The organism is Candidatus Symbiopectobacterium sp. NZEC127 (assembly GCF_025962675.1).
GTDB lineage: Bacteria > Pseudomonadota > Gammaproteobacteria > Enterobacterales > Enterobacteriaceae > Symbiopectobacterium.
This window is the reverse complement of the sequence record NZ_JAGFPG010000006.1, coordinates 230,686-274,187: the sequence shown is the minus strand read 5'-3', so window position 1 is coordinate 274,187 and position 43,502 is coordinate 230,686. Positions and strand designations below refer to the sequence as shown.

The window sequence follows — 43,502 nt, the reverse complement described above, 5'->3', positions numbered from 1 at the left end:
GAGGCGCAGTATAGACACTTCTCGTGCCCTGACAAGGGCTAATTTCAATTTTATTTCTGAGTGCGTATTTTTTCGGCATTGCGTACTAAACATCAGCATTAAACGCGTTTTTTTGCGCCAAGCTGAGCAAATTCATGTGCGAAATGCTCAACCTGTTGCCAATCGGTGTATTCAATCTCTTTACTGCTGTCCGTCTCACCGCCGGTCATTCGCATAATAAGCTGAATCATCACCCGATCGAGCCAACCATAGCGCGGGTAGCGCAATGCACCAGCAAACACACCGCACAGTGCGGGTTGCCACGGTGAGCGCAGCAAAAACTTCCTGGTGTAGGGATTGGTTTGTGCAGTGCGCTTTTCTGGCTTACGAGCGGTCAGATTCACAGAGAAGAAAGCATTTGGCAGACGCTGCAATTCCGCCAAGTGTTGTTTTATAAAGGTGTAGACCTCCGGCTGGAAATGGCCGTAACGCACCGAAGCACCGATCAGAATGCGATCGTAATGCGCGGGTTCGATATGGTCAGCGGCCGTGAGGTTCACCACATCGCACTCTATCTTCCCCTTTAGCACCGTGGCGATATAAGAGGCGATAGCCTTGGTTTGACCATCCTTACTGGAAAAAAGTATCAACGCTTTCATAGGACATTGCTCTTTGGCTTTTTGTTTTAGGTTATGCGCGCCAGAACGTAGGCGTAAACAACACCAGCAAGGTAAAGACTTCAAGGCGCCCGAACAGCATGGTTGAAATCAGAATCCATTTCGCAGCGTCATTCATGGTAGTGAAGTTATCGGCCACTACACCCAATCCTGGCCCCAGATTGTTTAACGTCGCCGTGACAGCGGCAAAAGCAGAAAAATCGTCCACGCCGGTGGCTATAACCGCCAGCATACTGACAATAAACACCAACGCATAGGCGGAGAAAAAGCCCCACACCGCTTCGAGAATACGTTCCGGCAGCGCACGACGTCCAAGCTTTATAGTATAGACCGCGTTAGGGTGCACCAACCGCTTGAGCTCGCGGTGCCCTTGCAAGAACAACAGCAGGATGCGAATCACTTTTAAGCCACCGCCCGTCGACCCTGCGCACCCACCGATAAAGGCAGAGCACAGCAGCAAAACGGGCAGGAATAGCGGCCAGGCGGCAAAGCTGCTGGTGGTAAACCCCGCGGTGGTCGCCATGGACACCACCTGGAAAAACGCCTGATTTAACGTTTGGATACCGCTGTCGTAGACATTATGGAACCACAGCACCAGTGTGCACACCGCCACCAGCGACAGTTGAACAAAGATGAACATGCGGAATTCCGGATCGCGCCCGTATACCTTGAGGCTTCTGCCGCTCAGCATGGCGAAGTGCAAACCGTAATTACAGCCGGAAATCAGCAGAAACACCGCGATGATGGTATTGATGGTGGGGCTGTTGAAATAGCCGATGCTGGCGTCATGGGTTGAAAAGCCACCGATGGCAATGGTGGAAAAGCTGTGCCCGATAGCATCAAACAGTGACATCCCCGCCGACCACAGTGCTACCGCACAGGCCACGGTGAGCAGCACATAGATCATCCATAACGTTTTCGCGGTTTCCGCGATGCGCGGCCGCATTTTGTTGTCTTTCAACGGCCCCGGCATCTCAGCGCGGTAGAGCTGCATGCCCCCAACGCCGAGGATAGGCAGAATTGCCACCGCCAAAACGATGATCCCCATCCCGCCGAACCACTGCAACATCTGCCGGTAAAACAGAATGGCTTTTGGCAGAGAATCCAACCCGACCAGCGTGGTCGCGCCGGTGGTGGTTAAGCCGGAGAACGATTCGAAAAAGGCATCGGTCACGCTGAGGTTCGGATGTTCAGAGAAGATAAACGGCAGTGCCCCTACGCTACCCAGCACGGTCCAAAACAGCACCACAATCAAGAAACCTTCGCGCGAGGCCAGTTCATGCTTGTGTTTACGATTGGGAAACCAGAGCGCGCTGCCAATAAACAGGGCAACCAGAAAGGTTTGCGTGAATGCCCGTCCTGCGCCGTCACGATAAATCAGAGCAACCAGGCCAGGGATAAACATGGTCCCGGAAAACAGAATAACCAGTAACCCAACAATGCGGGTAATGGCGCGCAGGTGCATGGAGAAACATCCTTAACGAGTCATCAAACAGCGCTGAATTATTATCATATAATGGATATTTGCAACGTTCCCCTGCTTATATCGCGCAAACGGCGCACCGTCTCTTCATAAGCACTGTCAGGGATCGCCACCTGCAACGTCACTTCTGCACCGTAATCACAGCGATTCACTTCGCCGCCCATTTGCCGAATCAACGCGCTGACGGGCTCATGTAAGGCATAGTCACATTGTAACCGATACGCCGTGCGCAGCACTTTTTCCAGCGTCTCCACCTGCTTCAGTGCTTGCTGGACACCGCCACCATACGCTTTGACCAATCCCCCGGTACCCAGCGGGATACCGCCATAGTAACGTACCGAGACAGCGGTTATCTCACCGATTCCGCTCCCTATCAGCTGCGCCAGCATGGGTTTTCCCGCCGTTCCCGAGGGCTCACCATCATCCGAAAAGCCGAGCTGTTGCGAATCATCCGGAGCCCCGGCAACAAAGGCCCAGCAGTGGTGTCCAGCATCAGAATAACGCTCGCGCACCTGCTGCACGTAGGCCTTGGCCGCCGCCACACCGTTGGTCGGCGCCAGCAGCGTGATAAAGCGGCTCTTTTTTATCTCTTCGCTGACGCTGACTTCACAAGCCGGAATCTTATAACGTTGCATCAGGCCAGATTCAGATCCCGCGTCATGTTTTCAACGCGTTTCTCATGGAACACGATATTGTCTTCGATGCGAATCCCACCAAACGGTTTCAGCATGTCGATCTTTTTCCAATCAATATGCTGGCTGTATTGTCCACTGCGCCACGGCGCCAGCAATGATTCGATAAAATAGATACCCGGCTCTATGGTCAACACCATACGGGGTTGCATAATACGCGTGCAGCGCAGGTAGGGATGAGCATCTGGCGCGGCCAGGTGCGTGCCGTGTTCGTCCTGCATGAAACCGCCCACATCGTGCACCTGCAAACCCAGCGGATGGCCCAACCCGTGCGGCAAGAATACCCCGGTCAGCCCGCTCTCCACCATCGCCTCTTCGCTCATCCCTTGCACCAGGTGATGACGATGCAGCAGTTTTGCCACGCGCTGATGCATCTGAATATGGTAGTCGGTATAGCGCACGCCGACCCGCATAGACTCAATCAGCGCCTGCTGTTCCTGATTCAAATCCTTGATGAGCTGCGCAAACAGGTGATCGCTTTGCGCGGAATAGGTGCGGGTCAGGTCGGCGGCATAGCCATGATATTCCGCCCCGGCGTCAATCAGGAAACTGCGAACCTCTGACGGTACCCGCTGCTCAAGCTGGGTATAGTGCAGCACCGCGGAGTGCTGATTGAGCGCGACGATATTGTCATACGGCACATCGGTATCCCGATGACCTGTCGCCGTCAGATAGGCCTGATTGATATCGAACTCGCTCATGCCGGACAAAAAAGCTTCATGCGCGGCACGGTGCCCGACCACCGCCGTTTTCTGCGCTTCACGCATACAGAACAGTTCGTAGTCGGTTTTATAGGCCCGATGGTAGTGCAGATAATCCAGTACGGATTTCGGGTTGATATGTTGCGGAGCAATGCCCAGAGACAGCGCACGTTCAGGCACGTAGCCAAGATAGGCCACACGCTCGCGCGCCGCAGGCAGCAGCGAACCAATATCGTCCACCTTGCGCAACACATTCACGTCAATGTCTTTGGTCCAGAAGCTCTCCGGCAATGGCGCAACGTTATGCCAGTAATCGACCGGAGAATAGAACCACAACCGGGGTTTGTTAACGCCGTCTACCCATAGCCAGCAATGGGGCACGTGGGTCACCGGAACCCAGGCTTTAAACTGAGGGTTAACCTTGAAGGGGTATTCCTGATCGTCCAGAAAACGCGTCAGGGGCTCCCCGGAATGAATTAACACCGCATCAAGCTGATGCTGCGTCAGTACGTTTTGCGCGTGCTGTTGCATCGTCGCCAGATGCTGGTGGAACAAAGATGCCAGCTTTTCCATGAAGATCCTCATTAACCACAGCAAGATACGCTCAGTGTATCACAGTGATCGCAGGAGGGTAGCGGCGAGCGCTTTGTGATCGAAATGGCAAATAATTAATCTTTTATTTGCATTTATTTAACATTCGACCACAATCCACTCATCTGGTCGTACCAGATCATTATACGGTTTCTGGAGATCGCTATGCTTTATCAAAGTGAAACGCTCTATGTGCGCTGGTTGGAGGAAGGGATCGCGGAGCTGGTGTTTGCCTCCCCCGGTTCGGTGAATACCCTGGATACCAAAACCGTTGCCAGTCTGGGCAATGCGTTGACCGTGCTTGAGCAGTTGGAAGGCTTGCAAGGCCTGCTGCTGCGCTCGGATAAACCGGCGTTTATCGTCGGTGCCGATATTACCGAATTCTTGTCGCTGTTCGCGGCACCGCGCGAGCATCTTCAGACCTGGTTGGAACAAGCCAACCGCATTTTCAACCGTCTTGAAGATCTGCCAGTGCCTACGGTAGCCGCCATCAACGGCTATGCCCTCGGCGGCGGCTGCGAATGTGCTCTGGCGGTGGATATCCGTATCGTTACCCCCTCCACGCGCATCGGTCTGCCAGAAGTCAAACTCGGTATCATGCCCGGCTTTGGCGGCTCGGTTCGCCTGCCGCGCCTGTTGGGCGCCGACAGCGCGCTGGAAATCATTGCCGCAGGAAAAGACATCGATGCATCAGAAGCGTTGAAAATCGGCCTGGTTCAGGCGGTGGTGCCTGATGAAAAACTGGCGGCGGCGGGAGCAGACGTTCTCCGTCAGGCCATTTCCGGTCAGATTGACTGGTTGTCCTACCGCAAACCAAAACGGGAACCGCTGAAGCTCAATGCAATAGAAGCAGCAATGAGCTTTACCATGGCCAAAGCGTTGGTGGCGCAAACCGCCGGTAAACATTATCCCGCCCCGTTGACCGCAGTAAAAACCGTTGAGGCTGCGGCGGGGATGACGCGCGATGATGCGTTACGCCTCGAGACACAGAATTTTGTGACGCTCACAGCAACCTCAGCCGCACGTGCTTTAGTCGGTATTTTCCTAAACGATCAGTATGTTAAGGGTAAGGCCAAGAAACTGTCAGGTGCGGTATCCGTACCGCGCCAGGCCGCCGTGCTGGGCGCTGGCATTATGGGGGGCGGCATCGCCTACCAGTCCGCCTACAAGGGCGTGCCGATTGTAATGAAAGACATCAACGACAAAGCGCTGGCACTGGGCATGACAGAGGCCGCGAAACTGCTCAACGGCCAGTTGACGCGCGGCAAGCTGGACGGTTTGAAAATGGCGACTATCCTGAGCCAGATTCAGCCAACGCTCGATTATGGCCGCTTTGCGGATATCGATATCGTGGTGGAGGCGGTGGTGGAAAACCCCAGGGTGAAGGGGGAAGTGCTGGCGCAAACGGAAACGCACCTCGCCGAAGATTCCATCCTGGCCTCCAATACCTCCACCATCCCTATCGCGTTGCTGGCAAAATCCCTGCAACGTCCTGAGCGGTTCTGCGGCATGCACTTCTTTAATCCGGTGCACCGGATGCCACTGGTGGAAATCATCCGTGGCCCGCAAACCAGCGATGACACCATCGCACGCGTGGTGGCCTACGCCAGCAAGATGGGCAAAACCCCCGTCGTAGTGAACGATTGCCCCGGTTTCTTCGTCAACCGCGTGCTGTTCCCCTACTTTGCCGCTTTCAGCTTGTTGCTGCGCGATGGCGCTGACTTCCGCCAGATAGACAGCGTAATGGAGAAGCAGTTCGGCTGGCCAATGGGACCGGCCTACTTACTGGACGTGGTCGGTATCGATACTGCTCACCATGCACAGGCGGTTATGGCGCAGGGTTTCCCGCAGCGCATGCAGAAAACCGCACGCGACGCTATTGATGTGCTGTTCGAACAGCAACGCTATGGCCAGAAAAACGGGCAAGGGTTCTACCGCTATACGCCCGATAAGAAGGGCAAGCCGGTAAAAGAGCAGGATAAAAGCGTCGATGCGCTGCTGTCGGAGGTTGCCAACGGCAGTCGCACCTTTACCGCACAAGAGATTATCGCCCGCATGATGATCCCGATGGTCAACGAAGTCGCCCGCTGTCTGGAAGAAGGCATTGTCGCCAGCCCTGCAGAAGCTGACATGGCGCTGGTGTATGGGCTGGGGTTCCCGCCGTTCCACGGCGGTGCCTGCCGCTATCTCGATACGCTGGGCAGCCGCGAATACGCGCTACAGGCTGAGGCATTGGCATCCCTCGGGGGGATATATCAGATCCCCGACGGCCTGCGCCAGTTGGCAGAGCGTAACGACAGCTACTATCCCCCAGCGGCACCGCACGCGGGTATCACTCTCGGTTAATCGGCATGAGGTCACAGAATATGGAAAACGTTGTTATTGTCGACACCATCCGCACCCCGATGGGACGCTCAAAAGGGGGTGCATTCCGTCAGGTGCGCGCCGAAGATCTGTCCGCCCACATGATGCGCAGCCTGCTGAGCCGTAACCCGGCGTTGGACGCCCATGAGATAGACGATATCTATTGGGGCTGCGTACAACAAACGCTGGAGCAAGGTTTTAATATCGGCCGCAACGCGGCGCTGTTGGCGGAGATTCCGCCGACCGTGCCCGCCGTCACGGTCAACCGCCTGTGCGGTTCCTCCATGCAGGCACTGCACGATGCCGCCCGCGCCATTATGGTGGGGGATGCCAGCACGTGCCTGATCGGCGGTGTGGAGCACATGGGGCATGTGCCGATGAACCACGGTGTCGATTTTCATCCGGGCCTGAGCCGCACCGTGGCGAAAGCGGCTGCCATGATGGGGCTGACGGCAGAGATGCTGGCACGCATTCATCACATCAGCCGTGACATGCAGGATCAGTTCGCCGCACGCTCTCATCAACGCGCCTGGCAGGCAACCCAACGCGGTGCCTTCCGCCATGAAATCGTCCCCACGGTCGGCCACGACGCCGATGGCATACTGCACGCGTTTCACGATGACGAAGTGATTCGCGCCGATACCACGGTAGAAAACCTGAGCAGCCTGAAGCCCGCCTTCGATCCGGCGCAGGGCACAGTGACCGCAGGCAATGCCTCCGCCCTCTCTGACGGCGCAGCCGCCATGCTCGTCATGAGTGAATCACGCGCACGGGAGCGGGGCCTAACCGCGCGCGCGCGCATTAAGGCGATGGCAGTGGTCGGCTGCGATGCGTCCATTATGGGCTACGGTCCCGTACCTGCCGTGCAGTTGGCGTTAAAGCGCGCAGGGTTGGCGCTGACGGATATCGGGGTGTTTGAACTCAACGAAGCCTTTGCCGCACAAACGTTACCCTGCCTGAAAGATTTAGGGCTGTTGGAAATCATCGATGACAAGGTGAACCTGAACGGTGGGGCTATCGCGCTCGGTCATCCCCTCGGCTGCTCCGGCGCGCGCATTTCCGGCACGCTGATCAATCTGATGGAACAGCGCGACGTGCAGTTTGGCGTAGCGACCATGTGCATCGGTCTTGGTCAGGGCATTGCCACGGTATTTGAACGGGTATAATTTGCCAACGCGCACGTCGGAGCGGTTATCTCTCCGGCGTGGCGCGGAGCACATTCACTAGGCGGAATCGCGCTCAATCAGGGTAAAACCGATATCGATAATCGGGCTTTCCGTGCTTTTTCCTTCAATCTTGTCAGCAAGCAGCGTGGCAGCCTCTTTGCCCATCTTCCAACTGTCGACGCCCAGCGTCGAGATCGACGGCACGTTATGCGCCGCAAACGCCAAATCGCCAAATCCCATGACGGCCAGTTGCTGCGGCACCGCTACGCCTTGCGCTGTCGCTTCCATGATCGCGCCCTGCGCCAGGGTATCAGAGCTACAGACTATTGCCTCCAACGGCTCACCTTGCGCCAATAGCTGGCGTAGCCCACTGCGCCCCGCCGCCATCGAGGCGGGTAACGGCACAATGACTTCACTCAGCGCGCAGTCGGTTTGGCGCGCTAAAGCATCATATAAACCGTTCTTTCGCTGCGCCGCACGCCGATCCGCGGCCCAAATCAAACCGAAACGCCGATGGCCTTTACCCAGCAGATAGTCTGCTGCGGCAAAGCCAATCTTCTCATGGGAAAAGCCAATCAGCATATCCAGCGGGGTTGGCGTCAAATCCCAAATCTCGACCACCGGAATCTGCGCATTGAGGATGATTTTGCGCAATTCCGGCGTGTGATGAATACCGGTCAACACCACCCCATCAGGGCGACGTGACAATAATGTGGCCACAATTTCCGCTTCTGTTTCATCGGAATATCCCGCCACGCAGAGCAGCATATGATAGCCGCGCGCGTCCAGCTCATCACTGATAGCCTGAATGGTATCGACAAACATGGCGTTGTTGATCTGCGGCACCACCACGGCAATAAGCTTGCTGCGGCGAGAGGCCAACCCTCCGGCCAGCAGGTTGGGGATATAGCCGGTAATGCGCACCGCCTCCATCACCTTGTCGATGGTTGCCGCCTTCACCAGCTTGGGCGTGTTCAACGCCCGGCTTACCGTCATTGGCGACAGCCCAGATGCTCTGGCGACATCCTCGAGTGTAGGCGTACGCGGTTGGCTACCCTTGGCGCGTTTATCGCTTTTCAATGACGTGTTTCCTTATCAACGGTCAGACTTCCGGCGTTGGCATTATCCTGAATAGTGGCACGGTTTTCCACTCACCTGCCCGGTAGGCAGGATCTTTTCCATAAAATGATTGCGCTATCATTTAAACGATACCCGTAATATCAATACCAACGCCCCCCTCACAACTCACAGGCTATTACACAGCGACACGGCTTAATTTGTGATCCATTATACAAAAACAACGCGTAATAATAGCGCCGACAACAGGTTCGATCTAAAAATGTTAGCGCAATCATTTTATTTCAGGATGCCATCATGACCCTACACGCCAATTCAGATGCCGTAAGCTACGCCAAAACTGCACACACCCCGACAGCAGCCGAGACAGGGGATCGTATTGAACAGGTGAAGATCTCCTTAGCCTTTTTACCGCTGGCAACCCCGGTGAGTGATGCCAAAGTGCTGACGGGACGCCAAAAGCCATTAACGGAAGTCGCGATCATATTCGCTGAAATCCGCACCCGGGATGGCTTTGAGGGCGTGGGGTTCAGCTATTCCAAACGCGCGGGGGGTCAGGGTATTTACGCGCATGCCAAGGAAATTGCCGATAATCTGCTCGGCGAAGACCCTAACGATATCGACAAAATCTACACCAAACTGCTGTGGGCCGGTGCTTCCGTAGGGCGCAGCGGGATGGCGGTACAGGCGATCTCCCCGATTGATATTGCGCTGTGGGACATGAAGGCCAAACGCGCCAAATTACCGCTGGCCAAGCTACTGGGCGCACATCGCGATTCGGTGCAGTGCTATAACACCTCGGGCGGTTTCCTGCATACGCCGCTCGATCAGGTGCTAAAAAACGTGGTGATTTCCCGCGAAAATGGCATTGGCGGCATTAAAATCAAAGTCGGGCAACCGAACACCGCCGAAGATATTCGCCGCCTCACCGCCGTGCGTCAGGCGTTGGGCGATGACTTCCCGTTAATGGTCGATGCCAATCAGCAATGGGATCGTGAAACCGCGATCCGTATGGGCAGGAAAATGGAGGCGTTCAATCTGGTGTGGATTGAGGAACCGCTGGATGCTTATGACGTAGAGGGCCATGCGGCGCTGGCAACCGCGCTGGACACCCCGATCGCCACCGGCGAAATGCTGACCAGTTTCCGAGAACACGAGCAACTGATCCTCGGCAACGCCTGCGACTTCGTTCAGCCAGACGCACCACGCGTTGGCGGCGTGACGCCGTTTTTGAAAATCATGGATCTGGCGGCCAAACACGGTAAGAAACTGGCACCGCACTTCGCGATGGAAGTACACCTGCACCTCGCCGCTGCCTACCCTATCGAGCCCTGGCTGGAACACTTTGAATGGCTGAATCCGCTGTTTAACGAACAGCTTGAATTGCGCGATGGCCGGATGTGGGTCTCTGACCGTGCGGGGTTGGGCTTCACCATCAGCGAACAGGCGCGGCGCTGGACGGTACAAACCTGTGAATTCAAGTAATCGGTAGCGCATCACGTTGCGGCTGGTGCGGGTCTGCCTGGTCACAACGCAAGATGCTTTGGTGCACCTTTGGCACACGTGCTGTTTCCACCCGTTGATGAACTCCGTCGGAAACAGCTCGTTTTTTAACACACTTAAATGAAGGAGAAGGCGTCGCTATACAGGTGGTCAATCAGCGCACCGCGCTCGTTACAGAAGCGCTCGCGGGCAATTTTAGCCATTTCAAAGCGACCGGCGATATAGATATCGTGGCCTGACAGTGTGCCGTAATCCTGTAATACCGCACTGAGCACCGTACCCGTTCTGCCGTGCCACTCCTGTTCCGGTTGCTCAACCACAGGAATAACCTGCAAATGAGCATATTGGCTCGCCAGCGTCTGTAGCTCGTTCAAATCATACAGGTGCTTAATCTCCCGGCCACCCCAGTAGATCGCGACCTCGCGCTCGGGTTGATGCGCCAGCACCGTCAGCAGGATAGAGCGCGCATAAGAGAACCCCGTACCGCCCGCAATCAGGATCAGCGGACGATCGCTCTCTTCGCGCAGCCAGGCCTCACCGTGGGGGATATCCACCGTCAGCGCGCGCTCTTTCAGAATACGATCCATCACCGCCATCGCATACAAGTTCAGCTCTGAGGCCCCCACGTGCAGTTCGATAAACTGCTGTTCCATCGGCGTTGATGCCATCGAGAACGGGCGCTTATCACGCTCATCCATTACCACCATCAAATACTGACCGGCACGGAAAGAGAAAGGGGCTTCCGGCAACAAACGTACCCGATAAACCGTATCCGTTATCGCCTCTACGGATGTCACTTTACAGCTCAATGTTGTCATGCATTCCCTCTAAGGGTGATAAAAGCAAAACGAATAACAGCGGCACACCCTACATCAAGCACGCGGCGGGCTGTCGTTAAAAATGGCAAGCTCATCCCAGATAGCATCGATACGGGCACACACCTCAGGATCTTTCTTGATGGGGTGCCCCCACTCGCGCTGAGTTTCGCCGGGCCACTTATTGGTGGCATCCAGTCCCATTTTGGAACCCAGCCCCGACACCGGCGACGCGAAATCCAGATAGTCTATCGGCGTATTTTCCATCAGTACCGTATCCCGTGCCGGGTCCATACGGGTGGTAATGGCCCAGATCACATCTTTCCAGTCACGGGCATTGATGTCGTCATCGCAGACAATGACAAACTTGGTATACATAAACTGGCGCAGGAAAGACCATACGCCCATCATCACCCGTTTGGCATGACCCGCGTACTGTTTTTTCATAGTGACTACCGCCAGACGATAGGAGCACCCTTCTGGCGGCAGGTAAAAATCGACAATTTCCGGGAACTGCTTTTGCAAAATCGGCACGAACACTTCATTCAACGCCACCCCCAGCACAGCAGGCTCATCCGGCGGACGTCCGGTATAGGTTGAGTGGTAAATGGCATCCTGACGCTGCGTGACATGCGTGACGGTAAACACCGGGAAGTTGTCGACTTCGTTGTAATAGCCGGTGTGATCGCCATACGGCCCTTCCGCCGCCATTTCTCCCGGTTCAATGTACCCTTCCAGCACAATTTCCGCGCTGGCGGGCACTTCCAAATCGTTGGAGAGGCATTTCACCACTTCGGTTTTATAACCGCGCAGCAGCCCGGCAAAGGCGTATTCGGAAAGCGTATCTGGCACCGGCGTTACCGCACCAAGGATAGTCGCCGGATCGGCACCGAGCGCGACAGACACCGGGAAGCGTTGACCGGGGTTTTCCTGACACCACTCCTGGAAATCCAACGCGCCGCCGCGATGAGATAACCACCGCATGATCAGCTTGTTTTTACCGAGCACCTGCTGGCGATAAATACCGATATTCTGACGCGCCTTGTGCGGCCCGCGCGTAACCGTTAAGCCCCAGGTGATCAAGGGTGCGGCGTCTTCCGGCCAGCACTGCATCACAGGAATACGGGTCAGATCGACGTCTTCCCCTGACCAAACCTGCTCCTGGCAAGGCGCCGATGACAGCCGTTTGGTGGGCATATTGAGCACCTGACGGAATTTGGGCATGTTTTCCATCAGGTCGCGGAATCCTTTGGGCGGCTCAGGCTCTTTCAAAAAGGCCAGCAGCTTGCCGACATCACGCAGCGCCGCCACGCTATCCTGTCCCATGCCCATTGCCACCCGCTCCGGGGTGCCGAACAGGTTGCACAGCACAGGCATGGTATAACCGGTGGGATTTTCAAACAGCAACGCCGGACCACCCGCACGCAGCGTTCTGTCGGCAATCTCCGTCATTTCCAAATGGGGGCTGACAGGGTGGCGAATGCGTTTCAGTTCTCCCTTCTGTTCCAGAAGCGCGAGAAATTCACGTAAATCACGATATTTCATGCTGATTGTCAATGCAGTCTGGGAAAACGACATTATAAGGTTTCTTGCCAATTCTGTCGCTTCTTCGTGCCGCTATTTATCCGCACAGGGTTTTGTTATGCTTCCCGGCAATGTTCATCGACTGACAGATCATCGACACAACACATTATGGAAGCCTGGTATTTATTGTATTGCAAACGTGGGCAGCTGCTGCGCGCCAAGGAACACCTTGAACGCCAGGCCGTTAACTGCCTGAGCCCGATGATCAAAATGGAAAAAGTCGTGCGGGGAAAACGCGCGGAAGTCAGCGAGCCACTGTTTCCCAACTACCTGTTTATTGAGTTCGATCCCGAACGCATCCATACCACCACGATTGCCGCAACACGGGGCGTCAGCCATTTTATCCGTTTCGGCGCTCTGCCTGCCGTCATCCCCGTGAGTGTGATTACCGAACTGGCGCAACACCCGGTGCAGATAATTCACGATCCACAAACGCCGTATCCTGGGGACACCGTGCTGATTACCGAAGGGGTGTTTACCGGACTACAGGCGATTTACAGTGAACCTGATGGTGAAGCCCGCTCCATGCTGCTGCTCAATTTTCTTAACAAGCAGGTGCCGCAAAGCCTCGATAATCGCCAGTTCAAGAAGCTATAGTCCACCGTACCTGATAAAAGAAACGCCGCCGGTGAGAGCACTCACGGGCGGCGAACGGATAGGGCTGAACGAAGGAGACGATTAGCGGGAAAGCTGTTCGTCACGCAGCCATTGTGCAACCTGCTTGGCAAAATAGGTCAGCACGCCGTCTGCCCCTGCGCGCTTGAAGCACAGCAGTGATTCCATCACCAACGGCTGCTCCTGAAGCCAGCCGTTGCGAATGGCCGCCATGTGCATGGCATACTCGCCGGAAACCTGATAGGCAAAGGTCGGCACGCCAAACGTTTCTTTAACCCGATGCAGCACATCCAGATAAGGCATACCGGGTTTCACCATCACCATGTCCGCGCCTTCCTGCAAATCCTGAGCCACTTCCTGCAAGGCTTCATCCCCGTTAGCCGGGTCCATCTGATAGGTTTTTTTGTTACCGCCTTTCAGATTGCTTGCCGAGCCGACCGCGTCGCGGAAAGGCCCATAGTAGCAAGAGGCGTATTTTGCCGAGTACGCCATGATCTGGGTGTTTACCAGATGTTGCGCTTCCAGCTCAGCGCGAATGGCACCAATGCGCCCATCCATCATGTCGCTTGGTGCAACGATTTCTGCGCCCGCTTGAGCATGACACAGCGCCTGACGCACCAGAACGGCTTTGGTGATGTCATTAATCACATAGCCGTCTTCATCAATAATGCCGTCTTGCCCGTGTGTGGTATAGGGATCCAGGGCAACGTCCGTCAGCAGCCCCAGCTCCGGCACCGCGTCTTTGAGCGTGCGAATCACACGGGGCATCAGCCCTTCGGGGTTGTAGGCTTCCTCGGCATTCAGCGACTTTTTATCGGTATCGATCACCGGGAACAGTGAGAGTACCGGGATACCCAGCTTGGCGAGCTCTTCCGCTTCTTTCACCAGAAGATCCAGCGTCACACGATACACGCCCGGCATCGAAGGCACTTCCTGACGCTGATTTTTGCCTTCCATCACAAACACGGGATAAATCAGGTCATTGACCGTCAACTGATTTTCAGCGACAAGGCGACGGCTGAAATCATGACGGCGTAAACGGCGCAGGCGACGGCCAGGAAAAGCGCCGGGAAAAACATTGCTCATAATTATTCTCCAGAATCATGGCAGCCGGAAAATCCGGCGTGCGTTTTCATCTACTTTTTGCCCCAACATACTGGCGTCTTCATCGCGCCAGACAGCAACTTGCTGAACGATATGCGGCAAAAAGCAGGGTTCATTACGCCGGGATGCAGGTTTTGGTGATAAATCCCGGGGTAACAAATAGGGAGCGTCTGTTTCCAACAACAGGCGATCGATGGGAATCTGTTTTAGCAGATGGCGAAGTGCAATTCCGCGCCGTTCATCGCATACCCAACCGGTGATGCCTATCGACAGTCCAAGGCGCAAGCACTCATCCAGTTCCTGTTCGGTCCCCGTGAAACAGTGCAGCACCGCTCCCGGCAGCTTATCCAGCCAGGGAGAGAGTAGCGCGATAAAACGCGCATGGGCGTCACGGCAATGCAGAAAGACGGGTAACGCCAGCTCTGCGGCCAACGCTAACTGCGCGGTAAAGGCGTGTTCCTGCTGATCGGGCGTTGAGAAATTGCGATTAAAATCCAGCCCACACTCGCCCAGCGCCACAACGGCTGGCTGTTGTGCCAACTGCGAAATCTGCTCCGCCACCGCCGTCGACCAACTGCTGGCATCATGGGGATGCACGCCCGCCGTCGACCAGCAATAATCTGGGTATTCCTGTGCCAGCGCCAGCGCCTGTTCACTTTCATGCAGGTTGGTTCCGGTGATGATCATCCCGCTCACCGCAAGCGCCTGAGCACGCTCAATGACCAGAGCACGGTCGTGAGCAAATTGGCTATTGGTCAGATTGACGCCGATATCAAACATGGACATTCCTGAATGGGTAATGACATTCCCGCACTGGCGAGCGTGTCCGGAAGGGAGGCGGATGTAATCGGGAGGAAATCCCCGCCTAGGCGGGGATCACAACAGGATTCAGGACGACGGGCCTTCTTTGCTCTCTTCTGCCTCTGCCTCGCGTTCTTCTGCATCAACCTGACGGCGACCTTTCCCCACGTAAAAACGCGAGCAGAACAGGCCGACTTCAAACAACAGGTACATCGGAATCGCCAACAAGGTCTGCGAGAACACGTCCGGTGGCGTCAACAACATACCGACAACGAAGGCTCCGACCAGCACATAAGGCCGCTTCTTCTTCAAATCTTCCGTGTTGGTCACGCCGCTCCAGCACAGCAGTACAATGGCAATCGGTACCTGGAAAGAGACACCAAACGCCATAAACAGCGCCATCACGAAATCGAGGTAGTTGTTGATATCGGTGGCGATTTGTACACCCTGCGGCGCTGTCTTGGCAAAAAAGCTAAACGCCAGTGGGAACACCACAAAGTAGGCAAATGCCATCCCCGCGTAGAACAGCAGGCTGCTGGAGAACAGCAACGGCATCATCAGGCGACGTTCATGTTTGTACAGCGCCGGGGCGATAAACGCCCAGACTTGATACAACACCAGTGGTGCAGCGACAAACACCGACACGATCATCGTCAGTTTAATCGGCGTAAAGAACGGAGAGGCCACGTCGGTGGCAATCATACTGGCCCCGGCGGGCAGTTGCTCAATAAGCGGTGCCGAGACAATCTGATAGATATCGTTAGCAAAAAAAACCAGCACGACAAATACGCCCAGCACACAAAGAATGCTGTTTAACAGGCGTTTGCGAAGCTCAATCAGGTGACTGATTAACGGTTGTGTATCTTCAACGGCCATAGACTAGCGTTCATCAGCAGAGGGTTGGGAAGGCGCGACAGCCGAGGCAGGCGCTACGCGCTTATTGGGTACATCATCGTTCGGTGCCACGGCAGCGACAGTCGGCGTTTTTTCAGGCACAACCGTTGCAGAAGGCGCTTCTGGTGAGCTATCCACTGCCGCAGGCGGTGCCACATCGATAAGGGATGAGGGTGACGCAACGGCGGCTTGATCGACAGACGGTAACGCGGCTGGCGAAGACGCCTGTTCGGCGCTGAGAACCCCATCATGAGCCGCTTCAGCATCCGCCAGCGGTTTATGTGGCACCTCACCCAACTGCGCAGTGGCGCTGTCACCGGGTTTCGCATAACCGCGTCGCATGGCATCCGCCGCTTCTTTGAGTTCGTCCATAGAGGCTTTCAGCTCTGGGGAAAGGTTTTTCAGGCTAGCCTGCTCCACCTTCTTCAAACTGTCCTGCAACTCTTGCAACTTCAACTCTTGGGTCAGCTCATTTTGCACCGTAGACGCCAGCGAGCGCAGCGTTCTGACCCAACCAGCAATCGTTTTAACCGCAACGGGCAGGCGTTCAGGCCCGAGAACCACCAGGCCGATCACCATTACGAGCATCAGCTCACCAAATCCGATATCAAACACCGATTATACCTGCTCTTTATGCTGGCTCTTCGTTTCTTCTGATTTTGCGTCAGCCTGTTGTTCCGTGATGGACTTCGTCGCGAAATCGGCATCCTGCTGTGTTTTTTCATTCTGGTTGGCAGATGCGCTGTCAGCGGACGAGGGTTGGTCATCGCTGATGGCTTTTTTAAAGCCTTTAATCGATGCGCCCAAATCGGAGCCTAGCGTTCTCAGCTTGTTAGTACCGAACAGCAGTACCACGATCACCGCGATGATCAACAAGTTCCAAATACTAATACCACCCATACCAATTACCTCTTTTCTACAAAGGGGAGTTATCCATCATCTTTCACACCGCAAACAGTCGTGCGTGCATTTTGTCCAAAAACGAGTCACCGCGCGTTATTCTTGCCCAGCGAATGCATGCCCAGAGGATGCGCCCGGTTTACGTTTCCTGCAACGCCTTTTTCCTGCGGCGGAAAGGCATATAAGGTCAAAGCCGTGACTATTATATACGGCTATTAATAGCGCCTGTCATGATCTGCTTCAACGTGTACGACGCCAACCAATGACCCAGCTCACAACACCAGCGGCCATTAACCCCGCCGACATCACTTCCGGGAGATCCTGACGCCCCACCAACATCAGTAACCCAGCCAGTAGTAGCGTCGCACCTATACCCAATAAATAGTGGGACTGGCTTTGTCGTACTCGCTGCAAACGCAACTCGTCGGTCAAGTGCAAGACGCTTTGCCGCAACTGTCGATGCTGCCGCAAACCATCGTAAATCAACTCGGGAATTTCCGGCAATTTTTCCGCCCAAAACGGCGCTTTTTCTTTCAATCCGCGAATCAGAGCGGCAACCCCCATCTGATCTTTCAGCCACGACTCTAGAAAAGGCTTGGCCGTTTTCCATAAATCCAACTGAGGATAAAGCTGGCGGCCTACTCCCTCAACGTATAGCAGCGTCTTTTGCAGCAAGACCAACTGCGGCTGCACTTCCATGTTGAAGCGGCGCGCCGTGTTGAACAAGTTTAATAACACATGTCCAAAGGAAATCTCTGCCAATGGCTTTTCAAAAATGGGTTCGCACACGGTACGAATCGCAAATTCAAACTCTTCAACATTGGTGTCGGCAGGCACCCAGCCGGAATCCACATGCAGTTCAGCAACGCGGCGATAGTCGCGGTTGAAAAAGGCAATGAAGTTTTCGGCCAAATAGCGCTTATCTTCCTTGTTCAGCGACCCGACGATGCCACAATCGATACCGATATATTGCGGATCTTCCGGGTGTTCTTCGCTGATAAAGATATTGCCCGGATGCATATCGGCATGGAAGAAGCTGTCGCGGAACACCTGAGTAAAGAACACCTGCACGCCACGCTCCGCCAGCAGCGGCATATTGGTACCGTTGGCTTTCAGCGCCTCAACGTCTGAGACCGGAATACCGTAGATACGCTCCATGACCAACATGTTTTCCCTGCAATAATCTGAATAAATTTCAGGAATATACAGCATCGGACTGCCGTCAAAGTTACGGCGCAATTGAATGGCATTCGCGGCTTCACGCAGCAGGTTTAATTCATCAAGCAGGGTTTTCTCGTACTCGCGCACTACCTCACGCGGGCGCAGACGCCGCCCATCCGGCAACAGCATCGGCAGCCAGCCCGCCAAACGGTTCATCAGCCGCATATCCGCCTTGATGACGGGGAGGATATCAGGACGAATCACCTTGATAACCACTTCTTGGCCGTTGGTTTTGAGCCGCGCGGTATGCACCTGTGCGATGGACGCAGAAGCCAGCGGCACTATCTCAAAATCATCAAACCAGCTTTCGAGTGGAATGCCACCCATGGAGAGTTCGATCTGTTCACGGGCCAGTTTGCCGTCAAAAGGATCGACGCGATCCTGAAGGATAGCGAGTTGATCGGCAATCTCTGGTGGAAAAAGATCGCGCCGCGTAGACATCATCTGGCCGAACTTGATCCACACCGGGCCCAATTCCTGCAACGCCAGACGCAGGCGCTCACCAAGCAGTTTGTCCTTATGGCGGTTTGGCATCCAGAACAGGAATTTTCGCCAGATACGCAGCGGTAAGGTAATGCGTAAATGCGGGATAAGCTCATCGAGCCCATAGCTCAACATGACGCGAATAATGTGGTAAAGGCGCAGCAGTTCACTTGGCGTCATGAGGCGGACTCCAGTTTCGCCAGGCGTGCCGCCAGCGTATCGACGTCATTACTCAACGCGGCCACTTCATCATACCACCAGGCCGCTTCTAAACGCCCCGGTGCAAGCCGCCACTCTTCCGTGACAGTTTCCGCCAAATAGCGCCGCTGGCGATCAAATAAACGGCTCGCACCGCGAAACGCCCCTTGCACCGTCTGACCAATGCCTTGAGCAACAACATCGCCCGTGTAGGGCGCAAGCCACTCTGCGGGATCGCACTCTGCCAAATCCAACAGATTGACAACGTGTTGGACAACTTGCATATCCCCTTCAATCACCAGTTCACCGCTACGCATCAGCGATGAAAGCTGCTGGCGATCGCGCAACGTGAGCAGTGCGGGTATCCGGGTGTCTAACTGACAATCCGCCGTATCAGCCCACTGGCTCACCACGTCAACGCGGTGCTCGCCAAAGACCAATACCAGCGGCACCGGCAGTTCTGCTAACACGATTTTGAGCGTTTTTCCCTGTAGTCGCTGGCGCGCCGCTTTCAAGCTACGTTCGCGAAAAAGCAGGCTATTTAACGCCGTTTCCAGCGTGGCCGTCAGCACAGACGTTATCAGCATCAGCGTTTCCCACTATAAAACAACTTAAAATTTGAACCCACGGTGTAACGCGACAATGCCTCCCGTGAGGTTGAAGTAGTTTACACTGTCAAAGCCCGCCTCCACCATCATGCCCTTAAGCGTTTCCTGATCAGGATGCATACGTATCGACTCCGCCAAATAGCGATAGCTGCCCGCATCTTTGGTCACCATATCACCAATGCGCGGCAAGACATGGAATGAATAGAAATCATAGACTTTGCTGAGCGGTTTCAACATCGGTTTGGAAAATTCCAGCACCAGCAAGCGGCCGCCGGGCTTCAGGACGCGGAACATGGAGCGCAGCGCTTTGTCTTTATCCGTCACGTTGCGTAAACCGAAAGAAATGGTGATGCAGTCAAAATAGTTATCCGGGAAGGGCAGCGCCTCCGCATTGGCCTGCACATAGCTGACGTTATCAATAATCCCCAGATTGCGGAGCTTTTCGCGTCCCACTTTCAGCATGGAAGCATTGATATCGGCCAGCACCACTTCCCCCGCTTCGCCGACCAGGCGTGAGAATTTAGCCGTTAAATCCCCCGTTCCGCCCGCCAGATCCAGCACCCGCTGGTCGCGTCGGACACCGCTGCACTCAATGGTAAATCGTTTCCAGGCACGATGAATCCCGAAGGACATCAAATCGTTCATCAGGTCATATTTTCCCGCTACTGAGTGAAATACGCCCGCTACCATGGCCTCTTTATCGTTCTTGTCGACAGTGCGAAAACCAAAATGCGTGGTTTTCTCCGGTTCGTTCGTCATGTTCTTCGCCCTACTTTTCCAAATCAGAATTGTGGTCAATCCCCTTTGCGCACTATCGGCTGCACTCGCCGCTCACATTGCGCTGTCGAGCGTTATGCGCAACACGAGCTTGGCGTGTCTGTGCGCGTTTCGCATCAACAATCGAAGAGGAACATCGAATTTTGAAACTACCCCTTAATGGGGAGAGTGTAACAGACCAGGCTTAAAAACCCACCGCTCTGATGCACTGAATAAAGTTGTAAAACGCGAACATTCGTGACGCATCATCGTTGATTCGATGTGCTTGCAGGTTGTTCTCCGCCGGGAGGGACCTCGGTTTGCATTGTTTCAGGCTGCTGAGACAGCCGCCCTTGTTCCTCGTCAGCCTCGGCAGAAAGCACCGCTTGCTCCGCCACGTTGGGGTTTATGGTACGCTTAACCTCAACACCAAGGGAACGGAAACCTTCTACCTGGGCTATCAGATTACCGCGCCCGGAGGCCAGTTTATTCATGGCCTGCCGATAGCTGGCCTGTGACTTATCCAGGCTTTGTCCCAACGCCGACATATCTTCAACGAAGAGACGCAGTTTATCGTACAGCCGAGAGGCACGATCGGCGATCTGTTGTGCATTGCGGCTTTGCTGTTCATAACGCCACAGATTGGTGATGGTACGTAACGCGACGAGCAGCGTGGTGGGACTAACCAACATGATGTTATGTTGCAGGGCTTCGCTGATCAATTCTGGATGGCGGTCGATAGCAACCAGAAACGCAGGCTCCACGGGGATAAACATCAGCACATAGTCCAACGAGCGCAGCCCCGGCAATTGCTGGTAATCTTTATTACTCAGCAGTCGGATATGCCCGCGCACGGAGGCGATATGCTCGTTGAGCGCGCTGGCGCGTTCCCCGTCATCTTCACTATTAAAGTAGCGCTCATAGGCCACCAGCGACATCTTGGCATCAATCACCACATCTTTGCCCTGTGGGAGGCGGACGATCACATCCGGCTGCATGCGCCCGTTTGCGCCCGTCTGAATACTGACCTGCGTTTGGTATTCATGGCCTTCACGCAAGCCGGAAGCCTCAAGTACGCGTCCCAGCACCACTTCACCCCAGTTCCCCTGGGTTTTGTTATCACCTTTCAGGGCCTTGGTCAGGTTGACCGCCTCTCGCGCCATTTGCACGTTGAGTTGCTGCAACTGACGAATTTCATGCGCCAGAGTATGGCGCTCACGCGCTTCACTACCAAACCCTTCCTGAACCTGACGACGGAAACCGTCCAGTTGTTCGCGCAGCGGCGCCAGCAGTTTATCGAGGCTCTGTTGATTTTGCTCACCCACTCGGCGACCGCTGTGCTCAAAAATCCGGTTAGCCAGATTTTCAAACTGCGTCGTCAGGCGTTGTTCGCTGTTGATTAACAGGCGCTGTTTTTCCTCCGCGGCGAGGCGGGTTTCTTCCAAACGGATGGTCACTTCACGCAGCTCTGCTTCCTGCGCACCGTTTGCTTCGCGCAGCGCGCGCAGCTCCTGGTTGAGTTGGTTGCACTCCTCTTGCAACCGGGCCATGACCAGCAGCTTTTCCTGATGGGCGGTGAGTTTACCGTGCATCAGACGCAGCTCCATATCATCCTGACGCCGACGTTGTTCGTCCTTATCACGCGCGAGCTGAAGTTCACGTACCACGCTTTGCGCCTGCTGTAACGCTTGTTCTTGTATACGTTGTTCCGTTTCTTGCCGGGCGCGGCGCTGCTGATAACGCAGGCTGGCAACAAGCCATCCCGCCAGCACCCCGACCGCCCCGCCGCCTACGCCGTAAAAGAGGGTGATATCCACGTCGCATTCCTTTCGTTGTCGCCACTGTCCGTCAAGGTAAAGTGATACTGTATGTATGTCCAGAAAGAATAGCGCAGGCCAGCGCGAAGCGGCATCGTTGTCGGCAGCGAAATGGTTAAAATGCGAGGCGGTTTGCGTTATGGCTTATCGCCATTGGCTAAATAAAAAAGGGCCGGAAATCCGGCCCTGATACAGATGACATCGCGTTATTGGTATTACAGACGCCCTTTGGCATCGGTAATCGCCTGCGCGACCTGTTGTGGTGACACACCACCTTTGGCAGCGCGCTTTTCCAGACAAGATTGCAGCGACAGGATGGGATACACGTCATCGCCAATGGTGGCGCTGAATTTCTGCAAATCCACCAGCGGCAATGCTTCCAGCGGTTTACCCTGCCGAATGGCTTCCACCACTGCCTCACCAACGATGTGATGCGCTTCGCGGAACGGAACGCCTTTCGCCACCAGATAATCGGCCAACTCGGTCGCGTTCGCGTAGCCCTGCTGCGCCGCTTCCTGGCAGCGCGGACGGCGAACCTGAATGCCTTCCAGCACCAGTGCCGCCATCATCAGGCAGTCATGCCAGGTGTCGAGCGCATCGAACAGCCCTTCTTTGTCTTCCTGCATGTCTTTGTTGTACGCCAGTGGCAAACCTTTGAGCGTCATCATCATGCCGGTCAGCGCGCCTTGCACCCGACCCGATTTACCGCGGATCAGTTCCAGCGCATCCGGATTTTTCTTTTGCGGCATCAGAGAGGAGCCGGAGGTTACACGATCGGACAGCTCAACGAACCCGGATTCACCGCTGTTGAAGAAGATCAGATCTTCGGCAAAGCGCGACAGGTGCACCATGCCGATCGAGGCATTAGAGAGCAGTTCCAGTACATGATCGCGATCTGACACCGTATCCAGACTGTTACGCGTGGCAGACGCAAAACCCAGCCAGCCCGCCAGTTGCTCACGATCGATAGGATAGGCCGTCCCAGCTAACGCGCCGCAGCCCAGTGGACTGACGTCGAGGCGTTTTAGCGTATCTTCCAGGCGGCTTTCGTCGCGTGCCAGCATTTCATGGTAGGCCAGACACCAGTGGGCAAAGGTCACCGGTTGGGCGCGCTGCAAATGGGTGTAACCCGGCATCACCGCATCCTGATTCACCTCTGCGGTAGCCACCAACGCGGCGCGCAGTTGGCGCACGGCCAGTTGCAGTTCGCCGATTTGTGCCTTGCACCAGAGTTTAAGATCGGTGGCAACCTGATCGTTACGGCTGCGACCGGTGTGGAGCTTTTTACCCAGATCGCCCACTTTGTCGATCAGCTTCTGCTCTACCCAGCTATGAATATCTTCGGCGTCGCTTTGCAGAATCTGTTCCGGGTCGGCTTGCACCTCGGCCAGCAGCGCGTTCAGCGCCTGCTCTAGCTGCTGCTGTTCCTGCGCGCTGAGTACGTTGACCGTCACCAGCGCTTTTGACCAGCCGATAGAGCCGACGATATCTTGCTCCGCCAGACGGTAATCAAACCGCAGCGAGTCATTAAATTGTTTGAACCGCTGATCTGCCGCCTGACTGAAACGACCGCCCCACAACGCCATAACCGATACTCCCAAAATGTGCTTCAATGTCTTGTAACCATGCGGGCGAACCCGCATGCTCGCTTCCGTTACCGTTCGGCCAACGGAAATGCCTTACAGATTAACAGATTTACGCCTGAATCCGCGTGCCAATCGGCGTGCCGTTAAACAGCGCGGGCAGTTGATCGGCATGACGCCAGCTGGCGATATCTACCGGGCGACCCAACGCGCGAGCGGCATCCAGCGCCGCGTTGACTTTAACGATCATGCCGTCGGTAATAATCCCTTGCGCAATCAGCTGTTCCGCTTTCTGCGCGGTCATTTCAGCGATGCGTTGGCCTTTGCCATCAAGGATACCGCTCACGTCCGACAGCAGAATCAAATCGGCACCCAGCGTCTCTGCGAGCGCGGTTGCGGCCTGATCGGCGTTAACGTTCATCAAATCACCTTGTTCGGTGATGCCGATGGAACTGACGATTGGCAGATACCCGGCGCTTAGCAGCGCATTGGGCAGATCGGCGGAACCCGCCTGTGCTTTGCCCACGTAACCCAGGGATTCATCCAACTGCGTTACCGTAGTCATGCCGCCATCCGCCAGACACAGACCCACCGCGTTGATGGCGTGTTTCTTCGCCCAGGCCAGCAGCGTTTTGTTGGCCGAACCTGCCAGCGCACCGGTGATGATGTCGATCTGATCCGCCGGTGTAACGCGCAGCCCGTTTTTCTTCACCACGGGTAACGCCAGTTTTTTCATCAGGTCATCCACCAGGCAGCCGCCGCCGTGCACAATGACCAGCGGGCGCTGGTATTGCTCACGATAGGCAACCAGCGCCGTAAACAGACGCTCCAGCGCTTCTTCGCTGTCCAGTAACACACCGCCCAGTTTGATAATTAACGGATTCATCGCTTTCGTGCCTCAGGATTTGTCAGAGCAAAGATTGGGTTTCAGGGAAACCGAAACGAATATTCAGGCACTGTACAGCTTGCGCCGCCGCACCTTTAAGCAGGTTGTCTTCCGTGGCGACCACAATCAGGTGCTCGTCCTGTACGGAGAAACCGATATCGCAAAACGGCAAGCCAACAACCGATTTTAGCGCCGGAACCCCGTTATCGTAGAGGCGCACCAGCGGTTTGTCGTGATAAGCATTGTGGTAGGCTTCCGCTACATCCTGCGCACTGACGCCCGGTTTCAGGCGGCAGGTAATGGTCGCCAGAATCCCACGTGCGAAATTCCCCAGATGCGGCGTGAAGATAACCGGGATACCCAGGTGGGTCGCAATTTCGGGTTGATGGCGGTGATTGAACACGCCATAGGGTTGCAGGCTCACCTCGCAGAAGCTGCTGGTGAGTGAGGCTTTACGCCCGGCGCCGCTCACGCCGCTAACCGCATTGATAACCGGCCACTGGTCGGTGTTAAGCAGTTGCGCATCCACCAGCGGTTTCAGTGCCAACTGTGACGCCGTCGGATAACAACCGGGGACGGCAATCAGCTGCGCTTGCTTCACGCGCTCCGCCTGAAACTCTGCCAGGCCGTACACCGCCTGCGCCAGCCAGTCAGCGTGTTGATGCTCGAAACCGTAATAGCGGCGATAAAATTCAGCATCCTGCACGCGAAACGCGCCGGAGAGATCGAACACCACGCAGCCTGCGGCCAGAAACACCGGCGCAAGATCGTGGCTCACTTTGTGGTCGGTCGCCAGAAACACCACATCGATGCCTTTGGCGGCTTCGGCGGCATCCGTCAACGCCTGCACCGGCAAATCGATGATGCCTTTCAGTTGAGGGTGCAGGTCAGAAATGCGTTTGCCCGCATCAACGCTCTGCGCGGATACCGCAAGTGCGGTGAGGTTCATCTGAGGATGACGATTCAGATAAAGTGCAAGTTCAGCGCCAGTATAACCGCTTGCACCAACAATCAACGTATTCAGCATGGGATCTGCATACCTTCCACTAAAATGATGTAAACAATGCATCGTTAAAAACAGTATCGTTAAAAACAATGTTGTTAAAACAATGTCGTTAAAACAGGGTATCTACAAAACGCCAAACCCGCTAACGGTATTCGACCGGTGCAGGTGTAGACTATCAGGCAATGTCTCATTGAAGGGATCGAAACAGTTTCCTTTCGCTACGCGTTATTGTATTTTTATTCATAATAAATGCATGAATATTGATACTATCCTAACATAAGGCTGTCAACAGTGAAGATGAATTTACCCCCATTTATTGAGCTGTATCGGGCGTTGATCGCGACGCCTTCCATCAGCGCCACCGATCAGGCGCTCGATCAGAGCAATGAAGCATTAATCAATCTGCTCGCCGGGTGGTTTGCTGATTTGGGCTTTCACGTTGAGGTGCAGCCGGTGCCCGGTACACGGCATAAATTCAATCTGCTGGCGCGCATCGGCCAAGGTCAGGGCGGCTTATTGTTGGCCGGGCACACCGATACGGTGCCGTTTGATGATGGCCGCTGGACGCGCGATCCCTTTACCCTGACAGAACACGATAACAAGCTTTATGGGCTGGGCACGGCGGATATGAAAGGCTTCTTCGCCTTTATTCTGGATGCGCTGCGCGATATCGACCCGGCAACACTGACCAAACCGATTTACGTGCTGGCGACCGCCGATGAAGAGACCACCATGGCGGGTGCTAAATATTTCTCTGAATCTACGCAAATACGCCCCGATTGCGCCATCATCGGTGAGCCAACCTCGTTGCAACCGATTCGCGCCCATAAAGGCCATATGTCAAACGCGGTGCGGATTCAGGGACAATCCGGCCATTCGAGCGATCCTTCGCGCGGCGTAAATGCCATCGAACTGATGCACGATGCCATCTCCCACCTGATGGTGTTGCGCAATACGCTGCAAACCCGTTATCACAACGCGGCGTTCCATATCCCCTATCCGACCATGAATTTCGGCCACATCCACGGTGGCGATGCAGCCAACCGCATTTGTGCCTGCTGTGAGTTGCATATGGATATTCGCCCGCTTCCGGGATTGACGCTGAACGATTTGAACGGTCTGGTGACGGAAGCGCTGGCACCGGTGAGTGAGCGTTGGCCGGGACGCGTCAGCGTCAGCGAACTGCACCCGCCGATCCCCGGCTATGAGTGCCCGGTGGATCATGCCTTGGTGGGTGTGATTGAGAAATTACTGGGTGTGCCCACGGATGTAGTGAACTATTGCACCGAAGCACCGTTTATCCAGACGCTGTGCCCGACGCTGGTACTCGGCCCCGGTTCGATTGAACAGGCCCACCAGCCGGATGAATATCTCGACACCGCATTCATCGCCCCAACGCATAAATTGATCACCCAGATGGTGCAACATTTCTGCCGGTAAACGCGAAAGCAGGGGCGTAATAAGCGCCCCTAATCTGCGCATGGATGTAATTAAATTTCACCGATTGCCAATCCCACACGAAAGCAGGTACAACAACAGAGGGGTAAAACCGGCAGGGTGATAAAACAACCAATCGTCAATTGACGAATCCCGCCGGGCGTGGCTAGATGAAGGCAGCGTTTTGCGTCTTTCTATGAAACAAACTTACAAAAAATAGAGATGGGTCAGGGTAAATATGAACGAACAATATTCCGCGATGCGAAGTAATGTGAGCATGCTGGGTAAACTTCTTGGTGACACCATCAAGGATGCATTAGGAGAGAGTATTCTTGATAAGGTCGAGACGATCCGTAAGCTGTCAAAATCGTCCCGCGCAGGCAATGAAAAGCATCGTCAGGAGCTGTTGAACACGCTGCAAAATCTCTCCAATGAGGAGTTGCTCCCGGTCGCGCGCGCCTTCAGCCAGTTTCTTAATCTGACCAACACCGCAGAGCAATATCACTCTATTTCGCCGCACGGCGAAGCGGCCAGCAACCCGGAAATTTTATCTCAGGCGTTCGATCGCCTGAAAGCGCAGGCACACTTAAGCGAACGCGATATTCGTGACGCGGTGGAGACGCTCTCCATTGAGCTGGTGCTGACCGCACACCCGACAGAAATCACCCGTCGCACGCTGATTCATAAGCTGGTTGAAGTTAACACCTGCCTGAAACAGCTCGATCACAACGATCTGGCAGACTATGAACGCAACCAGATCATGCGCCGTCTGCGCCAGTTGATCGCCCAGTCTTGGCACACGGATGAAATCCGTAAGATCCGCCCAACGCCCGTAGACGAAGCCAAATGGGGCTTCGCCGTGGTGGAAAACAGCCTGTGGGAAGGGGTGCCCGCCTTCTTGCGCGAGCTGGATGAGCAGTTGGAAAAATCTTTTGGTTTCCGCCTGCCGGTGGATTCTGTCCCCGTGCGCTTTACCTCCTGGATGGGCGGCGACCGCGACGGCAACCCGAACGTAACCGCCAAAATCACCCGTCACGTCCTGCTGCTGAGCCGTTGGAAAGCCGCAGACCTGTTTTTACGTGATATTCAGGTGCTGGTGTCCGAGCTTTCCATGTCGGAATGCACACCGGAACTGCGTGAGCGTGCCGGTATCGCAGAAGGGGAAGAGGTTCAGGAACCTTACCGCGTTATTATGAAATCCCTGCGTGCGCAGCTTAACGCGACCCTGACTTACCTTGAGGGCAGCCTGAAAGGCGAGCGTACGCTGCGTCCGCACGATCTGCTGGAACACAACGAACAGCTGTGGGAACCGCTGCACGCGTGCTACCAATCGCTGCATGCCTGTGGCATGGGCATCATCGCCGATGGCCAACTGCTCGATACCCTGCGCCGCGTGCGCTGCTTCGGGGTGCCATTGGTACGTATCGATGCGCGTCAGGAAAGCACGCGCCACACCGAAGCGCTGGCGGAAATCACCCGTTACCTTGGGCTGGGCGACTACGAAAGCTGGTCTGAATCCGACAAACAGGCGTTCCTGATCCGAGAATTGAGTTCCAAACGTCCTCTGCTGCCCCGTCAGTGGGAACCGAGCGCAGAAACCAAGGAAGTGCTGGATACCTGCCAGGTGATCGCGGAAGCGCCGCAGGGCTCTATCGCCGCGTACGTTATCTCCATGGCGCGCACGCCGTCCGACGTGCTGGCCGTGCACCTGCTGTTAAAAGAAGCGGGCTGCCCCTTCGCCTTGCCGGTCGCTCCGCTGTTTGAAACGCTGGATGACCTGAACAACGCCGACGATGTGATGAAGCAACTGCTGGGTATCGACTGGTATCGCGGCTTTATCCAGGGCAAGCAGATGGTGATGATTGGCTATTCCGACTCCGCTAAAGATGCGGGCGTGATGGCGGCTTCCTGGGCGCAGTATCGCGCGCAGGACGCGCTGATCAAAACCTGCGAGAAAGCAGGCATTGCGCTTACGCTGTTCCACGGTCGCGGTGGCTCCATCGGTCGCGGTGGTGCACCGGCTCACGCCGCCCTGCTGTCACAACCGCCGGGCAGCCTGAAAGGTGGCCTGCGCGTGACCGAACAGGGTGAAATGATCCGCTTCAAGTTCGGCTTACCGGAAGTGACCATCAGCAGTTTGTCGCTCTATACCGGCGCTATCCTTGAGGCCAACCTGCTGCCGCCGCCAGAACCGAAACCGGAATGGCACGACATCATGGATGAACTTTCTCGCGTGTCTTGCGATATGTATCGCGGCTATGTGCGTGAGAATCCAGACTTTGTTCCCTACTTCCGCGCCGCAACGCCGGAGCTGGAACTGGGCAAACTGCCGCTCGGTTCACGCCCGGCGAAACGCCGTCCTAACGGTGGGGTAGAAAGCCTGCGCGCCATTCCGTGGATTTTTGCCTGGACGCAAAACCGCCTGATGCTGCCAGCCTGGCTGGGCGCGGGCGCTGCGTTGCAAAAAATCGTGGAAAATGGGCAGCAGAAAGCGCTGGAAACCATGTGCCGCGACTGGCCGTTCTTCTCTACGCGTATCGGGATGCTGGAAATGGTGTTCGCCAAAGCGGACCTGTGGCTGGCGGAATACTACGATCAGCGTCTGGTTGACGAAAAGCTGTGGCCGTTGGGCAAAGAGCTGCGCGACCAGTTGGCGGCAGATATCAACGTGGTGCTACGGATTTCCAACGATGACCATCTAATGGCAGATTTGCCGTGGATTGCGGAGTCTATCGCGCTGCGTAACGTCTATACCGACCCGTTAAACGTGCTGCAAGCCGAGTTGTTACACCGTTCGCGTGAGCATGAGAACCCCAGCCCGGAAGTAGAACTGGCGCTGATGGTGACCATTGCAGGCGTGGCGGCCGGTATGCGTAACACAGGCTAACCGCAACGCCCCTCTCTTCCCGCCTCGCACTGAGGCGGGATACCGTCTTCGTTTTACCTATCTAGTCAACCAGATACTTACGCTGCAACTGGTAGCGCGCGTCATCGTCCAGCCCGTAGTCCGTCGCCAGCCAGCGGTTTATCGATCCATAGCGTTCTTTGATGGTTCGCAGTGCGGTCGCCAGAAACGCTTCCTGAACCGAGAGCACAAAGGAGAATTGCGACAGCGCTTTCTCATTCAGCGTATCGGCCAGCGATGTCAGCAGTTGCGTGCGGAAAGGCGCAAGGGTGATATCCGTGACCAGGTAGTCTTCCATCACCGTCTTTTCATCCACGCCGAGCGCAAACAACACCAGCGCGGAGCCGATGCCGGTGCGATCTTTGCCAACGGCACAGTGCTGCACCAACGCCCCCTCTTCTGGCCTCTGCAACAGGGCAACCAGTTGACGATAAGCGGGATTATTGAAGGGCAAACGCCGATAAAGCTCCAGCATAAAGGCCTGCGAGTCAAACGCAGAGAGCTGCTCTGAACCCAACGACTCCAGACTGGCGGTGACCTCGTGGCGAATCGGGTTGGCGGGGCACGTGTGATACTGTGCGCCTTCCCACAGGATATCGGGCTTGGCCGCCGCTTCATCCGGATCGCGATAGTCAACCACATGCGATACGGGAACACCGGCCAGGTGCTCACAGTCAGCGGCACTGAGTTGATCCAACGAACCTGCACGGAACAGTTTGCGCGGGCGAATACGTTGCCCGTCTGCGGTACGCAATCCACCCAAATCACGAAAATTGATGCCGCCCTCTAATGCCAGCAGAGAGGGATGGCGTGGTGCTGATGTTGTCATACAACTCCTTGCAATACGTGGCGAAAACTCAGGCACTCAATAACCGGCGTGCTGCATCCAGCACCACCTTAACGGCAGCGGTTTCCGCCAGCTTCATCGTCGCGACATCCGGCGTTTCCTGCTGGGTGCGGTTGACGATCACACCTGCGACCATGCCCGCCCGCAGACCCTGGCTGGAACACATGGTGAGCAACGTGGCCGATTCCATTTCATAATTCAACACGCCCATGCTTTGCCACTCTTGCATTGAGCCTTGAAAACGCCGCACGACGCGCCCAGAGTAGGTATCGTAGCGCTCTTGCCCCGGATAAAACGTATCCGACGAGGCGGTCACACCAATATGCAGCGGGAAACCGGAGGCCTTCGCGGCATCCACCAGCGCGGCGGTGCAGGTAAAATCGGCCACGGCCGGGTACTCCAGCGGCGCAAAGTGCAGGCTGGCACCGTCCAGACGCACGGCGGCCGTCGTCACCAGCACATCACCCACATTCATATCAGGCTGGATCGCCCCGGTGGTACCTACGCGCAGGAAGGTTCTCACACCCAATTGCGCCAACTCTTCTACCGCAATGGAGGTCGAAGGGCCGCCAATACCCGTGGAGCAGATCACCACCGGTTGTCCCGCAAGCGTCGCACGCCAGGTGGTAAATTCGCGGTGCGCGGCCAGAAACACAGGGTTATCCATCTCCCGCGCGATTTTTTCGACCCGTGCCGGATCGCCGGGCACAATGGCTAACGTCGCCCCTTGCAGCCCCTGTTTGGTTAACCCCAGGTGGAACACATCAGATTCAGACATACTCGTCTCCTCATCGTGGGCAAGATAGTAGCGTTACTATCCTAGCGCATCAGTGCCACAACAGCAGTGATATATCTCACTACCAAAAGAAACCAATACAGTGGTATACACTTATTAATTGCGCGTTGTCACACCAATAATCCCTTTTATGCTCAAGAGGAGAAAAACCACCATGAAAGAGGCCGAACCGCTGGAACTCCGACAATCCGATCGGGCAATGACCCGTGCCGTTGCGCCCCATGCCGAGTCAACGATCCTCACCGACAGCCAAGGGATTATCGCGGGTGAGACCACCATTCCGTCCCAAGGTGAACAGCTTCCCGCCTACCTCGCTAAACCGGCATCGGGCGACGGGCCTTACCCCATCGTTCTGGTGGTGCAGGAAATTTTTGGCGTGCATCAGCATATTCAGGATGTCTGCCGTCGGCTGGCTAAACAGGGTTATCTCGCCATCGCGCCAGAACTGTATTTCCGTCAGGGCGATCCGCATCAGTATGACGATATTCCGACCTTGCTGAGCGGATTGGTCAGCAAGGTGCCGGACGCACAGGTGCTGTTGGATCTCGATCGCGCAACCAATTGGGCCGTGCGACAGGGCGGTGATGCCAACAAAATTGGCATTACCGGTTTCTGTTGGGGCGGACGAATCAGTTGGCTGTATGCGGCGCATAATCCACAGCTGAAAGCCGCCGTTGCCTGGTACGGTAAATTCTCCGGTAACAAAACCCTGACCACGCCGAAACACCCGGTTGATGTCGCCGCCGATCTCAGTGCGCCGGTGCTCGGGTTATACGGCGCAGAAGACGGCAGTATCCCCTTCGATCAGGTAGAACTGATGCGACAGGCGCTACGCGCCGCCAACGCCACGGCCGAGATTGTGGTGTATCCCGAGGCGGGACACGCTTTCCATGCGGATTATCGCCCCAGCTATCATCAAGCGTCCGCTCAGGATGGCTGGCAGCGTATGCTGGCGTGGTTTGCGCAGTACGGTGTGAAATAGGCAAAAAAAAACGCAGGGAGAAACACCCTGCGTTTGATGTCAAACCAATGAGGTTAGGCTTCGGTTGCGCGCAAGCGCTGCGCGGCTTCCACCATGTTAGCCAGTGACTGACGGGTTTCCGGCCAGCCGCGCGTTTTCAGGCCGCAGTCCGGATTCACCCACAGGCGCTCGGCGGGAATACGCTGTGCCGCTTTACGCAACAGCGCTTCAATCCATTCCACGCTCGGTACGTTCGGTGAGTGGATATCGTACACGCCCGGCCCGATTTCATTCGGGTACTCGAACTCTTCGAACGATTCCAGCAGTTCCATGTCTGAACGCGAGGTTTCGATGGTGATCACGTCAGCATCCAGTGCGGCAATGGAGTCCATGATGTCGTTAAACTCGCAGTAACACATGTGCGTGTGGATCTGGGTGTCATCCCGCACCACTGCGGCATTCAGACGGAAGGCTTCCACGCCCCATGCCAGATAAGCCTGCCAGTCAGAACGGTGCAGCGGCAGCCCTTCGCGCAGTGCCGGTTCATCAATCTGGATAATACCGATACCTGCACTTTCCAAATCCGCCACTTCATCACGCAGTGCCAGCGCGATCTGCTTGGCAATGGTTTCACGGCTGACATCTTCGCGCGGGAACGACCAGCACAGGATGGTTACCGGCCCGGTCAACATGCCTTTTACCGGCTTGTCGGTCAGGGATTGGGCATATTTGGCCCACTCGACCGTGATCGGTTCCGGACGGCTGATATCACCGATGATCACTGGCGGCTTCACGCAGCGTGAACCGTAGCTCTGCACCCACCCGTTTTGGGTGAAGATAAAGCCATCCAGGTGCTCACCAAAATACTCGACCATGTCGTTACGTTCGGCTTCACCGTGCACCAGCACGTCCAGACCCAGACGTTCCTGCTCGACAATCGCCTGTTTGATGTGCTCAGCGATGCCAGTACGGTAGTTGTTGCCATCAAGACGGCCTTGCTTAAAGTCCAGACGCAGGCCACGAATTTCCGTGGTTTGCGGGAATGAACCAATGGTGGTGGTCGGCCAATCGGGCAGATTGAAACGGGCACGCTGTGCCTCGGCGCGTACCGGATAGGCATGTTGACGCTGGCTGTCCTGCGCGGTAATCGCCGCCAGACGCTGAGTCACCGCCGCATTGTTAACGCGCGTTGAGGTGCTGCGCGCACGGATCGGTGCACTGTATTCCACCAGTGCAGCACCATCGCCGCTGTTCAGTGCCGCCGTCAACAGCGACAGTTCAGCACACTTTTGCAACGCGAAGGCGAACCAGCTTTTAACTTCGTCATCCAGACGCGTTTCCACGCTCAGATCGATCGGGCTGTGCAGCAGAGAACAGGAAGAGCCAATCCACAGTTGACGTTGCCCCACCAGCGGTTGCAGGCGTTCAAACCAGGTGCTGAGATCGGCACGCCACACGTTACGACCGTTGATCACACCTAACGATACCAGCCAATCAGCCGGCAGTTGCGCCAGCAGCGCAGCGGCATCATCCTTGCCGTGTACCAGATCCACATGCAGCCCTTGTACCGGCAGCGCGCGAATGGTGTCCAGGTTATGACCGATGCTGTCAAAATAGGTGGTCAGCAGCAGTTTGGTGGAGCCCTGCAACGCATCGTAAGCCGGTTTAAAGGCATCCAGCCACTCTTGCGGCAGTTCCAGCACCAGTGCAGGCTCATCAATCTGTACCCACTCGATACCGCGTTTTGCCAGCTCTGCCAGCACCTGCTGATATACCGGCAGAATGTCTTTCAGCAGGGAGAGGCGATCAAACGCATCACCCTTCACTTTACCCAGCCACAGGTAGGTCACCGGGCCCAACAGCACGGGTTTGACCTTGTGGCCCAGCGCCAGCGCTTCGTCCACTTCATCCAGCAGTTGCGTCCAGGTCAGGGCAAAACGCTGTCCCTGAGTGAATTCGGGCACCATGTAGTGGTAGTTGGTGTTAAACCATTTGGTCATCTCTGCGGCGGCGGCCGGTTCGCCGGTCGGCGCACGGCCACGGCCAATGCGGAACAGCGTGTCGATATCAACCTTGCCATCTGCATTTTGGTGACGCGCAGGCACGTTACCCAGCAGCAGGCTGGTGGTCAGCACGTGATCGTACCAGGCAAAATCACCCACTGGCAGCAGGTCAACGCCAGCCTCTGTCTGCTGTTGCCAGTGACGTGCCCGCAGCGATTTACCCACTTCCAGCAGTTCAGCCTGAGTAAGGTTGCCTGCCCAATAGCCTTCTTGCGCTTTTTTCAGTTCACGGCGCAGTCCGACGCGCGGAAAACCCAGTGTGTGATTTAAAATTGCCATCATTGATCCTCATTTAGCCGTCCAGATGTTTACACATCCATAATCAACAGGTACTGTATAATGCACAAGCGCAAATTATTCACTGTCATTGTGAAGGACTCTCATGATCGAACTGAAACACTTACGGACACTGCAAGCTCTGCGCGGCACAGGCTCGCTGGCAGCCGCAGCCGCGCAGCTTCACCAGACGCAATCGGCGCTTTCCCACCAGTTCAGTGAGCTGGAGCAGCGTCTGGGTTTTCGGCTGTTTGTGCGTAAGAGCCAGCCGCTGCGCTTTACTCCTCAGGGAGAAATTCTGCTGCAATTGGCCGATCAGGTGTTGCCCCAGATTCAACAGGCGTTGCAGGCCTGCAATGAGCCGCATCAGACCACACTGCGTCTGGCGATTGAGTGCCACAGCTGTATTCAGTGGCTGACGCCCGCTCTGGAGCATTTCCACAGCCAGTGGCCGCAGGTAAACATGGATTTTAAATCCGGAGTCACCTTTGATCCTCAACCGGCCCTGCAACAAGGGGAACTGGATCTGGTGATGACATCGGACATTTTGCCGCGCAGTGGATTGCACTACTCACCGATGTTTGATTTTGAAGTGAGATTGGTGCTGGCCCCCGACCATGCCTTAGCGAGCAAAGAGACCATTTCGCCGGACGATCTCGCCAATGAGATCCTGATGATCTATCCGGTTCAGCGCCAGCGTCTGGACATATGGCGTCATTTCCTGCAACCGGCAGGCATCAGCCCGACGCTAAAAAGTGTGGATAACACCCTGTTGCTGATTCAGATGGTGGCGGCGCGCATGGGCATTGCCGCGCTGCCTCACTGGGTGGTGGAAAGTTTTGAGCGTCAGGGATTGGTGGTGACCAAAACGCTGGGTGAGGGATTGTGGAGTCGGCTGTACGCTGCGGTGCGCGATGGGGAACAGCGCCAGCCGGTGCTTGAGGCCTTTATTCGTTCTGCCCGCCAGCACGCGTGTTCGCATCTGCCGTTCGTGCGGGATGCTGCACGACCCAGCGCTGGTGTACCCACAAAGCCGCAAGGATAATCAGCGACCCCAGAGCAAAACGCCCCCAGTCGGGCGTCTTCTGCCAGAAGAGGAAGTTAACCAGTAGTCCGGCAGGGACGTGAAAGTTGTTCATGATACTCAGCGTACCGGCATCCACCTTGGTAGCACCGTAGTTCCACATGAAATAGCCTAGGCCGGAGACAATCGCGCCCAAAAAGACCAATACGCCCCACTGTATCGGCGCAGTGGGTAACTTGGCGAAGTTACCAAACAGTCCCCACGCCACCAGTGTCACCCCAGCCGCCCCCAGATAAAACCAGGAAAACGCACTGTGCTGCGGCATCGGGTGCAGTTCCATCAGGCGCTTATAGCCCACTTGCCCCGCGGCGAAGCAAACATTGGCAGCCTGAATCAACAGAAAACCATGCCAAAAATGCGCGCTGACGCCATGATAATGGATGACTACCGCTCCCAATACCGCCAGCAATGCGCTAAAGGCATAGCCCCAGCGCAAGCGCCGCCCGCTGATCACATCGTAAATCAACGTGACGTACAACGGTGTCATCACCGAAAACAGCAGCAGGGTCGGAACATCAAGATAGAGATAACTACGGAACAGCAGCAGGTACATCACGCCCAGTTGGATCACGCCGATCAGCAGATACAGCCCCAATACTTTGGCTGAATAACCTCGCCAACGCAGGAACGGTAGAAAAACCACGGCGGCCAGCACTAAACGGAACATGGCAGAGAACCAGCTATCGACCTGTCCCGCCAGATATTCGCCAATCAGGCTGAATGAAAATGCCCACAGAATGGTGGTAATGACCAGTAATAACACGCTGACACCCTAGTAAAAACGATAAGGGGTCATTGTACCGCATTGGCTGCATAATCCCCGACCAATGCGGTTTACATTTGGTTTATATACGAACAGTCAGATTTGCCAGCGCAGCCAGGCAAAAAAGACGTTGCCGTTGTTGTAGGTGCCGGGAATGTAGGTCGCCTGAAAGGAGAGACGCTGATAGTTCACCGAGACCAGCGGCAACAGCACCGGAATCGGGATATAGTGCCAGTTGTCCCGCATGGTAACGCCAGCAGTGAAGCCAGCCCCCAATTGAAAATCCGGGTTGGTGGTCGGCGTCCAGCGTTTTTCGAAACCATAGCCGCCAATCGGCTCCCATTTGTTGAAGGAGTCCTTAAACGCCATCAGGTAGAGGCCGTGCCAATCACCGTCGGCATCCAGACGCGACACACCGTAGCCCGCACCCCAGGGACGTTCATTGTACTTGTCTGTTTTTTCTTTGTCGTAAGTCCAGCGGTTATGCCAGGTGATAGCTGGGATATAGAGCTCCTGACTTGACGAGTTCGACCAGGTTTCTGACAAATTAAATTTGGCTTTTTGCCACCAACTGCCCTGCTTACTGTCCTGCACAGCCTCCTTCGACATTTCCACGGGGGAAACCGTTGGGGCAGCGAGGGAAGGAAGCGAGAACAGAAAAGGGAAAAGGATAAATATCACACGTCTCAGATACATCTTTGCTTCTCGTAAACCATCAATATTGTTGCGAGACCTGAACCGTCACATGACAGGGAAAGTCTGGTTTAGGGAAACAGGCCACGGAAAAAAGCCTGTCCAAAGCGGTATTATGACGGATTCACACGCTCTATTGCGTGTAATTGTCGGTGCAGCAGCAATATTTGAGATATTTCTTATAAGAAAATATCCTATTACAGCTGATTATTCGGAGAATATTCGCTCCAAAAATCAGGAAAAGCATCTGAAAAACGGCTTGCGAATGTAAACGCTCAAATCCCATCGCCGTATTCAAATCCCCGATTGATTCCGTTGAAGTATTGATCCATGTCCATCGCTGGTTTGTCGCTTTCCGGACGTCCTACAATGCGCGCTGGCACACCCGCCGCCGTGGTATGCGCCGGAACCGGTTGCAACACCACGGAACCAGCGCCAATTTTTGCGCCGCGCCCGACTTCAATATTACCGAGGATCTTGGCACCTGCGCCGATCATGACCCCTTCACGGATCTTGGGATGACGATCGCCGCTGGTTTTCCCGGTCCCGCCCAAGGTGACAGATTGCAGGATAGACACGTCATTTTCCACCACTGCGGTTTCGCCGATCACAATCCCGGTAGCATGATCGAGCATGATCCCGCAGCCAATGGTGGCTGCCGGGTGGATATCGACGCCAAACGACACCGAAATCTGGTTCTGAAAATAAATGGCAAGCGCTTTACGCCCTTGATACCAGAGCCAATGACCAATACGGTAGGCCTGAAGCGCATGAAATCCTTTCAGGTAAAGCAGCGGCGTGGAGTATTTATCCACCGCCGGGTCACGCTGACACACCGCGCGAATGTCGCACGCAGCAGAGAGAATCATCTGCGGATCGGCACGATAGGCCTCTTCCACCACTTCGCGAATGGCAATCGCGGGCATGATGGAATTTGCCAGCTTGTTCGCCAGCATATAACTCAACGCGCTGCCCAGGTTTTCATGTTTCAGCAATGTGGCATGAAAAAAGCTGGCCAACATCGGTTCGCAATCAGCCAGCGACCGGCCTTCTGCTTTGATATTTGCCCATACCAATTCCAATTCATCAGTCGACATTGCCTTCACTCCCCTGCCGCACCGTTCATTGCGATGCGCTTACACGTTGCATTTATTGTTATCGCCCGTCACGCTTGCCAAAGACTCGCGTAGCCGCCAGCATACGATATATACCCTAAATAATTCGAGTTGCAGGAAGGCGGCAAGTGAACGAATCCCGATGAGCTTACGCTGGTAAGTGATTCGGGTGAGCGAACGCAGCCAACGCATCTGCAACTTGAAGTATGACGGGTAACGCCAGAAGACCAGCGTCGCCGTTGGCCTCAAGGATAACGGTGTATTATTCGCGCTCGCTTTCGTCTTTGCGCGTTCTGCCAAGCAGGGTAAGCGCCGCCTCGCGCGCCGCTTTGCCACAGTATAAAACCTGCCACAGTTGTTCACTGATGGGCATTTCTACCCCGTGACGCTGCGCCAACGCCAGCACCTCTTTGGTGTTGCGATACCCTTCCACCACCTGACCAATCTTATCCTGAGCGCTTTGCACATCCAGCCCTTGACCCAGCATCATGCCAAAGCGGCGGTTACGGGATTGGTTATCGGTGCAGGTCAACACCAGATCGCCCAGCCCAGCCATCCCCATAAAGGTAGCGGGATCGGCCCCGAGCGCCACGCCAAGCCGCGTCATTTCCGCCAGCCCGCGCGTGATAAGCGCCGTGCGCGCATTGGCACCAAAGCCAATGCCATCGGACATGCCAGCGCCAATAGCAATCACATTTTTTACCGCGCCGCCAAGCTGAACGCCGATAAGATCGGGGTTACTGTAGACGCGAAAACTCTTACCACAGTGCAGCAACGTTTGCAGATCGTCAGAAAACGTTTTGTCTGTCGCGGCCAGCGCGATAGCGGTGGGTAATCCCGCCGCGAGTTCTTTCGCGAACGTCGGGCCAGAAATCACCGCCAGAGGAATAGCTTCACCTAATGCTTCCCGCGCCACATCCTGCAACAATCGTCCGGTTTCTGCCTCCAGCCCTTTTGTCGCCCACACCAAGCGCGCATCGGCACGCAGCAGCGGTTTTAGCTGACGCAGCACGTCACCAAACACATGGCTCGGCACCACCACCAAAATATCACGGCTTGCCGCCAGCGCCTGCGCTAAATCAGACTCGAGGTGCAGCGTATCGGGGAAAGGCACATCCGGCAGGAACGCCTGATTACACCGGGCGGCCTGCAACGTCTGTATGTGCGCAGGATCGTGTCCCCACAACACCACGGAGTGACCATTGCGGGCCAGGGTAATCGCCAGGGCGGTGCCGTATGAACCGGCACCCACCACTGTCATGGAAGCATTAGCTGTGCTCATCAGGCATCCAGGCGCGGCGCGCCGTCTTCACCTTCTGCGGGCTGCCCTTCCGTTTGCTGTTGCAGATAGTTCATGAACAGCGCATCGAAGTTCACCGGCGCCAGATTCAACTGCGGGAATGTGCCGCGTGTCACCATGCTGGTCACACATTCACGCGCATAGGGGAACAGAATGTTCGGGCAGTAAGCGCCCAGGCAATGCGCCAGTTGCGTGCCTTCCAGACCGCCAACGGTGAAAATACCCGCTTGCTGAACTTCACACAGGAACGCGGTATTTTCGCCCAGCGTCGAGGTTACCGTTACGCGCAGCACAACTTCATACACGTCTTCCGCCAGTTGGCTGGACGCCGTATCCAGATCAAGTTTAACTTCCGGTTGCCAATCCTGTTGAAACACCTGAGGGGCGTTAGGTGCTTCAAAAGAGACATCCTTGGTGTAAATACGTTGAATCTGAAAAGTCATTTCGGCGGAGTTTTGTTCGGACATGTTGGCTAATACCTTTAATGTTAACGTTTTTAATGCGCCGCATTCACCGTGTGGCTGCGGACGCCAATGTGTGCATTTAAAATCGAACAATGCGCGCAGGGATCCTGCGCCTGGCTACAACCTAGCACACCTTTACGGCATGCTTTAAAGACATTCGGCTTGCGCCATCGCGCTTATTTGCCTTGCACCAGCGGAAGGTTTTCACCGCTCCAGCCGGACAGGCCATCTTTCAGCACAGACACGCGCTCAAAACCGGCTTTCAGCAAATGGTCGGCTGATTCACGTGAGCTGATACCGTTCACGCAAACGACAATCACAGGGCGTGCTTTGTGTTTCTCCAATTCGCCCAGACTGCCGCTCTTAATGTCGTTAGGCAGCAGGTTAATGGCGTTGGCAATGTGGCCACGGCGGAAATCATCACGGTTGCGCAAATCAACGATAACCGCTTCTTCTTTATTGATAAGTTGAATGGCTTCGCCACGCGCGATCTCTTTCACCTTGGAAAGCTTAGTTTTCACGGTCATGACAATAACGGCAACCAACAGTGCAACCCAGCCGATACTCATAATCGGATGCCTGCTTACGAACGACATAATCTCTTGCATGGGGGGTAACAGCTCCCGAATCAGTTAATCAACAAAAATCAAGGTTTCTGAGTATACCTATGCGGTACAGCAATTACAGCCTGTAACAACCAGTAAGCCGCTAAACTGTAACTCTATCTGTGGCATGAATCAGAAAAATCGTAGCGACCGCCGCTAACGGTTGTGCCATTTTATGCGTAATACACTCTTTTTATCTATGCTTGATGCAGTTCATCCTGTGTAAACCTTACCCGAGATGCGCACCTCTGCAATAGGTTCTTTCATTACCGGAAAGAGAAAAGCGCGGTAGGATGACTGGTCAGGGGCTGCCCATCGTGAAATAATCCCACGCTATGAATAAGAAAGCGTCAGTGGTCTCGCCCCGAGTACCATGCAGTGTGCCTGCTCAGGGTTCAAGGTCGGGCTCAGGCTTAGGCAAATCGCCGCTGCATGCGCTGCTCGCGATATGTATCAGCGCGGTTTGCGTTGGGGCTTTTGTGTGGCCGATGCTCGGGCTCGGTGCCGATAATCAGCAACAGCTCAAGACGCTGCAACAGGATATCGCGGAGAAGGAAAAACGCGTTCAAGAGCAGAAACAGCAGCGCACAACGCTGCTCAGCCAGTTGCAACAGCAAGAACAATCTATCGCCCGGGCCAGTCGCCAACTGCGTGACACCTCGGGAACGCTTGCCACACTCAGCGAAGAGCTTAAGGCGCTGGCGGCCTCCATCACCAAACTCGAAAGCCAAAGAAAGCAGCAGGAAGCGTTGCTGGCGCGTCAACTGGACGCCGCCTTTCGCCAGGGCCAACACAATGGCTTGCAGTTGATTCTCAGCGGCGAAGAGAGCCAGCGCAGCGAGCGCATTTTGGCCTACTTTGGCTACCTGAATGAAGCGCGCCAGCAAAACATCATCGAGCTGCAACACACCCGCACCGAACTCGCCGCGCAGAGACGGCAGATAGAGCAGAAGCAAGCAACGCAAAAAACGCTGCTCGCCGAGCAGCAAACGCAGCAAAAGGCGTTGGAACAAGCGCGGGGCGAACGTAAACAAACCCTATCCACACTGGAAAGTTCGCTGGAAAAAGATCAGCAGCAACTGACAGAATTACGACAGAATGAAGCACGCCTGCGCGACCAGATTGCCCGAGCTGAACGCGAAGCCAAAGCACGAGCCGAACGCGAAGCGCGCGAGGCGGCCAAGGTGCGTGAACGTGAAGAACAGGCTAAACGCAGCGGCAGCCGTTACCAACCATCAGAAAGTGAGCGTTCACTTATGGCGCGCACTGGCGGGTTGGGTCAACCCGCCGGCCAGGCTCTCTGGCCGGTGAGAGGGCGGGTTGAACACCGTTTTGGCGAGCCATTGCAGGGCGAATTGCGCTGGAAAGGATTGGTGATTGCGGCCCCAGAGGGCACCGATGTCAAAGCCATTGCCGATGGCACGGTGCTGATGGCGGATTGGCTGCAAGGGTATGGACTTGTTGTGGTGTTGCAGCACGGCAAGGGAGACATGAGCCTGTATGGCTATAACCAGAGCGCACTGGTGTCGGTCGGCGCACAGGTCAAAGCCGGACAGCCGATCGCACTGGTGGGCACCAGCGGCGGTCAAAGCCAGCCTGCGCTCTACTTTGAAATTCGCCGTCAAGGTCAGGCAGTCAATCCACAACCTTGGTTAGGGAAATAACAGGGAAACCATTTTGCTGATACCGATGTTACGAAAAGTACGCCGTCCGCTTCTCTTCACCTTGTTATTGGCATTCTGTTCATGGGCAACAGCAGGAAAGCTGTCGATCGTGATTGATGATTTCGGCTATCGGCCGCACAACGAAAATCAGATACTGGCGATGCCAACCGCCATCTCGATTGCGGTGTTACCGAACGCGCCCTATGCCCGTGACATGGCGTTAAAGGCCCACCAGCAAGGGCGCGAGATATTGATCCACCTGCCGATGGCGCCGATGGGGAAACAGCCTCTCGAGAAAGACACGCTGCGCCCGGAGATGAGCAGTGAAGAGATCGAACGTATTATCCGTCAGGCGGTAAATAACGTTCCTTACGCGGTCGGGTTAAATAACCATATGGGCAGCGCCATGACCTCCAGCCTGCCGGGTATGCAGAAGGTGATGCGGGCGCTCAACGCTTATCAGCTCTACTTTCTCGACAGCATGACCATCGGCAGCAGCCAATCCATTCCAGCCGCGGCGGGCACACAGGTTAAGGTTATCAAGCGTAAAGTCTTTTTAGACGATACCCAAAATGAAGCGGATATCCGCACCCAGTTCAATCGGGCGGTGCAACTGGCGCGCCGTACCGGTTCCGCCATCGCCATTGGTCATCCTCATCCTGCCACCATCAAAGTGCTGCAACAGGTGTTGCCCGCTCTGGAGGCCGATATCGTTCTGGTGCGTCCCAGTCAGTTGTTGAATGAGCCGGTTCACTACCAGACGCTGCCTTATGAACCTCGCCCTGCGCAACCGGCGCGTAAACCGTTCCGCAAACCGCAACTGTGCACCATCAAGCAGCCCTTGCCGCCGGTGGGTAACGAGATCTTCTTGAAACTGATTGGGGAAAGCCTGCGTGACAGTGCGCCCGTTCATTTTATTGAGCAGCGCTGGCGCACCTGGGTGACGTCCGGGGAAAAATAAACGCGCAGCGCGCCCTGACCTCGGGGCGCGCTGCAATGCCGTCAATCCCAGTGCAAAATAACTT

General features: G+C 55.5%; 40 protein-coding genes (1 of these 40 running past the window's edge). 11 read left to right on the top strand and 29 right to left on the bottom strand.

Annotated features, from left to right (window positions below):
• Positions 1-98 precede the first annotated feature (98 nt).
• The 4 genes from hemG to pepQ are packed head-to-tail and all read right to left on the bottom strand — an operon-like array spanning position 99 to position 4,105.
• Positions 99-638: a menaquinone-dependent protoporphyrinogen IX dehydrogenase gene (gene hemG / locus J5069_RS20040; RefSeq protein ID WP_264645512.1), complete on the bottom strand. Its 540-nt coding sequence runs from the start codon at positions 636-638 to the stop codon at positions 99-101.
• A 31-nt stretch (positions 639-669) separates the two neighbouring features.
• Complete coding sequence (gene trkH / locus J5069_RS20035) at positions 670-2,121, bottom strand: Trk system potassium transporter TrkH (RefSeq protein WP_264645511.1); 1,452 nt, start codon at positions 2,119-2,121, stop codon at positions 670-672.
• A gap of 44 nt (positions 2,122-2,165) precedes the next feature.
• Positions 2,166-2,774: an IMPACT family protein gene (locus J5069_RS20030; protein ID WP_264645510.1), complete on the bottom strand. Its 609-nt coding sequence runs from the start codon at positions 2,772-2,774 to the stop codon at positions 2,166-2,168.
• Complete coding sequence (gene pepQ / locus J5069_RS20025; protein WP_264645509.1) at positions 2,774-4,105, bottom strand: Xaa-Pro dipeptidase; 1,332 nt, start codon at positions 4,103-4,105, stop codon at positions 2,774-2,776. Before pepQ ends, J5069_RS20030 begins: the two co-directional genes overlap by 1 nt.
• A 183-nt stretch (positions 4,106-4,288) precedes the next feature.
• On the opposite strand from pepQ, the gene fadB reads away from it, so the two are divergent.
• Entirely contained in the window at positions 4,289-6,469 is a 2,181-nt protein-coding gene (gene fadB / locus J5069_RS20020; protein WP_264645508.1) for a fatty acid oxidation complex subunit alpha FadB, read from the top strand.
• A gap of 20 nt (positions 6,470-6,489) precedes the next feature.
• Positions 6,490-7,653 (top strand): acetyl-CoA C-acyltransferase FadA, encoded by a 1,164-nt coding sequence (gene fadA, locus J5069_RS20015; RefSeq protein WP_264645507.1) that lies wholly within the window; start codon positions 6,490-6,492, stop codon positions 7,651-7,653.
• 57 nt (positions 7,654-7,710) lie between these two features.
• On the opposite strand, the gene J5069_RS20010 is transcribed toward fadA, so the two are convergent.
• Entirely contained in the window at positions 7,711-8,733 is a 1,023-nt protein-coding gene (locus J5069_RS20010; protein ID WP_264645506.1) for a LacI family DNA-binding transcriptional regulator, read from the bottom strand.
• Between the two features lie 294 nt (positions 8,734-9,027).
• Between J5069_RS20010 and J5069_RS20005 the strand changes: the two genes are divergently transcribed.
• Complete coding sequence (locus J5069_RS20005; protein WP_264645505.1) at positions 9,028-10,215, top strand: L-talarate/galactarate dehydratase; 1,188 nt, start codon at positions 9,028-9,030, stop codon at positions 10,213-10,215.
• A 134-nt stretch (positions 10,216-10,349) separates the two neighbouring features.
• Here J5069_RS20005 and fre read toward each other — a convergent pair whose 3' ends face one another.
• On the bottom strand, positions 10,350-11,051 hold the full coding sequence (gene fre / locus J5069_RS20000) for an NAD(P)H-flavin reductase (RefSeq protein WP_264645504.1): 702 nt from the start codon (positions 11,049-11,051) through the stop codon (positions 10,350-10,352).
• Between the two features lie 54 nt (positions 11,052-11,105).
• Complete coding sequence (gene ubiD, locus J5069_RS19995; RefSeq protein ID WP_264645503.1) at positions 11,106-12,593, bottom strand: 4-hydroxy-3-polyprenylbenzoate decarboxylase; 1,488 nt, start codon at positions 12,591-12,593, stop codon at positions 11,106-11,108.
• Between the two features lie 147 nt (positions 12,594-12,740).
• Between ubiD and rfaH the strand changes: the two genes are divergently transcribed.
• Positions 12,741-13,229, top strand: coding sequence for a transcription/translation regulatory transformer protein RfaH (rfaH, locus tag J5069_RS19990; RefSeq protein ID WP_264645502.1), 489 nt, complete (start codon positions 12,741-12,743; stop codon positions 13,227-13,229).
• An 81-nt stretch (positions 13,230-13,310) separates the two neighbouring features.
• On the opposite strand, the gene hemB is transcribed toward rfaH, so the two are convergent.
• From hemB to argC, 12 genes are all read right to left on the bottom strand, one after another.
• The gene (gene hemB / locus J5069_RS19985; RefSeq protein ID WP_264645501.1) at positions 13,311-14,333 is read right to left on the bottom strand and encodes a porphobilinogen synthase; all 1,023 of its coding nucleotides are present in this window, start codon (positions 14,331-14,333) and stop codon (positions 13,311-13,313) included.
• Positions 14,334-14,348: 15 nt separating this feature from the next.
• Entirely contained in the window at positions 14,349-15,131 is a 783-nt protein-coding gene (gene tatD, locus J5069_RS19980; protein WP_264645500.1) for a 3'-5' ssDNA/RNA exonuclease TatD, read from the bottom strand.
• Between the two features lie 108 nt (positions 15,132-15,239).
• Positions 15,240-16,028, bottom strand: coding sequence for a Sec-independent protein translocase subunit TatC (gene tatC, locus J5069_RS19975; protein ID WP_264645499.1), 789 nt, complete (start codon positions 16,026-16,028; stop codon positions 15,240-15,242).
• A 3-nt stretch (positions 16,029-16,031) separates the two neighbouring features.
• On the bottom strand, positions 16,032-16,661 hold the full coding sequence (tatB, locus tag J5069_RS19970; RefSeq protein ID WP_264645498.1) for a Sec-independent protein translocase protein TatB: 630 nt from the start codon (positions 16,659-16,661) through the stop codon (positions 16,032-16,034).
• A 3-nt stretch (positions 16,662-16,664) separates the two neighbouring features.
• Complete coding sequence (gene tatA / locus J5069_RS19965; RefSeq protein ID WP_195316054.1) at positions 16,665-16,946, bottom strand: Sec-independent protein translocase subunit TatA; 282 nt, start codon at positions 16,944-16,946, stop codon at positions 16,665-16,667.
• Between the two features lie 240 nt (positions 16,947-17,186).
• Positions 17,187-18,830 carry a ubiquinone biosynthesis regulatory protein kinase UbiB gene (ubiB, locus tag J5069_RS19960; RefSeq protein ID WP_264645497.1) on the bottom strand — a complete coding sequence of 548 codons (1,644 nt, stop codon included), beginning with the start codon at positions 18,828-18,830 and terminating at the stop codon, positions 17,187-17,189.
• Entirely contained in the window at positions 18,827-19,435 is a 609-nt protein-coding gene (gene ubiJ / locus J5069_RS19955) for a ubiquinone biosynthesis protein UbiJ (RefSeq protein ID WP_264645496.1), read from the bottom strand. The genes ubiB and ubiJ overlap by 4 nt, the downstream gene beginning before the upstream one ends.
• Positions 19,436-19,459: 24 nt before the next feature.
• Positions 19,460-20,215: a bifunctional demethylmenaquinone methyltransferase/2-methoxy-6-polyprenyl-1,4-benzoquinol methylase UbiE gene (ubiE, locus tag J5069_RS19950; RefSeq protein WP_264645495.1), complete on the bottom strand. Its 756-nt coding sequence runs from the start codon at positions 20,213-20,215 to the stop codon at positions 19,460-19,462.
• A gap of 263 nt (positions 20,216-20,478) precedes the next feature.
• Complete coding sequence (gene rmuC, locus J5069_RS19945) at positions 20,479-22,029, bottom strand: DNA recombination protein RmuC (protein ID WP_264645494.1); 1,551 nt, start codon at positions 22,027-22,029, stop codon at positions 20,479-20,481.
• 215 nt (positions 22,030-22,244) lie between these two features.
• Entirely contained in the window at positions 22,245-23,615 is a 1,371-nt protein-coding gene (argH, locus tag J5069_RS19940; RefSeq protein ID WP_264645526.1) for an argininosuccinate lyase, read from the bottom strand.
• Between the two features lie 109 nt (positions 23,616-23,724).
• Complete coding sequence (gene argB, locus J5069_RS19935) at positions 23,725-24,498, bottom strand: acetylglutamate kinase (RefSeq protein WP_264645493.1); 774 nt, start codon at positions 24,496-24,498, stop codon at positions 23,725-23,727.
• Positions 24,499-24,520: 22 nt separating this feature from the next.
• Positions 24,521-25,525 carry an N-acetyl-gamma-glutamyl-phosphate reductase gene (argC, locus tag J5069_RS19930; protein WP_264645492.1) on the bottom strand — a complete coding sequence of 335 codons (1,005 nt, stop codon included), beginning with the start codon at positions 25,523-25,525 and terminating at the stop codon, positions 24,521-24,523.
• 270 nt (positions 25,526-25,795) lie between these two features.
• Here argC and argE point away from each other — a divergent pair, with 270 nt between their 5' ends.
• A complete protein-coding gene (argE, locus tag J5069_RS19925) occupies positions 25,796-26,944 on the top strand; it encodes an acetylornithine deacetylase (RefSeq protein ID WP_264645491.1) in 1,149 nt (382 codons plus the stop codon).
• A 235-nt stretch (positions 26,945-27,179) separates the two neighbouring features.
• Entirely contained in the window at positions 27,180-29,828 is a 2,649-nt protein-coding gene (gene ppc, locus J5069_RS19920) for a phosphoenolpyruvate carboxylase (RefSeq protein WP_264645490.1), read from the top strand.
• A gap of 61 nt (positions 29,829-29,889) precedes the next feature.
• Here ppc and J5069_RS19915 read toward each other — a convergent pair whose 3' ends face one another.
• Positions 29,890-30,675, bottom strand: a complete 786-nt coding sequence (locus J5069_RS19915) for a tyrosine-protein phosphatase (protein ID WP_264645489.1) — start codon at positions 30,673-30,675, stop codon at positions 29,890-29,892.
• Positions 30,676-30,703: 28 nt separating this feature from the next.
• Complete coding sequence (gene udp / locus J5069_RS19910; protein ID WP_264645488.1) at positions 30,704-31,471, bottom strand: uridine phosphorylase; 768 nt, start codon at positions 31,469-31,471, stop codon at positions 30,704-30,706.
• A gap of 172 nt (positions 31,472-31,643) precedes the next feature.
• Here udp and J5069_RS19905 point away from each other — a divergent pair, with 172 nt between their 5' ends.
• Positions 31,644-32,471: a dienelactone hydrolase family protein gene (locus tag J5069_RS19905; RefSeq protein ID WP_264645487.1), complete on the top strand. Its 828-nt coding sequence runs from the start codon at positions 31,644-31,646 to the stop codon at positions 32,469-32,471.
• A gap of 53 nt (positions 32,472-32,524) precedes the next feature.
• On the opposite strand, the gene metE is transcribed toward J5069_RS19905, so the two are convergent.
• Positions 32,525-34,792, bottom strand: a complete 2,268-nt coding sequence (gene metE / locus J5069_RS19900; protein WP_264645525.1) for a 5-methyltetrahydropteroyltriglutamate--homocysteine S-methyltransferase — start codon at positions 34,790-34,792, stop codon at positions 32,525-32,527.
• Positions 34,793-34,895: 103 nt separating this feature from the next.
• On the opposite strand from metE, the gene metR reads away from it, so the two are divergent.
• Entirely contained in the window at positions 34,896-35,834 is a 939-nt protein-coding gene (gene metR, locus J5069_RS19895; RefSeq protein WP_264645486.1) for an HTH-type transcriptional regulator MetR, read from the top strand.
• On the opposite strand, the gene J5069_RS19890 is transcribed toward metR, so the two are convergent.
• Both J5069_RS19890 and pagP read right to left on the bottom strand, forming a co-directional pair.
• On the bottom strand, positions 35,737-36,636 hold the full coding sequence (locus tag J5069_RS19890; protein WP_264645485.1) for a carboxylate/amino acid/amine transporter: 900 nt from the start codon (positions 36,634-36,636) through the stop codon (positions 35,737-35,739). The two genes, metR and J5069_RS19890, sit on opposite strands and share 98 nt — an antisense overlap.
• A gap of 96 nt (positions 36,637-36,732) precedes the next feature.
• Positions 36,733-37,332, bottom strand: a complete 600-nt coding sequence (pagP, locus tag J5069_RS19885) for a lipid IV(A) palmitoyltransferase PagP (protein WP_413542265.1) — start codon at positions 37,330-37,332, stop codon at positions 36,733-36,735.
• Positions 37,333-37,381: 49 nt separating this feature from the next.
• On the opposite strand from pagP, the gene J5069_RS19880 reads away from it, so the two are divergent.
• Complete coding sequence (locus J5069_RS19880; protein WP_264645484.1) at positions 37,382-37,600, top strand: hypothetical protein; 219 nt, start codon at positions 37,382-37,384, stop codon at positions 37,598-37,600.
• A gap of 4 nt (positions 37,601-37,604) precedes the next feature.
• On the opposite strand, the gene cysE is transcribed toward J5069_RS19880, so the two are convergent.
• The 4 genes from cysE to J5069_RS19860 all read right to left on the bottom strand — a co-directional run bounded on the left by cysE (position 37,605) and on the right by J5069_RS19860 (position 40,816).
• The gene (gene cysE / locus J5069_RS19875; protein ID WP_264626276.1) at positions 37,605-38,426 is read right to left on the bottom strand and encodes a serine O-acetyltransferase; all 822 of its coding nucleotides are present in this window, start codon (positions 38,424-38,426) and stop codon (positions 37,605-37,607) included.
• A gap of 280 nt (positions 38,427-38,706) precedes the next feature.
• Positions 38,707-39,726: an NAD(P)H-dependent glycerol-3-phosphate dehydrogenase gene (gpsA, locus tag J5069_RS19870; protein ID WP_264645483.1), complete on the bottom strand. Its 1,020-nt coding sequence runs from the start codon at positions 39,724-39,726 to the stop codon at positions 38,707-38,709.
• On the bottom strand, positions 39,726-40,211 hold the full coding sequence (gene secB / locus J5069_RS19865) for a protein-export chaperone SecB (RefSeq protein ID WP_264645482.1): 486 nt from the start codon (positions 40,209-40,211) through the stop codon (positions 39,726-39,728). Before secB ends, gpsA begins: the two co-directional genes overlap by 1 nt.
• A 173-nt stretch (positions 40,212-40,384) precedes the next feature.
• The gene (locus J5069_RS19860; protein WP_264645481.1) at positions 40,385-40,816 is read right to left on the bottom strand and encodes a rhodanese-like domain-containing protein; all 432 of its coding nucleotides are present in this window, start codon (positions 40,814-40,816) and stop codon (positions 40,385-40,387) included.
• A gap of 332 nt (positions 40,817-41,148) precedes the next feature.
• Between J5069_RS19860 and envC the strand changes: the two genes are divergently transcribed.
• Complete coding sequence (envC, locus tag J5069_RS19855) at positions 41,149-42,477, top strand: murein hydrolase activator EnvC (RefSeq protein ID WP_264645480.1); 1,329 nt, start codon at positions 41,149-41,151, stop codon at positions 42,475-42,477.
• A 25-nt stretch (positions 42,478-42,502) separates the two neighbouring features.
• Positions 42,503-43,438 carry a divergent polysaccharide deacetylase family protein gene (locus J5069_RS19850; RefSeq protein WP_264645479.1) on the top strand — a complete coding sequence of 312 codons (936 nt, stop codon included), beginning with the start codon at positions 42,503-42,505 and terminating at the stop codon, positions 43,436-43,438.
• A gap of 41 nt (positions 43,439-43,479) precedes the next feature.
• Here the strand turns inward: J5069_RS19850 and tdh are convergent, their stop codons facing one another.
• Positions 43,480-43,502, bottom strand: partial view of an L-threonine 3-dehydrogenase gene (tdh, locus tag J5069_RS19845; protein WP_264645478.1) — the 3' end only. Its footprint extends 1,003 nt past the window's final position; the window shows 23 of its 1,026 coding nt (coding positions 1,004-1,026); its start codon lies beyond the right edge, outside the window; it ends in the stop codon at positions 43,480-43,482.

What these genes read in the sequence shown, in the direction of transcription:
- fre (WP_264645504.1), bottom strand. Translation starts at nt 11,051, where the DNA reads ATGACAACATTGAGCTGTAAAGTGACATCCGTAGAGGCGATAACGGAT.
- pepQ (WP_264645509.1), bottom strand. Translation starts at nt 4,105, where the DNA reads ATGGAAAAGCTGGCATCTTTGTTCCACCAGCATCTGGCGACGATGCAA.
- metR (WP_264645486.1), top strand. Translation starts at nt 34,896, where the DNA reads ATGATCGAACTGAAACACTTACGGACACTGCAAGCTCTGCGCGGCACA.
- ubiB (WP_264645497.1), bottom strand. Translation starts at nt 18,830, where the DNA reads ATGACGCCAAGTGAACTGCTGCGCCTTTACCACATTATTCGCGTCATG.
- J5069_RS20030 (WP_264645510.1), bottom strand. Translation starts at nt 2,774, where the DNA reads ATGCAACGTTATAAGATTCCGGCTTGTGAAGTCAGCGTCAGCGAAGAG.
- argC (WP_264645492.1), bottom strand. Translation starts at nt 25,525, where the DNA reads ATGCTGAATACGTTGATTGTTGGTGCAAGCGGTTATACTGGCGCTGAA.
- gpsA (WP_264645483.1), bottom strand. Translation starts at nt 39,726, where the DNA reads ATGAGCACAGCTAATGCTTCCATGACAGTGGTGGGTGCCGGTTCATAC.
- trkH (WP_264645511.1), bottom strand. Translation starts at nt 2,121, where the DNA reads ATGCACCTGCGCGCCATTACCCGCATTGTTGGGTTACTGGTTATTCTG.
- ppc (WP_264645490.1), top strand. Translation starts at nt 27,180, where the DNA reads ATGAACGAACAATATTCCGCGATGCGAAGTAATGTGAGCATGCTGGGT.
- ubiD (WP_264645503.1), bottom strand. Translation starts at nt 12,593, where the DNA reads ATGAAATATCGTGATTTACGTGAATTTCTCGCGCTTCTGGAACAGAAG.
- secB (WP_264645482.1), bottom strand. Translation starts at nt 40,211, where the DNA reads ATGTCCGAACAAAACTCCGCCGAAATGACTTTTCAGATTCAACGTATT.
- hemG (WP_264645512.1), bottom strand. Translation starts at nt 638, where the DNA reads ATGAAAGCGTTGATACTTTTTTCCAGTAAGGATGGTCAAACCAAGGCT.
- J5069_RS19915 (WP_264645489.1), bottom strand. Translation starts at nt 30,675, where the DNA reads ATGACAACATCAGCACCACGCCATCCCTCTCTGCTGGCATTAGAGGGC.
- fadA (WP_264645507.1), top strand. Translation starts at nt 6,490, where the DNA reads ATGGAAAACGTTGTTATTGTCGACACCATCCGCACCCCGATGGGACGC.
- metE (WP_264645525.1), bottom strand. Translation starts at nt 34,792, where the DNA reads ATGGCAATTTTAAATCACACACTGGGTTTTCCGCGCGTCGGACTGCGC.
- hemB (WP_264645501.1), bottom strand. Translation starts at nt 14,333, where the DNA reads ATGAGCAATGTTTTTCCCGGCGCTTTTCCTGGCCGTCGCCTGCGCCGT.
- tatC (WP_264645499.1), bottom strand. Translation starts at nt 16,028, where the DNA reads ATGGCCGTTGAAGATACACAACCGTTAATCAGTCACCTGATTGAGCTT.
- rfaH (WP_264645502.1), top strand. Translation starts at nt 12,741, where the DNA reads ATGGAAGCCTGGTATTTATTGTATTGCAAACGTGGGCAGCTGCTGCGC.
- J5069_RS19850 (WP_264645479.1), top strand. Translation starts at nt 42,503, where the DNA reads ATGTTACGAAAAGTACGCCGTCCGCTTCTCTTCACCTTGTTATTGGCA.
- J5069_RS20005 (WP_264645505.1), top strand. Translation starts at nt 9,028, where the DNA reads ATGACCCTACACGCCAATTCAGATGCCGTAAGCTACGCCAAAACTGCA.
- argB (WP_264645493.1), bottom strand. Translation starts at nt 24,498, where the DNA reads ATGAATCCGTTAATTATCAAACTGGGCGGTGTGTTACTGGACAGCGAA.
- fadB (WP_264645508.1), top strand. Translation starts at nt 4,289, where the DNA reads ATGCTTTATCAAAGTGAAACGCTCTATGTGCGCTGGTTGGAGGAAGGG.
- tatD (WP_264645500.1), bottom strand. Translation starts at nt 15,131, where the DNA reads ATGTTTGATATCGGCGTCAATCTGACCAATAGCCAATTTGCTCACGAC.
- tatA (WP_195316054.1), bottom strand. Translation starts at nt 16,946, where the DNA reads ATGGGTGGTATTAGTATTTGGAACTTGTTGATCATCGCGGTGATCGTG.
- udp (WP_264645488.1), bottom strand. Translation starts at nt 31,471, where the DNA reads ATGTCTGAATCTGATGTGTTCCACCTGGGGTTAACCAAACAGGGGCTG.
- argH (WP_264645526.1), bottom strand. Translation starts at nt 23,615, where the DNA reads ATGGCGTTGTGGGGCGGTCGTTTCAGTCAGGCGGCAGATCAGCGGTTC.
- ubiJ (WP_264645496.1), bottom strand. Translation starts at nt 19,435, where the DNA reads ATGCTGATAACGTCTGTGCTGACGGCCACGCTGGAAACGGCGTTAAAT.
- J5069_RS19905 (WP_264645487.1), top strand. Translation starts at nt 31,644, where the DNA reads ATGAAAGAGGCCGAACCGCTGGAACTCCGACAATCCGATCGGGCAATG.
- ubiE (WP_264645495.1), bottom strand. Translation starts at nt 20,215, where the DNA reads ATGACGAACGAACCGGAGAAAACCACGCATTTTGGTTTTCGCACTGTC.
- cysE (WP_264626276.1), bottom strand. Translation starts at nt 38,426, where the DNA reads ATGTCGACTGATGAATTGGAATTGGTATGGGCAAATATCAAAGCAGAA.
- envC (WP_264645480.1), top strand. Translation starts at nt 41,149, where the DNA reads ATGAATAAGAAAGCGTCAGTGGTCTCGCCCCGAGTACCATGCAGTGTG.
- J5069_RS19880 (WP_264645484.1), top strand. Translation starts at nt 37,382, where the DNA reads ATGACAGGGAAAGTCTGGTTTAGGGAAACAGGCCACGGAAAAAAGCCT.
- pagP (WP_413542265.1), bottom strand. Translation starts at nt 37,332, where the DNA reads ATGTATCTGAGACGTGTGATATTTATCCTTTTCCCTTTTCTGTTCTCG.
- J5069_RS19860 (WP_264645481.1), bottom strand. Translation starts at nt 40,816, where the DNA reads ATGCAAGAGATTATGTCGTTCGTAAGCAGGCATCCGATTATGAGTATC.